The sequence below is a fragment of the Butyricicoccus sp. genome (genome assembly GCF_977037065.1).
Window position 1 is genome coordinate 115,343 of record NZ_CDRQNY010000002.1, and the last position, 56,932, is coordinate 172,274.

Here is a 56,932-nt window from a genome sequence, read left to right on the forward strand (position 1 = left end):
CGAGCGCTAACATCTCCGGTGCCGATCTGGACGATTACTGCCGCATTGCAGGCATCACCGAGCCTGCAGACGAGCTTTCCCGTATTTACGAACATGTGCGCGATGCGGCTTACCAGATTATCGACAGCAAAGGCGCAACCTATTACGGTATCGGCATGGCGGTGCGGCGTATCGCGGAGGCCATTGTGCGCAATGAACATTCCGTGTTGCCGGTCACCTCGATGATTCACGGACACTACGGCGTGGACGGTATTTGTCTGGGTGTGCCGACTATCGTCGGACGAAACGGCGCGGAAGCCGTGCTGGATATTCCACTCTCCGAGGAAGAACTGGCACAGCTGCAGCGTTCCGCGGACACAATGCGCGAAATGATCGACAAGCTGGACGGATAACACAAAAGGGACAGAGCCAATGCTCTGTCCCCTGTTCTATATGCGTACTTTTAGAAGTCAAGGTTTACCATAACGTCGGAAACATCCGGCTTCTCTGCAATCAGACCCTGATCGTACATCCAGTCAATGTTCTCCTGCCAGCACTGCTCGGTCTGAGAGAGGAACTTCGCGTCCTCGGTCTCCATGAGCGGCAGCAGCGTCTCACAGGACTTCTTCTCTACATCCGGGTCGAGTGCAAAGTTTGCCTCATCCTGATTGTCGAGCAGAACCTGCAGAACATCGTCGGTGTTGCTCTTGAAGTCCTCAAAGCCCTTGCTGCAAGCGCGCAGGAAGCCCTTCAGCGTATCGGAATTGTTCGCAATCATATCATCGCTTGCGAGGAAAATACCTTCGTAATACTTCGGCACACCGTAATCATCCGGGAAGAAGTAATTGACCTCGAAGCCTTCCTTCTCCATCTGCGGTACCTCGTGGTTGACCAGACAGCCGATGGTTGCATCGACGTTGCCGGTGGTCATCGAGCTCATCAGGTCGAAGCCAACGTCAACCATGTTCACGCTGTTCGGATCGGCACCGTTGGACTGCATGATGCTGCGGACCAGTGCCTCGGAAAGCTCGGTGCCCGCGTAGCCGACAGTCTTGCCCTCCAGATCCTTCGGCGTAGTGATGTTCTTGTCCTTGAGCGACAGGATGATGTTCAGCGGACCCTGAACCACTGCACCGATGGACTTAATCGGCACATCCTGCTCAGCACGAGCCTGAATGACATCCTGCTGATAATACAGACCAATGTCTGCCTTGCCGGCGGCAACCATGCTCATGGCATCGTTTACGCCTGCCGGAGACTGGATATCCACATCCAGGCCTTCCTCTGCGAAGTAACCCTTCTCCTGCGCTTCGTACAGGAATGCATGCAGGGCATTCGGATACCAGTCGAGCACAACGGTCAGGTGCTGCAGATCATCGCTGCCGCTTTTTGCCGCATCAGACTGTGCGGCGTTCTGTGCGCCGCAGCCGGTCAGCAGCATGGTGCCTGCTGCCAGAAGTGCAAGAATACGCTTTTTCATATATGATTTTCTCCTTATGTTAGAACAAAAATTTCGCTTTTTCTTAAAATTGTGTTATCAAGGTTATAAGCTGCTGCGCCAGGTGATAATTTTCTTTTCCAGCCAGCTTACAATGCCTACTGCGATCATCGCAACCACGCTCAGCAGTACGATCGGTGCAAACACGCCGGCGCCGTCCAGCTGCGTCATCATGCGGCGGCTGAAATAGCCGAGACCCGCCTGTGCGCCCAGCCACTCGCCGATCGCAGCTCCGATGATCGACATCGGGATCGCCATTTTGAGCGCCGAGAAAAAGTACGGCAGCGCTGCCGGAATCTTCAGCTTGAGGAAAATTTCCTTCTTGCCTGCGCCGAAGGTCTTGAGCATATCGACCATATCGGTCTTCGCCGAGCGGAAGCCGTCAAATACGGTCATCGCGATCGGGAAGAACGTGATGAGCACGGTGACGAGCACCTTGCTCCAGATCGTGTAGCCGAACCAGAGCACAAACAGCGGCGCAAGTGCGGTTGTCGGAATGGTCTGTGAAGCGACGATGAGCGGGTACAGCATTTTCTCCGCCGACGGACTCGCGTCCATTACGATGGCGAGCAGCAGACCGAGCGCGATCGAGATCGCAAGGCCGACTCCGGTACACAGCATGGTGGCCGGCAGATGTGCGGTGAACAGCGGTTTGCGCAGCTCCCACAGGCGCACAAGCACCTGTGTCGGCGACGGCAGAATGTAGGCCGCATTCATGCCCATGGCTATGCACTGCCAGACGATGAGCAGCGCGAACATAAAGATCAGTGCGGGCAGATTTGCATTCTTTTTCATGCCTGCACCTCTTTTCTGAGCAGAGAAATCAGATTTTCTCTCAACTCAAGCATCTTCGGGTCGGTCAGGCACGCACGCGTGCGCGGATACGGTGCAGGCACCTCAAACGAGTGCAGCTTGCGGATTGGTGTATCCTCCACGACCAGAACACGGCCGGACAGGAAAATAGCCTCCTCTACATCGTGAGTGATGAACAGGACGGTCTTGCTGTCCTGCTCCCATTGGTCGAGCAACCACTCCTGCATAGTGATGCGCGTGAGAAAGTCGAGCGCGGAAAAAGGTTCATCGAGCAGCAGCAGTTCCGAGCCGGTCAGCAGCGTACGCGCGAATGCCGCACGCTGACGCATGCCGCCGGAAAGCTCCTCCGGGCGCTTGTCGCCCCAGCCAGCCAAACCGACGTGCTCGAGCGTTTCCGCTGCACGCTTGTCCATCTCCGCGCGGGAAATGCCGCCGCGAATCTCCATCGGAAGACGCAGGTTTTCGTTCACCGTGCGCCACGGAAACAGCAGGTCGCGCTGCGGCATGTAGCCGCAGTAGCCGCGCCGTCCGTCAATGCTCTTGCCGTCTACCAGAATCTCGCCGCTCCTGCGCGGCAGAAGCTGGTTGGTCAGGCGGAAAATCGTGGATTTGCCGCAGCCGGACGGCCCGATGACCGACACAAATTCTCCCTTCTCAAGATGGAAGGACAGACCGTCAATGATGTTAAAATCCTCACTGTCGTACTGAAAAACGACGCTCTGAAACTCCAGCATAGCTTACATCGCCTCGTTCCAGGCCATGTCCCAGAACATGCTCTCGTAGCGCGAGCACGCGACGAAAATATCGGTCAGACGCGCAAGCTGCGACTCGGTATAGCCCTCACTCAGACGCTCCATATAAGCGACCAGCTTGCGGTTTTCTGCCGCATAGTCCTCGGATGCGTAGCCCTGCACCCATTCACCGTAGAACTCATGCTGATCGGCGTTCGGGTAGTTGGCGACGATCCACTTGGCGATGTATTCATAGCTGAGTGCACACGAAAGCACAGCCGCCATAATCTCCGCCGGACCTTCCTCGGCTGCAACAGCGCGCATGTAGGATGTGTAAGACTCGTTATTCAGCGATGGCTTGACGCGCTCTGCGTCCTCCTCGGTGATGCCGAGACGGTTCATGTAGCCGCGGTGAATGTTCATCTCACCGCCGAGAATATTCGCCACCGAGGTTGCGAATACACGCATGATCTCGGGATCGCGGGACTTGACAACGCCCTGCGCGAACACCTTTGCGTAATCAAACAGGTAAACATAATCCTGCAGAAGATAAAAACGAAATTTTTGAATGTCGAGGCTGCCGTCGGCAATACCGTGGACAAACGGATGGTTCAAATAGCCTTCCCAGATGTCCTGCGTTGCGGCAAGCAGTCTTTCGGTGGTTTTGTTGTTCAAGGTGGTACCCCCAATGAAAGTATGTTGATGATTTTCCTAAGACTAACGGCAAAATTCTGCCGGCAGCATTTTTCTGCTTACAGAATCTGCAAACAGAGGTTCGTCGTCAGTTCGTCCGCATTCAGCAGACTTACTGCGTCGATCAGGCGCGTACGAAAGGAAGCGGTGCCCTCCATCTCTTTACGCACACGCGCCTCGGCTGTTTCTCCGCAATGCTTCATCACCTCCGATGCAGTGACTGCGGCTTCTAACAATATATCTGGATTCGCACCGCAGTACACGCCGGTCAGTGAGGTGAGCATACAGCCTGCGCCGGTAATCCGCCGCAGATACGCACTGCCGCCGCGTACCACTGCGGTACGGGTTCCATCGGTAATTACATCCATCGCGCCGGTGAGCATGACGACAGCTCCGGTCCGGCGGCTGAACGACCGCAGCCACGCTGCGGATTCCTGTAAATTGTCCTCGGTCACGCTGTCGAGCGCACTGGCTTCCACGCCGGTTTCCTGCTCGGCTCCTGCGGCGAGCGCCCGCACTTCGGATGCATTGCCGCGAATGACCGAAACAAGATTTTCACTTAACAGACGGGAACACATTTCACGCCGGAGCGTGCTGGCACCGGCGGCTACCGGATCGAGTACGACCGGATTGCCGTTTCGCCTGGCAATCTTGGCTGCACGCAGCATGGCCTCCTGCGCGCGGACAGCACCCATGTTGAGTACAAGCGCCTGCGCGTGCGAGGTAATCTCCTCGACCTCGCGCTCATCCTGCGCCATAATGGCCGTGCCGCCTGCCGCAAGGATGATATTCGCGCAATCGTTGATGGTAACATTATTGGTGATGGAATGCACCATCGGTGTGCGGTTCTGTGTATTTTCGAGAACGGTTTTAATGGTTTCGATCAATGCTTAGCACCTTCCAGTGTGCTGAGAACATGCGTGCGCTTGAGGGCACTCAGCACCAGAACAGAAATTGCGGCACCTACCGCAGTGGACACGAGGAAGGACGGCACAAAGGTGAACAGAGCTGCCTTGGTATTGCCCATCACGAATGCGGCAATCGGGTAGGAAGCCAGACCGCCGAGAATGCCGGTGCCGAATACCTCACCGATGTAAGCGACCGGCAGCTTCGGGCAGGCCTTGTAGGCCAGACCGCACAGCAGCGCACCGATCATCGAACCCGGGAACGCCAGCAGACTTCCCAAGCCGAGCACATTGCGAATCAGTGCTGCTGCAAAGCCCATGCCAAGTGCGTACCACGGGCCCAACAGAACGGCGCCGAGCACATTTACCATATGCTGCACCGGCGAGCACTTCGCGCCAAGCACCGGTATAGAAAACAGGCTGCCAACGACCGCAACTGCGACGAGAACGCCTGCAATGGTCAGTTTACGGATAGAATTCTTTTTCATTGTCTTTCACTCCTCCGAAAAAATACGGCAAAAATGGTTAAGCGGACCGCAGCCATGCCCCAGACCGGGTGCATGACGGATAGCGTCGGTGACGTACTCTTTAGACAGCTTTACCGCCTCGGGCACACTGTGGCCGAGCGCCAGATTGGATGCGATCGCAGAGGACAGCGTGCAGCCCGTGCCGTGCGTGCTGGTGGTGTTGATCTGCTCAATCTCAATACGGTGACAGGTCTCGCCGTCAAACAGTACATCCACCGCACCTGCGATGTTCTTGCCGCCCTTGACGAGCACGTTCCTGCAGCCTTTGGCATAGATGCGGCGTGCTGCCTCCTCCATGTCCTCCGGCGTGCGGATTTCCATATCTGCCAGATACTGCGCCTCCGGTACGTTCGGAGTCAGCACCTCAGCAAACGGCAGCACGGTCTCAATAAGTGTGCCGACAGACGCCGGATCCATCAGCGGATCACCGTTTTTGGCGAACATCACCGGATCAATCACGATGTGCGCCGGCTTGTACTGTGCCAGCTTGCCGGCTACCGCCTTCATGCACTCCGGCGAGGACAGCATGCCGATTTTAACCGCATCCGGCACGATGTCTTCAAACACCGCGTCAATCTGCTCCTCGATCATCCGGGGACTAATGTCCTGAATGTCGATCACACGTGCGGTGTTTTCCGCTACGACTGATACGATAACACTCATGCCGAACACGCCGTGTGCCGCCATGGTTTTCAGATCGGCCTGTACACCTGCACCGCCGGAGCAGTCCGAACCGGCAATGGTAAGCACTGTTTTCATTCCTGTTCCCTCCAATTTTATCATCGCTGCCGGGAAAATAAAAAATGCCTCGTTTTCACCCTGCGGCAAAACCGAAGCACTCAATCCCAGCAATGCGACAGCTTCCCTACAATGGCATTAACCAACAGGTTCAAAAGGTTGGGTTTCTCGCCCTCTCAGCCGCTCATCACAGCACCCTTGCTTGTCTTTTACATAATATCAGTATAAGCCGTGTAAAATGCATTTGTCAAGTATAGAATCTTGCTGTATATGATACGCCGTTAAAAAATAAACAAATTTTTATTTATCAATACTGCCGGATTTGCAGGTGTTGCCAAAATTGCATTTTTCGTCTCCTGTCCGGTTGACAAACGGCAAAAAGAGGTCTATTATACGAATCGTTCAGTAGCCAAATGCTTTGAACAGGACATGACGTATCCGTATCACCGCTCACAGAAAGCCGTCGGTCGTGCAAGACGGCAGCAAGGCACGGGTTCGCTATCCCCTGCGAGCAGCTTCGATCAAAGGCAATGCCGAGTAGTCGAGGCCGGATATCCACCGTTAACAGGAAAAGCCCTCCGGAAGAATGCGGTACCGGGCGGCAATGAGAGGTCGGCAGCGTACTGTCGGCAAGCAAAGTGGTAACGCGGAAGTAAATACAGCAATAATGTATATGCCTTCGTCTTTGCAGGATCATCTTCGTGATCCTCCTGCATGGACGAAGGCTTTTTTGCGTACCTTTGGCTGCGGAATCGCAAATCATTTCCAGAAAGAGACGAAAAAACATGAACACACTTGTAATTGTGCTGATCGCGGCTGTTGTTCTGTTCGGCGCGTACGTTTTCTACGGACGCTGGCTGGCGAACAAATGGGGTATCAACCCGAAAGCCAAGACGCCTGCCGTTGAATTTAATGACGGCAAGGACTTTGTGCCGACCAACGGCTGGACGGTATTCAGTCACCAGTTCTCCTCCATCGCGGGCGCAGGCCCTGTAACCGGTGCAATTCAGGCTGCGGCGTTCGGCTGGCTGCCGGTACTGCTGTGGGTGCTGATCGGCGGCGTATTCTTCGGCGCGGTAACCGACTTCGGTGCGCTGTACGCTTCGGTTAAGAACAAGGGCAAGTCGATGGGTATGCTGATTGAGAAGTACATCGGCAAAACCGGCCGCAAGCTGTTCCTGATTTTCTCGTGGATCTTCTGCTGCATCGTTGTTGCAGCATTCGCAGATATGGTTGCGGGCACATTCAACGCCTACACTGTCACTGACGCAGGCGTTACCGAGCTGGCTGCTGCCGCAACCACCAACGGTGCGGCAGGCATGATCTCCATCATGTTTATGGTATTCGCGGTTGTGCTCGGCCTTATCCAGAAAAAGTTTAACCTGACCGGCTGGAAGGAAGCCGTTGTCGGCATTGTGTGCATCGTTGCCTCCTTTGCAATCGGCATGAACTGCCCGCTTATCTTCGGCAAGGCAGCATGGAGCTATATCACCTTCGTTTATATCTTCTTCGCCGCTGTCCTTCCGATGTGGCTGCTCAAGCAGCCGCGCGACTACATGACCACCTTCATGTTCATCTGCATGATCGCAGGCGCAGTCGTCGGTCTGGTTGTTGCACATCCGACTATGAACCTGCCGGTATTCACCGGTTTTACCAATGAGAAGCTCGGCACGATGTTCCCGATCCTGTTTGTAACCGTTGCATGCGGTGCGGTTTCCGGTTTCCACAGTCTGGTTTCCTCGGGTACGTCCTCCAAGACCATCGAGAACGAAAAGGACATGCCCAAGGTTGGCTATGGCGCAATGGTGCTGGAAAGCCTGCTGGCTGTTCTGGCACTGTGCGTTGCCGGTGCTGCTGCTGCAGCTGACGGTACGCCGGCAGCGGGCACGCCGTTCCAGGTATTCAGCAGCGGTGTCGCAGGCTTCTTCGAGATGTTCGGCGTTCCGGTTTATGTTGCCACTGCATTTATGACCATGTGCGTTTCCGCACTGGCGCTGACCAGTCTGGACGCGGTTGCGCGTATCGGCCGCATGAGCTTTCAGGAGCTGTTCTCCGTCGATGACATGGAGCATGCCGAGGGCTGGCGCAAGCTGTTCTGCAACGTATATTTCTCCACGGTTATCACGCTGGCATTTGGTTTTCTGCTTACCAAGATCGGCTACGCCAATATCTGGCCGCTGTTCGGTTCTGCCAACCAGCTGCTGAGCGCTCTGGTGCTTATCACGCTCTGCGTATTCCTCAAGGTTACCGGCCGCAGCAACAAGATGATCTTCCCGCCGCTGATCATCATGCTGTGTGTTACCTTCACCGCGCTGGTGCAGCGTTTCCTTGCTATGGTAAAGGCGATCTCTGCTGCCGCCTCGACGGCTATTCCGGCCGGTGAGACCACTTGGGGAGCGGTATTCATCGCAAACGGTCTGCAGCTTATCCTTGCGGTACTGCTGATTGTGCTCGGTCTGACGATCGTTATCCACTCGTTCAAGAGCTATGCCAAGAGCGAGAGAAACAGCGAGAACGCGTAAAGCCGATTCTTCATATAACAAAAACGGCTTCAAAAAACCGAAGCCGCAAGACTATCGAAAAACCCGGTTGCAGCCTAATGCAACCGGGTTTCTTGATAGGAAAAATTCACGGAGTAATTACGGATTACTCATTCCTGATTATTCTTAAGGCAACACCACACAATTAAAGCTGCGGCGCTTTGCGGAAATTTTGTGTCCTGACTTTGGCTTCGGTTCCTTGCGCGAGTTCCGTCCGCGCTGCCGAGATTTCACAGTAATACATTAAGTATTACTGCAAAACCGCGCCTCGTCGGTACACAAAATTTGCTCGCAAATCGCTCTTGTTCAATTATGCGGTATTGCCTTAAAGCTGTTCGCGGATCAGTGCGCCCATCTCGGAGGTGGACAGCACCTTCTCGCCCTTTGCGGCGATGTCCGCGGTGCGGTGGCCTGCGTTGAGGACATTCTCAACAGCGGTTTCGATGGCGTCTGCCTCGTCCTTCAGACCGAAGGAGTAGCGCAGCATCATCGCGCAGGACAGGATGGTAGCAATCGGGTTTGCGATGCCCTTGCCTGCAATATCCGGCGCGGAGCCGTGGATCGGCTCATACATACCCTTGCCGTTCTCGTTCATGGAAGCGGACGGCAGCATGCCGATAGAGCCGGTGATCATGGAAGCCTCATCGGACAGAATATCGCCAAACAGGTTGCCGGTCACGATAACATCGAACTGACCCGGATTGCGGACGAGCTGCATCGCACAGTTGTCAACATACATATCGGTGTACTCGACCTCCGGGTACTCGTCCTTGATGCGGTGCATGGTCTCGCGCCATACGCGGCTGGTTTCAAGCACATTTGCCTTGTCTACCGAGCAGACCTTCTTATTGCGCTTCATCGCCATCTCAAAAGCACGGCGGCCGATGCGCTCTACCTCATAAACCGAGTAGTTCATGTCGTCCGCGCCGGTCTCGCCCCAGCCCTTGTCGCTCTCGCGGCGATAGTGCTTGCCGAAGTAAACGTCGCCGGTCAGCTCACGGCAAACGAGGATGTCGAAGCCGTCCCCGATGATTTCCGGCTTGATCGGGCAGGCATCAGCGAGTGCCTTGTGCATCTGCGCCGGACGCAGGTTAACGAACAGGCCCAGTGCAGAGCGCAGACCGAGCAGTGCCTTCTCCGGACGCTTGGCGCTCGGCACATCGTCCCACTTCGGGCCGCCTACCGCGCCGAGCAGCACGGAATCCGCATTCTTGCAGATCTCGATGGTTTCATCGGTCAGCGGAATGCCGTTCTTGTCGATCGAGCAGCCGCCTGCGAGGACCTCCTGAAAATTAAACTTGTGACCGAACTTCTTGCCGACCTTATCGAGCACGAGCATAGCCTCGGATACGATTTCCGGGCCGATGCCGTCGCCCTTAACAACAGCAATATTGTATTCCATGGGATTATGCCTCTCTCTCCTTGAGCGACTTGAGCAGGCCGCCTGCCTTGATGATATTCTGGATAAACGGCGGGAATGCAGCTGCCTGCCAGCTCTCGCCCTTGGTAACGTCGGTAATCACGCCGGTGTCGAAGTTGACCTCTACCTCGTCGCCTGCATCAATGCCGTTCGCCGCTGCCTCGCACTCGAGGATCGGCAGACCAATGTTGATGGCGTTGCGGTAGAAGATACGCGCGAACGAGGACGCGATAACGCAGGAAACGCCGTTCTCGCGGAGAACAAGCGGTGCGTGCTCACGGGAGGAGCCGCAGCCGAAGTTGCGGGTTGCGACAACGATGTCGCCCGGGTGCATATTCTTTACGAAATCCGCGTCGATGTCCTCCATTGCGTGGGTGGACAGCTCCTTCGGGTCTGCAATATTCAGATAACGTGCGGGGATGATAACGTCGGTATCGACATTATCGCCGTACTTGAAAACCTTGCCTTTTGCGTTCATGGTATGTGTTTCCTCCCTTACTTCAGGTCGTCCGGTGCGCAGATATAGCCTGCTACCGCACTTGCGGCAGCGACGGCCGGGCTTGCCAGATAAATTTCCGAGGTGATATGACCCATACGGCCTACAAAGTTGCGGTTGGTGGTGGAAACCGCCTTCTCGCCATGCGCCAGGATACCCATATGACCGCCGAGGCACGGGCCGCAGGTCGGCGTGGAAACGATAGCGCCAGCCTGAATGAAGATCTTGGTCAGACCCTCCTCGATGCACTGCAGGTAAACTTCCTGTGTTGCGGGGATGATGATGGTGCGCACATTCGGATTTACCTTGCGGCCCTTGAGGATTTCGGCTGCAACGCGCATATCGTCGATGCGGCCGTTGGTGCAGGAACCGATGACCGACTGCTGAACCTCAATATGACCGAGGTCGTCAATGGTCTTGGTGTTCTCCGGCAGATGCGGGCACGCAATGGTCGGACGAAGTGCAGACAGGTCGATCTCGATGGTCTGCTCGTACTCGGCGTCAGCGTCGGCCTCGAATGCGGTAACCTCGCGGTTTACGCGGCCCTTGATGTAATTCATCGTCTTGTCGTCTACCGGGAAGATGCCGTTCTTTGCACCGGCCTCGATGGCCATGTTGCAGATGGTGAAGCGGTCGTCCATGGACAGTTCGTGTGCGCCCTCGCCAACGAACTCCATCGACTTGTACAGAGCGCCGTCCACACCGATCTTGCCGATGATGTGCAGGATGACGTCCTTGCCGGATACCCACGGGCTCAGCTTGCCGGTGAGCACAAACTTGATCGCGCTCGGCACCTTGAACCACGCCTTGCCGGTCGCCATGCCTGCGGCGAGATCGGTAGAACCGACGCCGGTCGAAAATGCGCCCAGTGCACCGTAGGTGCAGGTGTGGCTGTCCGCGCCGATGATAAGCTCACCGGGAGCGGTCAGACCTTTTTCCGGCAGCAGCGCGTGCTCGATGCCCATTGCGCCAACGTCGAAGAAGTTTACGATGTTGTACTTCTTGGAGAACTCGCGGCACTCGAGGCACTGCTCAGCGGACTTAATATCCTTGTTCGGTGCAAAGTGGTCCATTACGAGCGCGATCTTCGTGTTGTCGAACACCTTGTCGAAGCCCGCCTTCTCCATCTCGCGGATGGCAACCGGACCGGTGATATCGTTTGCCAGCGTGAGATCTACGTTTGCCTCGATCAGCTGACCTGCCGTTACGCTTTCCAGACCCGCATGCTTTGCGAGGATCTTCTGCGTCATTGTCATACCCATAACAGCGTTCCTCCTGCTGAATTAGTCGTTAAAATACTTGTTAATGCCGTTGATGTACGCCTTGATGGACGCCTCCATAACGTCAACCGATACGCCGCGGCCGGTAACAACATCGTTGCTGCCGTCTACGCGGATCTTGACGATAGCCTCGCTCTGTGCGTCCTCGCCGTCGGTCAGTGCGCGCAGCGAGTAATCCTCCAGAACGATTTCCTTGCCGATGATCTTGTCGATCGCATGGAACGATGCGTTGATCGGGCCGTCGGAAGCGGCAGCGCGCTCGAACATCTCGTCGCCCTTCTTGACACGGATAACAGCGGTAGAGGTAATGGTGTTGCCAGAGTTGATAACAAAGCGGTCGAGCGTATAGCGCTCCTCGCCGGAAACCGGAACAGCACCGATCAGACCCTCGAGGTCGCGGTCCTTGATGACCTTCTTCTTGTCGGCCAGAACCTTGAACTTCTCGAATGCCTTTTCGAGCTTCTCATGGTCGAGCGTGTAACCCAGCTCATGCAGACGCTCCTCGAAGGCGTGACGGCCGGAGTGCTTGCCGAGCACGATCGCGTTCTTCGGGATACCGACGGATTCCGGAGTCATGATCTCGTAGGTTTCCTTGTTGGCCATTACGCCGTGCTGGTGGATGCCTGCCTCGTGTGCGAACGCATTTGCACCGATGATCGGCTTGGTCGGTGCAACAGCAACGCCGGTAATGGTCTGGATCATGCGGCTTGCACGGTAGATTTGGGTGGTCTCGATGTTGCAGCCGATACCGAAGTGATCGGCACGGGTCTTGAGCGCCATGACGCACTCCTCCATGGAGGCGTTGCCGGCACGCTCGCCGATGCCGTTGATGGTGCACTCGATCTGGTCAATACCGGCCTCAACGCCTGCCAGCGAGTTGGCAACGGCCATGCCAAGGTCGTTGTGCATGTGGCAGGACAGGATTATGTTCTCGATGCCCTCGGTATGCTCACGCAGGTACTTGATGCGGGAGGCGTACTCCTGCGGGATCATGTAGCCGACGGTATCCGGAATGTTGATGGTAGTAGCACCGGCCTTGATGGCAGTTTCAACGACGCGGCACAGGAAGTCGAGGTCGGTGCGGGTTGCGTCCTCAGCAGAGAACTCGATGTCCGAGCAGAACTTCTTGGCGAAGGCCACGTTATGTGCTACGGATTCCAGCACCTCATCCGGCGTCATCTTCAGCTTGTACTCCATGTGTACCGGACTGGTTGCCAGGAAGGTGTGAATGCGGGCAGACTCTGCACGGCGAATGGAGTTCCATGCCGCCTCGATGTCCTGCTCACGGCAGCGTGCCAGCGAGCAGATGGTAGCGCCGCGTACAGTATCAGCGATTGCTGCGATAGCAGCAGCATCGCCGGGCGAAGCAGCGGCAAAGCCTGCTTCAATGATATCAACCTTGAGGGCTTCGAGCTGCTTTGCAACCTCGATCTTCTCATTCAGGTTCATGCTGCAGCCGGGAGACTGCTCACCGTCACGCAGCGTCGTATCAAAAATCTTAACTGTTCTTCCCATGGTATCTTGTCCTCTCCTATTCAGAATTTTACCGGGTTTACAGGGACAAAAAAAGCTCCGTCCCTTAATCCAATCATTAAGAGACGAAGCGAAAGCTCCGCGGTACCACTCTTGTTGCCGCAGTATGGTGCGACCCCTCTATGCACATCTGACAATGCGCTCCCCTGTAACGGTGGGTATCCGTTCCCTCCTACCGGTCCGAAGGACTTTCAGCGGACAGCTCCCGGGCGAGTTTCACTGCTTCCTGACGCTGCCTTACACCAACCGGCAGCTCTCTGCGGACGGGGGTGACAATTACTTTACCCGTTCATCACCTTTATCAATATGTTTTTATATTAGACCTCTGAGCCGCTGTTGTCAAGACTTTTTTTAAGGCAGCGCCGGGCATACTGCACCGCAAACAGATTTGACAAACCTTCTCCAATATAGTAAAATAACACTGTATACAGGAAAACGCTGTTTTCCTGAGCGCATCTGTTAAAAGCTGTGAAGAGAAGAGTACGCAGTGAAGTACGTCAAAGCGAGTTCCGGGCGGTGAAAGCGGAGCGCGGAGGGCACTGCCGAACATGGTCTTGGAGCTTCGCACCGAACTTACTTTGTAATAGTATGCAAGGCTGCGGCGGCAAAGTCCTGCCGTTATCGAGGACGATGGGTAGCATCCTACCCGCTGAGGCGCCTTTCCGCGAGGAAGGCGTAAAGCAAGGTGGTAACACGGAAGGTTTGTCCTCCGTCCTTGCAGTGGCAAAATACAGGCCATTGCAGGAACGGAGGATTTTTTGTTCCCTGTTCCCTGCTGTCACGCATAAAACATATTTATATATGTAAGGAGAGAATACACGAATGGACAAGAAACCCTATTATATCTCAACGGCGATCGCCTATACCTCGGCGAAGCCGCACATCGGCAACACCTACGAGATCGTGCTGGCCGACGCTATCGCACGCTACAAGCGTATGACCGGTTACGACGTTTATTTCCAGACCGGCACGGACGAGCATGGTCAGAAGATTCAGGAGAAGGCCGAGGCAGCCGGCATCACGCCGCAGCAGCACGTTGACAAGGTTGCCGGTGAGGTTAAGACCATCTGGGATCTGATGAACACCACCTATGACAAGTTCATCCGCACCACCGACCCGATGCACGAGAAAAAGGTGCAGAAGATCTTCAAAAAGCTGTACGATCAGGGTGATATTTACAAGGGTGCGTATAAGGGCAAATACTGCAAGCCGTGTGAGTCCTTCTGGACCGAGAGCCAGCTGAAGGACGGCTGCTGCCCGGACTGCGGCCGCCCGTGTGTAGACGCTGAGGAGGAGGCATACTTCTTCCGCATGAGCAAGTACGCCGACCGCCTGATGAAGCACATCGAGGAGCACCCCGAGTTCATCCAGCCGGAGAGCCGCAAGAACGAGATGGTAAACAACTTCCTCAAGCCGGGTCTGCAGGACCTGTGCGTTTCCCGCACCTCGTTCAGCTGGGGCATTCCGGTAGACTTTGATCCGGGCCATGTTGTTTACGTTTGGCTGGATGCGCTTACCAACTATATCACCTTCTGTGGCTACGATCCGGACGGCAATCACGATGAGCACTACAAGAAGTTCTGGCCGGCGGACGTGCACCTGATCGGCAAGGATATCATTCGCTTCCACACGATTTACTGGCCTATCTTCCTGATGGCGCTCGGCGAGCCGCTGCCCAAGCAGGTATTCGGTCATCCGTGGCTGCTGGTCGGCGACGGCAAGATGTCCAAGTCGCTCGGCAACGTTATCTACGCGGACGATCTGGTTCGCCTGTTCGGTGTGGATGCCATCCGCTACTACGTTCTGCACGAGATGCCGTTCGCAAATGACGGTGTGCTCTCCTACGAGCTGATCTGCGAACGCATCAACTCCGACCTCGCAAACGTGCTCGGCAATCTGGTCAACCGCACGATTGCCATGACCAAGAAGTATTTCGGCGGCATTGTTCCGGCGCCGACCGCACCGGAAGCACTTGATGACGAACTGAAGGCAGTCGCACTCGGTCTGCCGGCAGCTGTTGAGAAGAAGATGGATACCCTGCACGTTGCAGACGCCATCGACGAGGTATTTGCACTGCTGCGCCGCTCCAACAAGTATATCGACGAGACCATGCCGTGGGCGCTCGCCAAGGACGAGAGCAAGCAGGCGCGTCTGGGCACGGTGCTGTACAACCTGCTCGAGGCCATCCGCTTTGCCGCTGTTGAGCTGAAGCCGTATCTGCCGGACACCGCCGACAAGATTTTCGCACAGCTGGGTGTTGAAAACAAGGGCGTTGAGAGCCTGACCTCGTTTGACGGCATGCAGCCGGGTCAGCCGGTCGGCGAAGCCTCCATCCTGTTCGAGCGCATCGACATTCCGAAGAAGCTCGCTGAGATCGAGGAGGAAAAGAAGGCTGCCGAGGCAGAGCAGAAGCCTGCAGTTGAGTTCCTGCCGGATATCCCGTTTGACGATTTCTGCAAGGTCGATATGACGGTCTGCAAGGTCCTCGCGTGCGAGAACGTCAAGAAGAGCAATAAGCTGCTCAAGTTCCAGCTGGATGACGGCTCGGGCACGCCGCGTCAGATTCTGTCCGGTATTGCCAAGTATTACAAGCCGGAGGAGCTGGTCGGCAAGACGGTCGTCGCCGTTACCAACCTGCCGCCGCGCAAGATGATGGGTCAGGAGTCCAACGGCATGCTGCTTTCCGCCGAAAAGGACGAAAAGCTCAACCTGCTCATGCTGGACGACAGCATTCCGGCTGGCGCTAAACTGTGCTAAAATAAACACACTTTACAACGGATTCCGCAGGGCGGGGTGCCCTCACCCCGCCGAACATAAACGGGAACACTCGGTTGCAACGGCGGGCTGAGGGCAGCCCGCCCCACGAATGGGTTAACAGATGTGTTATCCCATGTATAATTTCGCACACACTACAATCAACAATTTAGGAAGCGAAAATTATGACAAGAGGGCGAAATGCAATGTGGATCATTTATGCGCTGCTCTCTGCGGTATTTGCCGCACTGACAACGATTTTAGCCAAAATCGGCGTGGAAAATGTGGACAGCACGCTTGCTACTGCTATCCGAACCGCTGTGGTGCTCGTGATGGCATGGGGTATGGTCTTCCTGCTGGGAAAACAGGGCGGCGTAAGCGCAATCGGCGCCAAAAGCTGGGTATTCCTTACCCTGTCCGGACTGGCGACCGGCGGTTCGTGGCTGTTTTACTACAAGGCCCTGCAGATGGGCGAGGCCAGCCGTGTGGCCCCGATCGACAAGCTGAGCGTTGTTATCACGATGATTCTGGCGTTTGTTGTCCTGCATGAGACTGTGACGCTCAAGGGCGTGATCGGCGGCATTCTGATTGCGGCAGGCACGCTGTTTATGATTCTGTGATATATTTTAAGCAAAAGAGTTAAGAACAGAGTGGAGAGTGAAGAGTGGAGATTTATGTTTTCTGCACTCTCCACTCTTCACTCTGTTATTGAGGGTTTTACATGCACAAAAAATACTTCTTTTTTGATATTGACGGCACGCTTTCCACCGGTCTCACCACCATGATGCCGGAAAGCGCAGTAAAGGCACTGGCGCAGCTTCGTGCGAACGGCCACTTTACCGCCATTGCGACCGGACGGCTGCAGGCATCTGCGGCAGCCGTTGCCGCGCGCTACGGCTTCACGGACATTGTAGCGGACGGCGGCTGGAGCGTAACGCACAACGGCGAAATTGTCGAGATGGAGTCGCTGCCGGCGGCCGACTGCATTGCGCTGATCGAGCGGCTCGAGCAGGCCGGTATTCCGTGGGCGGTGTCGCCGGAGAATGAGAAACTATGCGTAACAACGGATAAAAATTTTCTTCCGTATGCACCGGAGAACTACTTCCCTGTTCTGTGGGACCCGCATTTTGATTATCACAGACTGGAGCATCTGTACAAGGTTTACTACGTCTGCGCGCCTGATGAGGAGAATCATATTGACGCAGGTGGTCTGCCGCTTGTGCGGTACAATCCCCATGTGATTTTCGTTGAGCCGAAGGAAAAACAGCGAGGTATTCGCTATTTTCAGCAGCTTTTATCCATTCCGGATGAGGATATTGTAGTGTTTGGCGACGGTATGAACGACATCTGCATGTTCGGTCAGGGATGGCTGTCGATTGCGATGGGCAATGCCCGCGCCGCGCTCAAGGAGAAAGCGGATTACATCACAACAGACGTAGATAAGGACGGACTTTGGAACGCCTGCAGGCATTTCGGCTGGATTTGAGGAAGGTTTACTATGCTTTTTGATACACATGCACACTATGACGATGAACGGTTCGACGAGGACCGCGATACGCTGCTGACTTCCATGCCCGAGAACAATGTCGGCCTGATTCTCAATCCCGGCTGTGATGTGGAAAGCTCGCGCAAGGCGGTCAGCTACGCGAATAAATATCCATTTGTATATGCGGCGGTCGGTATTCACCCGGAGAACATCGAGGACGGTTGGGAGGCTGATCTGGAGACCATCCGCGCACTGGCACAGAACGAAAGCAAGGTTTGCGCCATCGGCGAAATTGGTCTTGACTATTACTGGGAAAAAGACGAGCGTGCGCGTGCGCGGCAGCAGGTTGTATTTGCCCGCCAAATGGAGCTGGCGCGTGCACTGCACCTCCCTGTCATCGTGCATGACCGCGATGCGCACGCCGACAGCATGGAGATCACCCGTCGGTATCCGGATGTGATCGGCGTGTACCACTGCTATGCCGGTCACGTCGAAATGGCACGCGAACTGCTGAAACTCGGCTATTATCTGTCATTTACCGGTGTTATCACATTCAAAAATGCCAAAAAGGCGAAGGAAGTCATTCGTGAAGTGCCGATTGAGCGACTGATGATCGAGACCGATTCGCCCTACATGGCACCCGAGCCGTTTCGCGGCCGCCGTAATTCCTCGCTGTATGTGTATCGCATGGCTGAGACTATCGCGGAAATCAAGGGCATAAGTGCCGCAGAGGTTGAACGGATTACAACCGAAAACGGCAGACAGCTGTTTGGTATTTCCGGGTAAGATAGAGCAAAACAGGGACAAGAGGTAAAACCTCTTGTCCCTGTTTTGTATGTCGGGTGTTGACAGAAAAGATGCAGGTGCAAATCGTTGTCTCGCTGCGATTTTATAATTTCAAGTGCATGAAATCAATTAGCGGTTTTGGAAATGTTTTACCTCTGCAATTCCAGGCCTTTGCAATAAATCGAAAAATTCATTAATTACGTTGTGCCTTTGCATAGGGTATTTCATGCCAGTTCGTCTTTTGCAAAATGTAAATGTAACTGACGCCTTTGCACGTGATAGCGCCACAAAAAATGTACATCTATCTTCATCTGGCTGATTTCTAAAATTCCAAAAAGCAGAATCCTCTAATCCAACAAAGTATACAGCATTGTATTCTAATCCTTTACTTTTATGAATTGTCATGATAGGGACGGAATGATCTCCGCGAAAGTTTTCAATCGCTAGGTTCCATACTTCGTGTGCGGCTACATATTCCTCAAAAAAGAGACTTTCAAATTGGTTGATTACATCCATAAAGTAAGTACCTTGTTTATACGCCGGGAATTTCGCCTTTATATTCCCAATGCCAAAAAAATTAATGATACTATTCAAAGTACTGTGCCACTGCTCTGTATCAAACTTTTGCTGTATGTTCTTCTTTACAATGTTCACTACAGCAGACAGTTTCCTCTGCATTTCATCAAAGGTATCACTTTCCCGCATCCCGCTAATTCCCCAAAGCTCAACCAGTGACTCTTCTATAAAAGTCCATTCATTCGGTTGTTTTCTGCTTTCAGCACATATCATGAATTTGATAAGCAAATCTACTATTGGTTCTTTGATAAGGTTCTGGTAGCCAGTTTCAATGCGCGCACGCACGCCGTGTTGCTCCAACTTCTCAATAATCGCTGAAGCGTAGTCCTGTGGCTTTTGCTTGCAGAGAATACAAATATCGTGTGGCTCTACACCATTTGAGATTTTCGATAGTATGTCCTTCGATACAGCAGAAGCCTCCAGTTGTTCATTGTCTGCAATAAAAAGTGCAATGTTCCCATCATTCTCGGCCCAGTTGTCAGAAACACATACTTCTGTCGCCTTCTCTTTCAAAGACTCATACATTGCCTTTTGCAATGCAACTAATCTAGGCGCAGAACGATGATTCATTGTCAAGCGTACACCTTTCGGATTCAGTTCCCTATAAAAGTCATTAAATATTGTTTTTACGGCCCCGGCCCATACCATGATTCGCTGCTTGTTATCTCCCACAGATGTTATCTTGGTACCAGAACCCCAAAAGCACTCCTTTACAAACGCATATTGAATTGCCGTTGTGTCCTGAAACTCATCAAGGAACACAAATGAATACGTCATTTGTAACGCTTGCTTAATATACGGGTTCGTTTCAATGATATACACGGCAAGCATCATGATCATCTTAAATGTCAGAGTTGCTTTATTTCCGTTAAATCCCTTTAATAATAGTGGCCACACTTTATACCCTAATCCATCTCCTGTTAAAGGAAGACTAATTCGTGACAGAATATCATCATATTCCGTTTTCAGTTTAGACTGCGTGAAGCCATTGGGGTTTTTGAATCCAACGCAATGAAACGCTGCATCAATTATATCGGGATCATTCACCAGGTAATCGGTAGCTGGGCAAAGTTCGTCGGGCAACGCATATAGGAAATGGTCAAGGATACTTTTGGCAAATGCATCGTATGTCATTGATATGAATCTACCTTTTACCTCTGTGCTACATCGTTTTTCCACGCGTTCTTTCAGATTTTGTGCAGCATCCGTTTTGAAACTGATAGCAAGTATCTTTTGAGGCTCTCTGCACTGATTTGTCTGAAACAGAAATGCCGCTTTTTGCGCCAACAATTCCGTTTTTCCTGCGCCAGGTCCTGCAACAACAAGTACATGTCTGTCGCTGCAGCGAACGGCCGTATCCGCAGCTTCCTCCAACGAGATTCCGTCGCAAGGTAACCATTTGTCAGGATGCACAATTATCATTCTTATCACCTTTTAGAATGTGATCAGCAGTTTCAATTAAACGTTGCAAAACTGGCGGTATATTTTCTTTTAACTCCTCGTCACTTAATTGAGATAGTGCCGCAATATGTGTAGATGGTTTTCCTCTGTTCAAGAAGAAATATGTGTACCATACCATAAGCTTTTGCTGTTCGGGTGAGTAGGTATGTCCATCACCACCTTCTTCTTTTAGTGTATTTTGTATGTCTTTTTGAATTCGAGTTTCATATTCCGGATGCGCCTCGCTATCATTCTCAATTGTTGTAATGAGCGTTCGTTTTTTCTTTTCCTTTTGGATAATATCAATACGAGGGCCTTCAGATGCATCTAATGTCCGTTTATATACATTTCCTATTTGTTCCAACATCATAAAATCAATATCCAGCGGCGCAGAAAAGAACACATTATATTCTTCAAGCGAATCTATCCAAGTCTGCATTGTTACAATATCAGATACATTCCAGTCAGACATTTTTTTAAACTGAGCATCAGTTAGTATTCCATCTTGGGTATTGAGCAGTTCTTCCTTGTTATACCCATTTGCAATGAGCTGTTTAAGCACATATTGGATTCGCCCCCAGCCACCACCATCTCTTTCTCGATCTAAATCGAGCAATGTAATATGCGGAATTTCCAAATCATTTAGCAATCTCCAGAAGTGGTTGACATGCCGACCGCCGAGCGGAACAATTGATATTCCGCTGACATCTGTGCTACCATTCATGGCTTCCCAATACTTCGGCAGGATAATTTCTTCACTATCGCCCTCTCCCAGAATAACGAGTTTTGCAAAATACAGTTCCGGATAGGCTCTCACCGCTTCCTTAATATATTTATATTGATCCTGCATACGTTCTTCATCCGGCAGGGTGATGCATCTTACTCTTGATTCCAACAACTCCCTATCTAATCTAAAATATCTGAGATTTTCCGGATCAATCCGCTTAACAATCGAAGGAGAATGGGATGTCATAATTGCCTGCGCATTGTTTTTTTCTGCAATATCCTTCAAATTCCCCACCAATTTCCCCAGCAGATGTGGAGCGATGTGATTTTCAGGCTCTTCAAGTGCTACAATTGTCAAAATAGGTGGTTTTCTATTGAAAGAGGTATGTTCTGGATCTGTCTCTATTTCTCTCACCATTTGCCCTTCAACATCCAATATGCTGTCAACCAGAGATATATAGAATAGAGAGCGCAACCCATCTCCCATCTGGTCTATCGTATATTCTTTTCCCGTTTCTGTCGGTTCAAAAACAACCTCTGTTTTTCTAATAGATGTTTCAATATCAGTGCTGTTGAATCTTAAGCTGGCTGTCGAATATCGCTCATCAGAATCATAGATTTTCCACTGCTTTCCCAGCGACGCGCCAAACATGGAAACGCCTTTTTCTCCTTCAAATTGTTCATTCAATTCCTTGATTTTAGTTTTAACGTTCCCTTTTGTTTTCTCGCTCCAGTTGATGCTGCTCATGATCTGATACATCATCGTACCAGATGCATTTTTCAGTTGCTTAGACGGATTTCTAACTGCTGGGACATAAATCACTCGAATCTTATCCAGATCCCGTCGAGACGCATTTGTTCGATTGCCTTCTTCAATTTCAGCAAACTCCGGACAAGTAATATAACTTATCTTGCTGTCAATCGAGCCGTCAATAGTATTGCTTTTTTCCCATGTGGCCTCAAGACGGATTCGTAGATACGGCAGTCCGCTAGGATTATCAACAACAAAGTGTTGATAAAAGATAGGTATAGTATATTCTCCACCATTGCTTCCTGACTGCAATTCTTCAAATTCAAATATTGCTTCTATATAAAGACTTTGCTGTTCCATTTCATCTGGGAGTATATCTTTTGGCAAATGGAAATCACTTCTGTGTAGAATATGATCATTACTATTTTCAGAAAACATACAATTAAGGGCTGACAGTGCAGCAGTTTTTCCCGCACTGTTATTTCCAATAAATGTCGTTAGTTGATCAATTAAGATGACCTGCTCTTCTGAGCCAAAGCTTCTATAATTCTTTAATTTCAGTTTAGACAGTTTCATTCTAATCTACCTACCTTAACGAATTATTTCCTATGATATACAATGAGTATATTTTCAATTATTAACTTCTTCAATCAAAAAAGTCTTATGCATTTAATCGCCTATTTTCTTAAAGTATACCTCCATTCTTTCCATTTGTCTATATTATACAAAGTCATTTAGAATGCATCGGTTATATTTATTAACATGTTCTCTGATCACTATCTAATTCGTAAGATAAGCTGATTAAAAAACAATTCGCGCCACAAGCGATTATGGAATTATTCTAATATTCACTCTTTATGCTATCCTTGATTGGTAAAGGAGGGCATCACCATGAAATATTCAAACGAAGAAAAGCTATTCATTGTTGCACGCTATCAGCAAGGAGAAAGTGTTATCGCTCTTTCCAGTGAATTCAGTATCCCGCGCAGCACCTTATATCGGTGGCTTAAATCTTTTCCGACAGGCAGCTCGGGCAAGCCATTGAAATTTTCCTATCAAGAATACGCATTACTCCAGCGCAAAGTTGAAAAATTGCAGAATATCATCACAATTTTGAAATCTGTTGATTGTCTGGTATCCGCACCATTAAAGGAACGGCTTCATGCTTTAGAGCCGTTTTATGGAAAATATGAAGTTCACACAATATGCGAGGCGCTGGATGTTGACCGCGGTACATTTTACAACCATATGTTACGCAGCAAGCGCGGCAACGCTTGGTTTGATAAACGTCGCCAAGAATACTGCCAGCTCATCCGTGATGTGTTTGACGAATATAGGCAGGTGCTGGGTGCAGAGAAAATTCGGACGATTCTCGTTCAGCGTGGATACCAAGTCAGCGCGGAATATGTTTCGCGACTCATGCGTGAAATGGGCTTAAGCAGCGTTCGGACGACGGCGAAGCAGGAATATCTAAAGCTGCGTGAACCGGAACGAAAGAAAAATATCCTGCGGCAACAATTTAACGCTCAGCAGCCAAATCAACGATGGGTCAGCGATGTCACCTGTTTTAAACTTGGGGATCACTACTTTTATATTTGCGTGATTATCGACCTTTTCTCACGCAAAGTGATCGCACATAAGGTTTCAAAAAAGAACAGCACCCAACTTCTCACAGCAACATTTAAAATGGCGCATGAAGAACGCCATCCCCCATCTGGTCTTATTTTTCATAGCGACCGTGGAGCGCAATATACCTCTCACCGGTTTCAACAGCTTTTGCATAAATACAATACGAAGCAATCCTTTTCTCAGCCCGGCAAGCCGCATGATAACGCGGTCGCAGAATCATTCTTCGCATCGTTGAAAAAAGAAGAACTCTACCGGAAAAATCATCCTTCCGATAGAGCATTTCAAGCCAGTGTAGCTTCCTATATTGAGTTTTACAATACCAAACGACCTCATCGCACATTGAAAATCTGACGCCATGCCAAATGGAAGAGAGCTGCTGTGCAACTGTTAAATGAGACATCCGTGTTCGAATCGCCTAATTTGCTCGTTTTCTACTACGTTTTGAGACGGTTTGTATTTTCGTGTCTCATATTTGCTTCAGCGCGCCACTCACTGAAATCCCTGTCATACCAAGACTTTCAGGACATAAAATGACCCTACCCAATCCTCAAGTCTCATCGACTTGTTCGAATTGGGTAGGGTCATTCATTTTGGTGGAGACGGTGGGGATCGAACCCATGACCTCTTGACTGCCAGTCAAACGCTCTCCCAGCTGAGCTACGCCCCCGATTCAGCTAATAAACTTTGCATAAAAATTATAACGCAACGGATTGGTTAATGTCAAGCACAGAGTATCTGGCAGTATCACCGAAATCGAAAAGTAAAAATTGGTAGTGCTGCCAAAAATTTAGGCGGAACTGCCAAGTTTTATCCTCTCCTGTTAGCTTTGCAAACCGCTTTCTGTTATACTGTTTGCATAAGGAAGTGACAGCCATGTATTTCGCGTACGGACAGACCGAAACCGACTATCTCAAGGCCAAAGACAGCAGACTTGCCGCTGTCATCGACCGGCTCGGCCATATTAACCGAACAGTGGACACCGACCTGTTTTCCTCGGTCGTGCACCATATCATCGGGCAGCAGATTTCCATAAAAGCACAGGCGACCATCTGGCAGCGCATGCAGGACGCGCTCGGCACGGTAACCGCCGACAGCATCGCCGCAGCCGGTGTTCCCCTGCTGCAGTCGCTCGGCATGACCTTCCGCAAGGCGGAATACATCACGGATTTTGCCGAAAAGATACGCAGCGGCGCTTTCAATCTGGAAAGCGTGAAGTACATGAGCGACGCGGATGCAATCTGCGCACTCAGTTCGCTTAAGGGTATCGGCGTATGGACTGCCGAGATGATCCTGCTGTTCTGCCTGCAGCGGCCGAACGTGTTCAGCTACGATGATCTGGCGATCCAGCGCGGACTGCGCATGGTATATCACCACCGCAAAATTGACCGCAAACTGTTTGAGAAATATCATCGGCGATTCAGTCCGTACTGCAGCGTGGCCAGTCTGTATCTATGGGAAGTCTCCGGCGGTGCGATACCGGGTATGCGCGATTATGCGCTTGTAAACAAATAAAAATCCGTTCCGGCTGCTTCTTCACGGAACGGATTCATCAGAAAATGGAGTGTTGACAGACACCTGCTTTTCCGTTGTCTGCACATATATAGTAGCGATATTTTCCGCGTTTGTCAACCTTTTCAGCGTTTTTTGTGCAACGTTTTAACCCGATTCGTCAAAATTCGCAATTCATCGACCGAATCAGCAAATTTTCGGTTAAAAATACCGTATAGAGAAAGTCCCGGACAGCCTTCCGCTGCCCGAGACTTGGGGTGACTTTATGTTTCTTGGTAAACGAATTATTCCCACTCAATCGTAGCCGGCGGCTTACTGGTAATATCATAAACAATACGGTTTACGCCGACAACCTCGTTTACGATACGGCTGGAAGCCTTATCGAGTACCTCGTACGGAATGCGCGCCCAGTCAGCGGTCATGAAGTCGCTGGTGGTTACGCCGCGCAGCGCGAGTGCGTAATCGTAGGTGCGGCTGTCACCCATAACGCCTACGGTGCGGGTGTTGGTCAGAACGGCAAAATACTGGTTGATCTCCTTGTCCAGACCTGCATTTGCAATCTCCTCGCGGAAGATTGCGTCTGCCTCACGCAGAATGTCGCACTTCTCCTTGGTGATCTCGCCGGTAATACGGATGCCGAGACCCGGACCCGGGAACGGCTGACGCATAACCAGCTGCTCGGACAGGCCCAGCTCAAAGCCAAGCTGACGAACTTCGTCCTTGAACAGCATGCGCAGCGGCTCAATGATCTCCTTGAAGTCCACGAAATCCGGCAGACCGCCTACGTTGTGGTGGCTCTTGATGACAGCGGCATCGTCCTTGCCGGACTCGATCACGTCCGGATAGATAGTGCCCTGTGCCAAATAGTCGATCTTGCCGACCTGCTCACCGATCTGCTTGCCCATCTTCTCAAACGTGCGGATGAACTGTGCGCCGATGGCCTTGCGCTTGTCCTCCGGATCGGTCAGACCCTTGAGAGCGCCGAGAAATGCGTCCTCCTCGTTCATGCGGATCAGGTTGATGTCCCACTTGGAGAAAGCTGCCTCAACCTCATCACCCTCGTTCTTGCGCATCAGACCGTGGTCTACGAATACGCAGGTCAGCTGATTGCCGACTGCCTCAGCCAGCAGGGCCGCTGCAACCGAGGAGTCAACGCCGCCGGACAGCGCCAGCAGAACCTTGCCGTCACCGACCTTCTCGCGGATGGCCTTGATGGAGCTGTTCTTGTAGTCACCCATGGTCCAGTCGCCCTTTGCATGGCAGACTTCATACAGGAAGTTCTTCAGCATGAGCGAACCGTTCTCGGTGTGGTTTACCTCCGGATGGTACTGTACGCCGTAGAAGCCGCGCTTCTCGTCAGCGATGGCAGCAGTCGGGCACATATCGGTGTGAGCGACCAGCTCGAAGCCCTCCGGCACCTTTGCCATGTAGTCGCCGTGGCTCATCCAGGAAATGCCCTGCTCCGGCAGACCCTTGAACAGCTTGCAGTCCGTGTTGTAGAAGGTCTCGGTCTTGCCGTACTCGCGCGCGGTGTCCTCCTGTGCTGCGGTTACCTCGCCGCCGAGGGTATGCGCCATAAGCTGGCAGCCGTAGCAGATGCCCAGAACCGGTACGCCCAGCTCGAACAGAGCCGGATCACACTTCGGGGATTTTTCCTCGTAAACGCTGTTCGGACCGCCGGTAAAGATGATGCCAATCGGATTGAGCGCCTTGATCTCCTCAATCGAGGTCTTATAGGGCTTGACCTCACAGTAAACATTATGTTCGCGGACGCGTCGTGCAATCAGCTGATTGTACTGACCGCCGAAGTCGAGCACCAGAACAAGCTGATGATTTTCCATCGCCAATCTCCTTTCTGTTTTCCCAATGTATATATAATAGAATTATGCCACATTTCTGCGTTTTCGGCAAGGGCTTTTGCGGAATTTTCCGTTTCCCGACAGGAAGAAAACATACACAGACCGGAATTCTGCCGATCCGGTATAAAATTTAACAGCCGCGTGCATACTTTCCGATAGAAGAAACGACCGGAAAGGGTGAAGGATTTTGAAAAACAGGCAGATTCGCATCATTGCGGTGCTGCTCGCAACCGTGCTCGCCTATGCGGGACTGATCGGCGCTGCCGCCGTAACCGCGCAGGCGGCGGACAATGCACCGGTGGTGCAGCCGGTCACGGCGCAGACCTGCGTGGATATCGCCGTGGAGGCCAGACTGTCCGCGACCGACGCGGATAACGACGTAGTGCTCTATCAGCTTACCGAAAAGCCGCGGCTGGGCACAGCGAAGATCGAGGGCAGTACCTTATATTACACACCGGGCCGCAAAGCCGGACGCGACAGCTTCCACTATACCGCCGTGGATGCCGAGGGAAACACAGCGCAGCCTGCCGCTATCACGATTGAAATTAAAAAGAATAAGACCGGACTCACCTACTCGGACATGGACGGTGATCCGGCGCATTACGCGGCAATCTATCTATCGCAAAAGGGTGTAATGACCGGAGAAACCATCGGCAGCTGTGCGTTTTTCCATCCCAGCCGAGCGGTAACACGCAGTGAGTTCATCGCCATGACAGCCGCCGCGGCAGACCTGTCCATTGAACCGACAGACCAGACCGACTTTGCGGATGACAGCGGACTTTCCGCGTGGGCCAAGCCGTATATCAGCGCTGCAGCCGCAAACGGACTGGTCAGCGGCTACGCGACCGTCTCCGGCGTAAGTGAGATTCGCGGCGAGAAAACCATCACAACGGCCGAGGCAGGCGTGGTGCTCGACCACCTGCTTGACGGCACGCTGAGCGGTGTGCAGTACGCTTGGTCGATGTCCGACCATTCGCCGCAGGACTGGGCGCAGCCTGCAATGAGCCGTCTTGAACGGGTCTCCGTGCTCACCTCGGCGCAGGCGCAGAATCCCGAAACTCCGCTCGACCGCCGAACGGCGTGCGAAATGCTGTACCGCGCACTGATTTTGCTGGATTCTTGACGAAAATCAGCAGCAGTGATACAATAAAGCAGGGAGAAGCTTGGACTTCTCCCTGCTTTTTCTGATTTTGAAAGGACTGTATTCGTTTGCAGCAAATCGACTTTTCTCAGGGCAGCATCCGCCGCAGGATACTTGCGGTGGCCACACCGATGCTGATCGCGCAGCTGCTCAATCTGCTGTATAATATTGTAGACCGTATTTATATCGGCAAGATCCCCGGCGAGGGCACGCTTGCGCTGGCGAGTATCGGCTTGTGCTTCCCTTTTGTGACGCTCATTACCGCGTTTGCCAATCTGTTCGGACTGGGCGGTGCTCCGCTCTGCGCGATGGCGCGCGGCAAAGGCAACCGTGAAGGCGCACAAGGCATCATGGTCAACGCCGGCTTTATGTTGCTGCTGAGCGGTGCCGTGCTGACCGCGCTCGGCATCGCGTTCCATCGCCCGCTGCTGTACCTATTCGGCGCCAGTGAGGTAACGTACCCGTATGCGTCCTCGTACATCGTGATTTACTTGCTCGGTACGCTGTGCGTCATGCTGTCGCTCGGTCTCAATCCATACATTAACTGTCAGGGCTTTGCCCGAACCGGCATGCTCACCGTGGCGCTCGGCGCGGCAGCCAACATCGTGCTCGACCCGATTTTCATTTTCGCACTGCACCTTGGCGTGCGCGGCGCTGCTATCGCAACCGTACTGTCGCAGTTTCTGTCTGCTGCATGGGTTGTCAAGTTTTTAACCGGCAAAAAAGCCGAGCTAAAGCTGGATTTCCGCGGTTTCCGTCCGGACTGGCACTGTATCCAGCGCATTACCGTGCTCGGCATCGCCAGCTTCGTCATGTCGTTTACGGATATGCTCGTGCAGGTGGCGTGCAATTCCATGCTGCGCGGTTTCGGCGGAGACCTGTACATCAGCGTCATGACCGTACTTAACTCCGTGCGCCAGATTGCACAGACGCCGGTGCTCGCCATCGCGGACGGTGCATCTACCGCCATCAGCTACAACTACGGCGCCGGTCTGTACAAGCGCACCCGGGATGCTATCCGGTTTATGACGCAGATTGCTATCGGATATACCATGCTTGTCTGGATACTGGTCTCTCTTTTCCCTGCCCTGTTCATCCGCATTTTCAATCAGGATGCGGAACTGGTCGCGGCGGCTGTTCCGGCGCTGCACATTTACTTTTTCGGCTTTGTGATGATGGCGTTCCAGTATGCCGGTCAGAGTACGTTTCGCGCGCTGGGCCGGGCGAAATACGCGGTGTTCTTCTCTCTTTTGCGCAAGGCGTTCATTGTTGTGCCCCTGACTTTGCTGCTGCCGTACTGCTGGAATCTCAGCGTGAGCGGCGTATTTGCGGCAGAGCCGGTGTCCAACTGCATCGGCGGTCTGGCGTGCTACTTGACCATGCGGCATGTGGTGATGCCCGAACTCAAAATGAAAAATTGAAGATGGAGGATGGAGAATGCATAACCAGTCGCAGAATGCTTCGTTTATCTTTCCGGATTTGGGACAGAGTGGTCAGTGACTGCTGTCTGTTCCGGCGTTTGTCGCCGAAAACGCGCGAGTCTATCAGGCTGAATTTGACAAATGGCTGCAGTCATCGACCGAGCATGATTACTGGGTTACTGCGCCGGACGGCACAAAGGCACTTTGCTTCGACGGCGCGGAAGCCTTTGCGACGTGGCTCAATCAATATGTTCTGCAGGATTCCGAGGTCAAAGCACAGCGCATTCCAACGCTTTATTTTTAATAGGTAAACCCGAAAAGGGAGTCGGACAAATCCGGCTCCCTTTTCTGCATTGCGAGGGGAAATCAGCATCACTTTCGCTGGAAGGACTTACAGTCGGTGCACTGATCCATCGTTGGATTAGCCTCGTGCGTGCCAACGGTAATGCTGTCCAGCGCACAGTAAGAAGCGGTCGGACAATGGTTTGCGCACTGCTCCACCGTGCAGTGGATAGACTTGTTGCAGCGATCGTTACTCATAGAGAATGACCTCCTTTTGTGATTTCGGTAATATTATCTCACTCGTTTCCACAAATTATACTTTGGAATTGCGGAAATGCTTTCCGTTGTGCTATACTAAAACAAAAAACATTACAATAAAGGTTGTGATATTCATGCAAAAGGGAGATTCCGCGAAGCTCAAGCTGCTGCTGGCAGGCATTTCAGCACGGCTGACCAAAAACCGCGATTTTTTTGTGCAGGCAGACTGCACCCTGGTTTCCGGCAAAAAGAAATTTGACGCAAAGCTGTCCCGCGCGGACGAGGACTACACGCTGCATTTTCAGGGCAGCGACCGCCGCGTAGACGCGGCTGAATTCTGTACCTTCTTTGCCGAGCAGGCCGAGAAATACGACGAGAGCGTGCTCACCTACACCGAGCGCAGCACGGTTGTTACGCTGTCCGTGACGGCACGCGGCGTGCAGATGAAGCAGGCCGAGCGCGAAGCGACCGCCGAGGAAAAGGCGGCTGCCGCCAATCCGCTGCTCGACAGCGGCCGGCAGTACCTCATTCGTGTCGATCAGGCGGCAGCGCTGCTGCGCGAGATCGGCATCCTAACCGCAGACGGCAAGCTGAAAAACGACATGATCCGCAAGTACAATCAGATCGACCACTACGTCGAACTGGTTGCGCCGATGTTCGAGCAGGATGACAGCGACGAAATTGTGCTGCTGGACTGCGCCTGCGGCAAGTCCTACCTCAGCTTTGTCATGAATTACTATATCCACGAGGTGCTGCATCGTCGCTGCCGTGTTATCGGCGTGGATATCAAGGAGCACGTTATTGATGAGAGCCGTGCAATGGCCAAGCGTCTCGGCTATCACAATATGACGTTCATCTGCGCGGACCTGCGGACGTACCAGCCGCCGAAAAACGTCACCGCTGTGATTTCGCTGCACGCGTGCGACATTGCGACCGATCTGGCTCTTGGCACAGCTATCCGCGCCAAGGCGAAATACATCGCGTGCGTGCCGTGCTGCCACAAGGAACTGCTCGATCAGTACACCATGCCCGGACTCGAGCCGCTGACCAAATTCGGCGTATTCAAGGCGCGCTTTAACGATGTGCTGACCGACAGCATGCGTGCGCTCAAACTGGAAGCCGAAGGCTACAAGGTGTCTGTCGTTGAGTATATTTCGCCGCTCGATACCCCGAAAAACCTGCTCATCCGCGCAACGCGAACTGGCAAGGTAAACAACCGCGCGAAAGCCGAGTACGATGCCGTGCGCCGCACGCTCGGCACGACCTCTGAGCTGGACCGCCGGTGCGCGGAACTCGACAACGAGTTTTTCGTCACCGATGAGGATTTGATGGGTTAATTCCCCTGTTTTTGTTTTCCATGTACATTTTAGGCAATCTGCCGGATACGATCTTGTTCTTTGTGTAAATCTGCATTATAATTTTTGTATACTCTCACGGAGGTGATGCCTGTGAAACCACCCGACAAAGGCCTGCTGCTCTCATCGCATGTGGACTTTACCATTCCGTCTCCGTTTGCACGGGAGCACCTGTATTATCTCATTCAGTACGGACGCTACCAGTGCGTGCCCGGCTATGAAGTGAAGCGTGATTTTCTGGATATGTACCTGTGCGCGTATGTGCGCAGCGGTTCGCTGCACACCTTCTGCGGAGAGCAAAATGCGGACGCTGCCGCCGGACAGCTTGTACTCATGGACTGCCGCCTTCCCCACCGGTACTACGTCACCGAGCCGACCGAGCTTCTCTGGTTCCACTTTTCCGGCGGCGAAAGCGCAGCCTATGTCCGGCTGCTGACCGATGAGCACGGCATCTGTTTTGACGGAAACCACGAGATTTCCCGGCATTTCGAGCAGATTTTCCACTATGGAGACAAGCAAGTGTACAACGAGCACCGCATTTCGGTCTGCATTCAGTCCGTACTGTGCTGTCTGGCTGTGCCGGACACCAAACCGGATATTCCCGAGGTGATTCGTCCAGCGGTCGAGTATATTGCCGAGCACTTCCGGGAAGAGGTCACGCTCGAAATGCTTGCCGATTTGTGCCACGTCAGCGTGACGCACCTCATCCGGTGTTTCGCCAAGTACATCGGCTTTCGCCCGCATGACTATCTGCAGGAGCAGCGTCTGCGCCACGCAAAGGTGCTGCTGACCGGTTCGGCGCTCTCCATCGAGCAGATTGCCGAGCAGAGCGGCTTCAACAGCGCAAGCCACTTTTCCCGCGTGTTCCGCAGCCGTGAAAAAATGACGCCGAGCAAATTCCGCTCCATGAACTTCTGATGTTAATTTCTGCATAGAAGTGGTTAATTTCCTGTCGTGACTCTGTGTGATTTTGTTCTATAATAGAGGCATAAAGAGAGCCACGAAGAACAACAAGGAGGCACGGATCATGGAGAAGAAAAATATTGCGGTAGGTATCATCGGTGCGGGCGGCTTTATCGGTCAGGAGCACCTCAAGCGGCTGACCAAGCGGATCGACGGCGCTGCTGTCACCGCGCTGTACGATATCAATAAGGAAAAGACCGACGCGCTCGCTGCCGAGTACGGCGCGGAGAGCATGGAGAGCGTGGACGCGCTCATCGCGTCCGACAAGGTGGACGCCATCGTCATCACCGCATGGGACGGCGTTCATGCCGAGGTGACCAACAAGGCCATCGCTGCCGGCAAGCCGGTATTCTGCGAGAAGCCGCTGGCAACCACCAAGGCGGACTGCGCTGAGATCGTCCGCAATGAGCAAGCCGCCGGCAAAAATCTGGTGCAGGTCGGCTTTATGCGCCGTTACGACCCGGATTACTGCAAGATCAAGGCCATTCTGGATTCCGGCGAGCTGGGCAGGCCGCTGATGGCGCACTGCATCAGCCGTACACCGCGTATCGCAGCCGGATTCACCAACGCCATGCAGGTAACCAACGTGCTCATTCACGAAATCGACCAGTTCCGCTGGCTGTTCGGCGAGGAGCTTGTCCGCGGTCAAATGCTGGCGGCACGCAACACTGCGTTCGCCGCTGACGGCCTGAACGACCCGCAGCTGGCGCTCATGTGGACCGAGAGCAACATCCTGATTGACGTAGAGTGCTCGGTAAACAGCTATTACGGCTACGAGATCGGCATGGAAATTGTATGCGAAAAGGGAACGATCCGTCTGCCGCTGCCTGCAGAACCGATCGTCCGTTCGCGTCTCAAGGTTGGCAGTGAAATTATGGACAACTGGGCAGAGCGTTTCCCGAAAGCTTACGACAACGAGCTGCAGCACTGGATCAACCATCTGCGCGGCATTGAGCTGACCGCAGGTCCGGGCAGCAAGGACGGCTTCGCAGCCTGCTGCATCGCGGATGCCATGATCGCATCACAGACCTCGGGCAAGGTGGAGACCGTAGACTTCACGATATAACATAAGGAGTAATTTTTATGCTGAAATTTGGTATGATCGGCGGCGGACTTGGTTCGTTCATCGGCAAGTTTCACCGCTGGGGCGCTATGCTGGACGATTCCGCGGAGCTGGTCTGCGGCTGCTTCTCCCGCAGCATGGATAAGAACCGCGCGACCGCTGAGGCGTATCACCTGCCCAACACCAGCCGCGTATATGCGGATTTCCGCGAAATGGCAGACAAGGAATCCGCTCGTGAGGACGGCATTGATTTCGTCTCCATCATGACGGCAAACGATACGCATTACGAGATCGCAAAGTGCTTTCTCGAGCATGACATCCACGTTATGTGCGACAAGCCGCTTGCACTGCACACCGAGGAAGCCGAGGAGCTTGCCCGCATTGCGGAGGAGCGCGGTCTGCTGTTCGGCATGACGTATTCGTACACCGGCTATGCGCTCATCCGTCAGGCGCGTGAGATGATCCGCGCAGGCGCAATCGGCGATATTCTGCACGTCCGCGTGCAGCATCCGGAGGATTGGGTCATTTCCGGTGCGGTTGACGGCAAGGTGGACACCTCGGCATGGCGTTTTCAGCCGAAGAAGGTCGGTTCCTCGCTGTGTGCAAACGATCTCGGCACACATGCAGAGCAGATGGTAACGCAGTTCACCGGTCTGCACGTCAAGCGCGTGCTGGCGATGATGGACACCTATCCGCGTGATCTGCCGCTCGATACCAACGTAAACGTGCTGATGGACTTCGGGGGCGGCGTGACCGGTACGCTCTGGGCATCCCAGATTGCGATTGGTCACGAGTGCGACAGCGGCATCTACGTCATCGGCACCGAAGGCTCGCTCGAATGGACTGCAACCGACTGCGACCACCTGATCTACACGCCGCGCAGCCAGCCGAGCCAGCGGCTGTCCGCCGGTGCAGACTATCTGCTTGATGCCAGCACGCGGCTTTCCCGCGTCGGTGCAGGCCATAACGAAGGCTTTATTGAGGCGTTCTCGAATATTTACCGTTCGTTCTGTAATGTGCTCTCCGACCGCAAGGCAGGCCGCGAGAATACGACCGACACCTTCCCGACTGTACAGGACGGCGTGCTCGGCGTTCGCTTTGTCGAGGCCTGTGTACGCAGCCATAAGGCCGGAGGCGTCTGGATGGACGTATAAAGCAGACCCCATCCCTCTTTGACGGAAGTCCCTCTGTATTGAAGGTACAGAGGGACTTCTTAATGTAACACCCCGGAAAATCTCCGAATAGATTGATACTGAAGTTGCTTCAATTTTTGTTTGGAGGTAATATACATGGCTGAAAAAGTTTGCTGTCCGGGTCCGATCGGCGGCAATAACGGCAACAGTGCAGGCGGCTTCCGCGAAGCGGTCTGCGTCCACACCAAAAAGGTTTATGACTCCTGCCGCAGCAAGGAGTGCCTGCGTGACATTCGCGTGTATCTCACCCGCGATGCGCAGGAGCTGATCAATGCCGGTGGCATCGCATCTGTGAAGCCGCGTGAAGCAGAACTGCTCTGTGTTTCTATTGATGTTGAGCGGATTCAGTTTAATCGAGGTTTTTACAGCGTTGATATCCGCTTTTTCTATCGCATTGAATGTGAAATCAGCTGCGTAATCGGTCGTCCGCGTATTGTGGACGGTCTTGCAGTATTTGACAAACGCGTTGTACTGTTCGGCGGTGAAGGCGGCGCGCGCATCTTTTCCTCGCAGTATATCGAGGACGGCCGTGATGTGCAGCTGCGGCCTGACAGCAACAAGCCGACTGCAGTCGTAGAGGTCGTTGATCCGATCATGCTGGACGCGCGTGTGGTAGCGCCGGAAACCAGCTGCAACTGCTGCTGCTGCGCGCTGCATGAAGTACCCCGTTCAATCTGCTCGTGCTTTGGCGGTGACGATCTCGTGCTCAGCAACGATGGCTATCAGCTGTTCGTAACCCTCGGTCAATTCTCGATCATCCGACTCGAGCGCGACATCCAGCTGCTCATGCCCGCTTACGACGTATGTCTGCCGCGGCGCGACTGCTCGAACAGCGGTGTCGGCGGTGAGCAGGACCCGTGCGAGATCTTCTCGAGCTTTGACTTCCCCATCGACGCCTTTTTCCCGCCGCAGAGCGACAAGGCAGGCTGTCTGTTCACCGGCAGTGCCGGCGTGAATGACAATCGCAGTGGCTGCGGCTGCGGTAATAGCAATTCCTGCAGCGGCAATAATTCCTGCAGATAATCATCTTTACCCGTTTACGCACAGCCGGCTGGGAGTATTTGCTCCCAGCCGGCTGTAAATTCGCCGTTCTGTACGACGGCAAGCCGATGGTTTTCGACTGTCCGTTAAAAATGAAGCCGTCGGCAAATTCGACCTATGACCTGAAGGATGCCACTGCTTCATTCTTCATTCTCGTTAAGAATACAGACGGCGGCTTCCTGATCGACCACTTTGCAACCGGTATCCGATCACTGCAGCACAAACCGTTCGATCTGCTGAAAAAGTTTCTCTATTGGCGCAAAAAAGTCCCTCATCGCCTGATGAGGGACTTTTTGCTTGTGCAGTTTTTAGTTCTGAGACTTCACTTAGTACGCGATGCCCCAGACAACCATCTTGTTTGCAGGCTTGCCGCAGACCGGACAGGTATCTGCGATATGCTCCTGTTCGAACGGCATGCAGCGGCTCGGCATACCGGTCTCTTCCTTGACCTTCTCCTCGCAGGCGAGGTCGCCGCACCACATGGACTTGATAAAGCCGGTGTGCTCAGCAAGGATGGACTTCATCTCGTCAAGAGACTTTGCGGTATAGGTATGCGCCTCGCGGTTTGCGAGCGCCTTCTCATACAGCGACTTCTGAATATCCTCCAACAGCGCCGGAATGGTCTTTTCGAGATCCTCGAACTTAACAACGGTCTTTTCGCGGGTGTCGCGGCGAACCAGTACGCACTGACCCTCAGCGATATCGCGCGGACCAACCTCCAGACGAAGCGGAATGCCCTTCATCTCGTACTCGGCAAACTTCCAGCCCGGGGTATTGTCGCTCAGGTCGATCTTGGCACGGATGCCCGCTGCCTTGACCTGCTCGTACAGTTCGGTTGCCTTCTCCTTGACGCCTTCCTTGTGTGCCGCAACCGGAATAACAACCAGCTGGGTCGGAGCGATGCGCGGCGGCAGAACCAGACCCTCGTTATCACCGTGCGTCATGATGATTGCGCCGATGATACGGGTGGAAACGCCCCAAGAGGTCTGATACATATACTGCAGGGTGTTGTTCTTATCGGTGTACTGCATGCCGAATGCGCGTGCAAAGCCGTCACCGAAGTAGTGCGAGGTACCGGACTGCAGAGCCTTGCAGTCGTGCATCATGGCCTCGATAGTATAGGTGTTCTCTGCACCGGCGAAGCGCTCCTTCTCGGTCTTTTCACCCTTGAGCACCGGAATCGCCAGCCACTCCTCAAAGAACTTCGCATAGATGTTCAGCATGCGCAGAGTCTCTTCCATAGCCTCCTCAGCGGTAGCATGAACGGTGTGACCCTCCTGCCACCAGAACTCACGGCTGCGCAGGAACGGACGGGTGGTCTTTTCCCAACGGACAACCGAGCACCACTGGTTGTACAGCTTCGGCAGGTCGCGCCAGGAGCGAACGATCTTTGCGTAATGCTCGCAGAACAGCGTCTCCGAAGTCGGACGGACGCACAGACGCTCCTCCAGCTTGTCGTTGCCGCCGTGCGTTACCCATGCACACTCCGGCGCGAAGCCTTCAACGTGGTCGGCTTCCTTCTGCAGCAGGCTTTCCGGAATGAAAATCGGCATTGCTACATTCTCGTGACCGGTCTCCTTGAACATGCCATCCAGCGTGTGCTGAATGTTCTCCCACAGCGCCTGTGCGTACGGACGCATGATGATACAGCCCTTTACGGACGAATAATCGGCCATTTCAGCCTTTTTTACAATATCTGTGTACCACTGCGCGAAGTCCACGTCCATGGACGTGATCTCGCTGACCAGCTTTTTCTTTTCTGCCATTATTCTTCACCTTTCTGGTTCGCAATAATCTTATCTATTTTCTCTTGTTCGTTTTCCAGCGCATCGTTGCCCCAGATGTAGAATACATCATCGGTTGCCGACCGGACGGTAATATTTCCGTCTTTCAACAGGCAGGTATAGTGTCCGCTTCTATGGCCCTCTGTCGGAATAGCGATTGTGAAGCGAACAGCACCGCTTTTGACCGTCTTTACCTCGTCGATCAGAATGTCATCGAGTGTTGCAAGCGTGGTCTGCGTTCCATCCGGCGCGATACGCACGAGCATATCACCGGCCATGTATCCGATACCATCCGAATAGTATTCCGTCCGCTCAGATTTATCGCAGGAAACAGCATAATAAGCCCCATCAGCATCCTGCTTTACGCCGATGACCGGAGTGTCTGTCACCTGTACCAGACGGCCGTTCTCTTCGCGGTACAGCCCGGCTGTGCCCCAGAACAACACACCGTCACTGCCAAATATCTGCGGTGCAAAATGCTTGCGCACCTCGGCATCATCCGACTGATACGCATTCGAGATGGTATAGCTGTCTGTCTTTTGACCGTCCCAGTTATACGCCGTCAGCACGGTTTCGTCCGCCGTACAGTTCTGCGTAACAGTCATGCCGTTATCCGTCAGCCGGCAGATACCCGCTGCCACGCCCAACGGCTCCACGCCTGTTTCCGTGAGCTTATAACCAGTCGTCTCATCCGTGCAGATGATGCAGCCGCGTGCGCTCTGATAAACAGTGCGTGCTGCCTGCTGCTGTGCTTCGGTCAGAGTCAGTTCGGTTTTGACCGTATCGCTGCGTACCGAGCACAGCGAATACGTTTCCGTTTCCTTGTTGAATACCAACAGATAGTCGGTTTCTCCGGCGCTGCCGAGATATTCCACAGAACTTTCTTTCGGCAGCGAGAGCACTTGCGTCAGCGCCATCGTCTTGCTGTCCATGCGGTACAGGATAAAATTCGACTGCTCCATATCGCTCTGCGCATAACGGTCTGTACCGCTGACAGGCTGCACTCCGTCAATCGGACACTGCGCCACTGTCACATCTGCGATCTGGCAGACGAACGGCGAAGCAATCAGGTTCCATTTGCCATCGTACTGGTAATCATTGCTGTAATCACGCGGCAGAACGTCCCATGCCGCATTTTTGAACTGTTCCGCCGTGAAAACGCCGTCGTCGATCAACTTTTCCGCCACACTGCGGTCGCTTTCATCGCCATTTTTCGCGTAGTTCGTACTGAGCAGCCGCGCCGAGAGCGAAACCGCATCTCCGCGGATAAAGCCCTCCTCGTCCGTCTGCCGTACCTCATCGTTATCGACAAAAGCCGTACCCTGATAGCTGTCCGCATCCAAATGTGCCCGGGTCAGAAAAATGCAATACTGGCCGCAGGTGACATTGCGCTGCGAGCCGTACAGTGTCGCGGAAACGCCCTTGGTCAAACCATTCTGATACAGCCAGCCGACGTATTTGTCCGCCCACTGCGGCACATCGGTAAACGGATGCTTCCAGTTTCCTGCCAGCGCGGTCTTTTCTGCGCCAAGCAGACGGGTCAGCATCACCGATGCCTCTGCGCGGGTCATGGATTTCTCCAGCGCAAAGCCCTTGTCGGTGCCTTTGAACAGTCCGAGATCATAAAGCATCTGCGCCTGCGCTTCGGTATCGCCGGGATAGTTGTTGTTGATCGTACCGACCTGTGCCGCACCGGCGGCACAAGTCAGCAGACCTGCCATTAAACACGCGGAAACAAATTTTTTCATGCCGCACCCTCCCTGCATACATGACAAAACTCTATGAATCTTTTATTCTATTGTGACGGAGAACGGAATATCGCTTCCGCTCTCCGTTGTGCTGCTTACTTCAGCCTATTCTCAACCTCATACGCGAGCTTCTCGATAAACTCGCCGGTCTCCATAGCGGTGGTCTCGCCGGTCTTGCGGGTACGAACCGAGATAACACCCTTTTCCTCGTCCTTGTCGCCAATGACGATCATATACGGAATCTTGTGAACCTGTGCTTCGCGGATCTTATAGCCAATCTTTTCGTTGCGCTCGTCCATGGTTACGCGGAAGCCCTTATCAGTCAGCTGCTTAACAACTTCCTGTGCGCACGGAATATTGCGGTCGGTCATCGGCATAACGCGAACCTGCTCCGGTGCCAGCCAGGTCGGGAATGCGCCTGCAAAATGCTCGGTGATAACGCCGATGAAGCGCTCAATGGAGCCGAGGACAACGCGGTGAATCATAACCGGACGGTGCTTCTCGCCGTCTGCGCCGGTGTACTCAAGCTCGAAACGCTCCGGCAGCTGCATATCCAGCTGGATGGTGCCGCACTGCCAGGTACGGCCGATGGAGTCTGCCAGATGGAAGTCCAGCTTCGGGCCGTAGAACGCGCCGTCGCCCTCGTTGACAACGTAGTCCTTGCCGATCTCGGTGATCGCTTCTGCGAGGGTCTTCTCCGCAAACTGCCAGTCCTTGAGGTCGCCCATGTGGTCTTCCGGCATGGTGGACAGCTCAATCTGATAGGTCAGACCGAAGGTGGAGTATACCTCATCGAACAGACGAACGACGTTCTTGATCTCGTCCTTCATCTGATCCCAGGTCATGAAGATGTGGGCATCGTCCTGCGTGAAGCAGCGCACGCGGAACAGGCCGTGCAGTGCACCGGACAGCTCATGACGGTGTACCAGACCCAGCTCGCCGACACGCAGCGGCAGCTCCTTGTAGGAGTGCGGCTGAGACTTGTAGACCAGCATGCCGCCCGGGCAGTTCATCGGCTTGATTGCGTAATCCTCGTCGTCGATGACGGTGGTGTACATGTTCTGCTTGTAGTGATCCCAGTGACCGGAGCGCTCCCACAGCTTGCGGTTGAGGATCATCGGGGTGGAGACCTCAACATAGCCGTAGCGCTTGTGTACCTCGCGCCAGTAGTCGATGAGGGTGTTCTTGAGGGTCATGCCGTTGGGCAGGAAGAACGGGAAGCCGGGGCCTTCCTCGGTCAGCATGAACAGACCCAGCTCCTTGCCGAGCTTGCGGTGATCGCGCTTCTTCGCCTCTTCCAGCATATTCAGGTACTGGTCGAGCTCGTCCTTCTTCGGGAATGCAGTGCCGTAGATGCGCTGGAGCATCTTCTTGGAGGAATCGCCGCGCCAGTATGCGCCGGTAACGTTCATCAGCTTGATGCCGTTGCCCTTTACGCGGCCGGTGGAGTCCAGATGCGGGCCTGCGCACAGGTCGGTGAACTCGCCCTGCTTGTAGAAGGAAATGGTAGCGTCTTCCGGCAGATCGTTAATCAGCTCTACCTTGTACGGCTCCTCGCGCTCTTCCATGAACTTGATGGCCTCTGCGCGCGGCAGCTCGAAGCGCTCGAGCTTCTCCTTCTCCTTGCAGATCTTGCGCATCTCTGCCTCGAGAGCATCGAGGTGCTCCTGCGTGAAGGAGAACGGCGCGTCAAAATCGTAGTAGAAGCCGTTGTCGATGGACGGGCCGATGGCCAGCTTGACCTCCGGATACAGGCGCTTTACTGCCTGCGCGAGAATGTGCGATACCGTGTGACGGTAGGTGTCTCGGTATTCCTTGTTCTCAAACGTGTACTTGTTGTCTTCGGACACTTTTATTCAGACCTTTCTTGTAAAATCGAAGTGGATTATCTGTTATTGTGCAACAAAAAAGCGCTTCACCCCTGATTTCTCAGGGGTGAGCGCTTTGCCCACGGTTCCACCCTGCTTGCAGCCCCCTTGCAGGACTGCCGCTCGGAGTTCTTAACGCGAACGACACGGCACAGCATACTGTGGTTTTCCGCTGTGCGGCTCGGGAATCGGTACTGTTTTCTCCGCATTGCGTGTGCTTGCAGCCGTGGCGCACGCTCTCTGCCAAATGCTTTTCGGAAAACAGGATTTCCGTCATTGCCTATAACTTAATAAATACAGATTTATTATAACGCTCATATCCGCGCTTTGTCAACCGATTTCGCACGAAAAATGAGGAATTGAAAAATGCAGGATACCATCATTCTCCATTTTCCATTCTCAGTTCTCCATTACTGTGCCTTTGCCTTGGTAATTTTATCCGCAGCAAGCAAAATGCCCAGCTTGCCGGACTCATACGTCAGGCCGCCCTGCATATAGCAGACATACGGCTCGCGCATCGGTGCATCGGCGGAAAGCTCAATGGACGCGCCCTGCACGAACGCGCCTGCAGCCATGATAACCTGATCGTCGTAACCCGGCATTGCCCACGGCTCCGGCGTTACATAGGAATCGACCGGTGCACCGGCCTGAATGCCCTCGCAGAAGCGGCGCAGCGGGTCAGGCGCACCGAACGCGATGGTCTGGATGATGTCGTAACGCGGCTCCTCCGCCTTCGGGCTTACCTCGTAGCCGAGCTTTTCCATGACCTTTGCGCAGAACATCGCGGTCTTGATGGCCTGCATGGTGACATGCGGCGCCATGAACAGGCCCTGATACAGCAGGCGGTTCTGCCCCATCGTACAGCCGCATTCGCCGCCGATTCCGGGTGCGGTCAGCTTGTAGGAGGCGTTCTCAACCAGATCGGCACGGCCTGCAATATAGCCGCCGGTCGGGGCCAGACCGCCGCCCGGGTTCTTGATGAGCGAGCCGGCGATGATGTCCGCACCGACCTGCGTCGGCTCGATCTCCTCGGTGAACTCGCCGTAGCAGTTATCGACCATGATGGCCGCGGTCGTGTTGACCTCGCGCACCACCTTGCAGATCTCGCCGATTTCCTCAACGGAGAGCGTCTTGCGGACGCCGTAGCCGCGGCTGCGCTGGATGAACACCAGCTTGATATTCTCATCTGCCGCCGCTGCCTTGATGGCAGGCAGGTCAGGCTCACCGTCCTTGAGGTCAACCTGCTTGTAGCCGATGCCGTAGCTCTTCATGCTGCCGCAGTAATCACCGGTGATGGTGTTCTGCAGGGTGTCATACGCCGGTCCGGTGACGGACAGCACGGTGTCGCCGGTCTTGACGGCGGAGAACATCGCGCAGGAGAGCGCGTGTGTGCCGTTTACAAAGCCGATGCGCACGAGTGCGGCCTCGGTGCCGAAAATATCGGCGTAGATCTTGTCGAGCGTGTCACGGCCGTAGTCGTCGTAGCCGTAGCCGGTCGTACCGGCAAACAGGTTGTCGGATACACGGTTCTTCGCAAATGCCGCCAGCACCTTCTCGGTGTTGCGGTCGCAAATCTCCTCGAGACGCTCGAAATACGGACGGATCTCGCGTTCAGCCTCACGGTCGAGCGCACGAATCTCCGGTGAAATCTTAATATATTCAGACATTTATGTGTAATCTCCTTCTATCAGAGTGAAGAGTGGAGAGTTAAGAGTGAAGATAACGAAACGGTTTCGCTGTCTCTCCACTCTGCAATCTCCACTCTCCACTTTTTCTATATAACGCTTTCGCCGTCCGGCAGCGTAAACAATTCACTGTCCGGCGTTTCCGTGCTGATTTCGCTGACGGTGACCTTGCGCGTCAGCGTATCGCCGTCATAGAACGACGCCTGCGCCAGCAGACCGCTGACCGTTGAAATGCCATATACACAGCGATAGCCATCCTGCTCAAATGTAACGGCAATACACGGTTCACCGTTAATGTCCTGCCGACCGGCAGCAGTCAACTGTACTTCGTCAGCCAGAACATCCTCGTACGTCGGCAGCATAGCCGCTGCGTCATCGGTTAAATCGCCGGCTTTGCCCTGATAAGCAATGCTGTCCCCTGCATTCCACGCATACACCTTGCCGTCCGGAACGCGAATCAGCGTAGACTGCACCTGATTGTCACTGCCGAGTGTATCCGTGCGCATAACATTATCCCGCGCATAGCGATGGCAGTACAGAGCCGCCGAGCCGCCATCATAGTAGATCGTGTTCTCGATCCTGCTGCTGTATGCCGCCGGACGTGCGAGCGTCGCAATGACGGTCTTGGCGTTATTGACATCAATAGTAATATCATCCACGCTCTGCCCGGTGAGCAGCGCACTGCCTGCACCGACCGTTGGCGAATCACCCTCACTGCCGGGCAGGATAATGCCGGTGCTGCTGCCGTGCATCCAGCCGGAGGACAGCACAAAGCTGAGCACCACCAACAGCACGAGCACGGTAGCGCCCGCAGCCGCAATCTTCGGCGTAGTGTCCGGCAGATAGTGTTTCGGTGTGTGCTTCTCTTTTTTTACGGGTTTCACGGGTTAAACGGAGCCGGACCATCCTCGCGCAGACCAAAATACTGCTCGATCGCCTGCACGATACGCTGCGAGGTCTTTCCGTCGCCGTACGGATTGACAGCGTGCGCCATTTTTGCGTAAGCGTCCTTATCGTCGAACAGCTCACGCGCGAGCTTAACGATATTGGCCTGCTCCACGCCTGCCAGCTTGACCGTACCGGCCTCGATGGCCTCCGGACGTTCGGTCTCGCGGCGCAGCACCAGAACCGGCTTGCCGAGACTGGGCGCCTCCTCCTGCAGTCCGCCGGAGTCGGTCATGATGAGATAGCAGCGTGCCATCAGGTTGTGCATCTCGTCCACGGCCAGCGGATGGATGAGGTGAATGCGGTTATTGCCGCCGAGGAATTTCTCCGCAGTCTCGCGGACATACGGGCTGAGGTGCACCGGATAAACGAAATGTACATCCGGGTATGCCTCGCTCAGCTCGGCAATGGCGCGGCAAATGTTCTCCATCGGCTCGCCGTAGTTCTCGCGACGGTGCGCGGTAACGAGGACAACGCGGTTGTTCTCAAAATCCAGCGTCTTGAGCTGCTCATCACGGAACTCGAAATCCGGCTTTACGGTCATGTGGATCGCGTCAACAACCGTGTTGCCCATGACAAAAACGCCGTCTGTGATACCTTCCTTGGCAAGATTATCACGGTTGCGCGGCGTCGGCGCAAAGTGCAGCGTTGCAATCTGACCGGTCAGCTTGCGGTTCATTTCCTCCGGGAACGGGCTGTACTTATCATAGGTACGCAGACCGGCCTCTACATGACCGACCGGCACCTTGTGGTAGAATGCCGCAAGCGCACCGGCAAAGGTAGTCGAGGTATCACCGTGGACGAGCACGATGTCCGGCTGTGCCTTTTCGAGCACCTCATCCAGACCGTGCAGGCTCTTCTCGGTAATAGTCGCCAGCGTCTGACGCGGCTGCATGATATTCAGGTCGTAATCCGGCTTGATATCGAAAATATCGAGCACCTGATCGAGCATCTCGCGGTGCTGCGCGGTAACGCACACGATGGACTCGGTGTTTTCATTCTGCTCGAGCGCGTGCACCAGCGGCGCCATCTTAATGGCCTCCGGGCGGGTGCCGAAAACCGTCATTACCTTGATTTTATTCATCGTCTTTATCCTCCTTGTTTTCGGGAGCGTGTTTGCTCCAGTGTTCCGCACCGTAAATGATGCCTGCGCCTACCAGAATCGCGACCAGAACCGCCAGCAGCAACACGATCGCCTTAACCTCGCCGGACGAGGTGAGCACCACGGCGGTCAGGCCGAGTGTTGCGCTGATAGCGTACAGGATGGCAACCGCCTGCTTCTGGTTGAAGCCCATGTCGATCAGCTTGTGATGCACATGGCCGCGGTCCGGGCTCATCGGACTTCTGCCTGCCGCCACACGACGGATGATGGCGTTGGCTGTATCAAAAATCGGCAAGCCGAGAATCAGGAACGGCACCGCAAACGAGATGACTGCGTAAAATTTGAACAGACCCATGATGGACACGGTCGCCAGCATGTAGCCGAGGAAGGTCGAGCCGGTGTCGCCCATGAAGATCTTAGCCGGGTTGAGGTTGTACGGCATAAAGCCGATGCACGCGCCAGCGAGCGCCGCCATCGTGATGGCAATCGGCATGTTGCCGGTCAGCAGTGCAACGGCAAGCATGGTAATCGCCGCGATGGACGAAACACCGACCGCAAGTCCGTCCAGACCGTCAATCAGGTTTACCGCATTCGTGATGCCGACAATCCAGATAATCGTGACCGGCACTGCCAGAATGCCGAGATGGACAAACGGCGTATCCGACAGCGGATTCAGATTGGTGAACAGACCAATCTGCAGATCGCCGATGCAAACCGGAATGGCTGCCGCCACAATCTGCACCACGAATTTGAGCTTGGCGCCGAGCGCCAGCACATCATCGAAAATGCCGAGTGCGACAATGATGGCCGCTCCGAGCAGGACGCACAGCATGGTCTCATCAAGCTGCCCGAAAATCAGAATCGAACACAGGAAGCCGCCGTAAATGGCCAGACCGCCCAGCCGCGGGATCGGCTTTTTGTGCATGCGGCGTGCATCCTTCGGCACGTCGATCGCGCCGACCTTGTGTGCAAAGTTCTTGACCGGCGGTGTGAAAAAATAGCTCAGCACGGCAGCTACGGCAAACGCTGCAATGATCGTGCCGATAACAATATATTCAGACATGGTTTACTCCCTTTTGGCTCAGCGTGCGACAAAGCCTACCTTTCGATAAACCTTATCCAGCGTTTTGCGCGCCAGATAGGAGGCCTTCTGTGCGCCCTCCTTGTAGACCTGCTCCAGATAATCCTTGTTGTTCAGCAGATCGGTGGTCTTTTCGCGAATCGGACGCAGCAGCTCGACAACGGCCTCGCCGACTGCGGGCTTGAACTCACCGTAGCCCTTGCCGTCAAACTCGGCTGCCGCCTGTTCGATGGTCTTGCCGGTCGCCAGTGCGTAAATCTGCAGCAGGTTGGAAACACCCGGCTTGTTCTGCGGGTCAAAGATGATGCGGGAATCCGAGTCGGTAACCGCACGCTTGAACTTACGCATAATGTCCTCCGGCTTGTCCATCAGCAGAATATAGCCGTTCGGGTTCGGGTCGGACTTGCTCATTTTGCTGTTCGGGTCAACCAGGCTGGTAATCTTGGCACCCTCGCCAACCTTCGGGTAGTAGCCCTCCGGAATGGTAAAGGTGTTCGGATGCAGATTGTTGAAGCGGTTTGCAATATCGCGGCAGATCTCGATGTGCTGGCTCTGGTCCACGCCGACCGGCACAAGGTCGGTCTGGTACAGCAGAATGTCAGCCGCCATCAGAACCGGATAGGTGAACAGACCGACATTGATGTTGTCCGCGTGCTTGGCGGATTTGTCCTTGAACTGGGTCATGCGGGAAGCCTCGCCGAACATGGTGAAGCAGTTGAGCACCCACGCCAGCTCCGCATGCGCGGGCACATGGCTCTGGATGAACAGAATGCTCTTTTCCGGGTCCAGACCGCAGGCAATGTACTGCGCGATCAGCTCAAGCGTTGCACGGCGGAGCGCCGCGGGCTCCTGCCGGACCGTGATGGCGTGCTGATCGACCACGCAGTAAATGCAGTTGTACTGCTCCTGCAGGATCGGGAAATTGCGGATAGCACCCAAATAGTTACCCAGCGTCAGCTTGCCGGACGGCTGCACGCCGGAGAAAATCGTTTTTTTCTGGTTATCGCTCATGTATATACTTCCCTTGCTTAGAATTTTTCGGTTCAATTCACCCCGAAAGGTTTCCATACTTAATTGTAATGATACCACACTTTAGGAAAGGTTGCAACCGTTCAAAAAGTTAGGAGGTAGGAGTGAGAAGATAGGAGTGGACAATGATGAACGTTTTCCGCAGGGGCGCACAGTGTGCGCCCGTCCCAGCGGCCTGCAACGGATAAAGAAAAAGGGCGCACACTGTGCGCCCCTACGGGAGAGCTGAAGGCAGGAAAACTCCTGCCTCCTAACTCTTCACTGTTTGTTTACTCTGGCCGTTCCTTGACCTTCCGCAAAATGGCCCACTCGCTGACCTTGAACGGGAACGCAAAGTGTACGCGCATCTGCGGCACATTGAACAGCTCGCGCTTCACGCCCTCGTCGTCGGTGACGTTCTCCGCGCGGAACACATACGGTGCCTGACCCGGCTGGATCAGCTCCAGCTCTTCCCCATCGAAAAAGCGGTTCTTGAGCGCGAACACGGCTTTGCCGCTGTCGTCACACTCGACCGGCATGCCGACAACCTCATACTCGCGGATATACTGGCTGTCGCCGTAATGCTGTCCGTTTTCCTGATTGCCGAAGTAGAAGCCGGTGTAATACTCGCGGTGGCTGACCTTATTGACCTCATCGCGGCAGAACTGCGGCAGAACGAAGTTTTCCGGGTCCTTTTTATAGGTGTCGATCGCGGCACGGTATGCACCGGTAACGCAGGCTGCATAGTACGCAGTTTTATTGCGGCCCTCAATCTTGAACGAGGTAATACCGGCCTCGATCAACTCCGGAACGTGCTCGATCATGCACATATCCTTGGAATTATACAGGTAGGTGCCGCGTCCGTCCTCCTCGACCGGGAAGAACTGCCCCGGACGCTTCTCCTCCATCAGAGAGTAATTCCAACGGCACGGCTGTGCGCATGCGCCATGGTTGGCGTCGCGGCCGGTCATGTACTGCGAGATCAGGCAGCGGCCGGAGTACGAAATGCACATAGCACCATGAACGAAGGCCTCAATCTCGAGTTCCTTCGGGGTTTTTGCACGGATTTCGGCGATCTCCTCAAGGGAAAGCTCGCGCGCGAGCACGATACGCTCGGCGCCTTCATCCGCCCAGTAGTTTGCCGCCTCGTGGTTAAGGATGCTGGTCTGGGTCGAGATGTGCACCGGAACCTTGGGCGCGTATCTGCGCGCCATGCGCAGCACGCCTACGTCCGCGATGATGAGTGCGTCCGCGCCTGCGTCCTGCAGCAGCTCCAGATAGGCCGGAAGTGCCGGAAGGTCGCGGTTGGACGGCATAATATTGACTGTAATGTAGCACTTGACGCCGTGCGCGTGCGCGTAGGCAATACCCTCGCGCAGCGCGTTATCGTCAAAGTTGGTTGCAGCGGCACGCATGCCGAAGCGCGTTCCGGCCATATAGACCGCATCCGCGCCGTAGGCAATGCCAAACCGCATTTTGTCCAGATCGCCTGCGGGCGACAGTAATTCAGGTGTGTTATTCACCGGTTGCCTCCGTTGTCGTCGTATCTGCCGAAGCGTTTGCAGCCTGCGCCTGTGCCTGATTAGAAGCCTCGATGTTGCGCTCGTGCTCCTCATAGCTACTTGCAAACAGGTGCGAGCCGTCCGGCATAGCAACGTAATAGTAGTAATTGTTGTCCTCCGGATGGCTTGCTGCGTACAGCGAAGCATGACCCGGGTTGCAGATCGGTCCGGGCGGCAGACCCTCGTGGTTGTAAAGGTTGTACTCGGAATCCGACTTGAGATCCTCGTCACTCAGCTTGCCGCCGGTGCGTCCCAGACCATACAGAACGGACGCGTCCACCTGCAGATACGGGAACTCGGAGGAATTGTTCAGACGGTTGTAGATAACGCCCGCAATGCGTGCGCGCTCATCGTCACGCTGTGCCTCACGCTCGATGAGAGAGGCGATCGTGACAATATCGTGCATCGAGCGGCCGAGATTCTCCGCGCCGGACTTGATGTCCGCATCGTACTTGTTGCCGAAGTTGTTGAGCATCTTGTTGATGGTATCGACTACCGCAGCGTTGCCCTTGTATACCTCATAGGTATCCGGGAACAGATAGCCTTCCAGCCAGCCTTCCGCGGCCGGTTTTTCATCCTCAAGGAAATCGTGCTTGAAGGAATATTCATTCAGCACCTCATCCAGTGCATCCTCGGTGCAGATATGGTTGTCCAGCAGCACCTGACGGATCTGCGAGATGGAATAACCCTCCGGGATGGTAATCTGCACGGTCTCCGTGCTTGCAGTGTTGGCCAGCGCGTCTACGATCTGACCGTAGTCCATCGACGGGTTCAGCTGATAGGCGCCTGCCAGAACCGAGGTATCGGTCTGGTGCTTGAGCGTCAGATACAGCTTGAACACCGAACGATAATTGATAACGCCCTGGTCGTCCAGCTCCTTGGCGAGCGAGGATACCGAGGTGTTCTCCGAAACCGTGATCTCCTTGACCGCATCCGCCTTGACAAAGGCAAAAATGTCGTTTGCCATGAACAGCGCCGCGATCGACAGCACCACCGAAACGCCGACTACTGCGATCATGTACACCATCGAGCCTGCACAGCCTGCGTTCATCCGGCGGCGGCTTCGGCGGCGTTTGGGCTGCTTCTGCGGCGGCTGCGGCTCTCGATTGTCATCGAAATGCTCCGGCGTGAACTGTTCAGGCACCGGGGGTTCCGAGCCCGGCAGCGGTACACGCCGCGTTTCATCGTTGTTAAAATGATTATCCATAATTTACCTCTCTGCGGGTCAGCCTCAGCCGATCCAGTAATTCAGAATGATTTTACCGGCAAATGCCAGCGCGAACACAATAAATCCGGGCTCTTTCACCAACAGCCACAGGTCATACCAGCCGGCGCTGACCTCAAAGCGCGGAATGGAACCGCGCGCCAGCATTTTCCCCAGCGTATCCAGCGTTAAGAACGCAAACAGCAGGAAAAAGAGCACAGTCAGCGGCAGCAGGATGTTCCAAATGCCGAACGGTGCATAGGTGTCTGCCATCCACTGCATCACCACGGTGACAAATGCCGCCGCAGCATGGGAAAGCACCGCCGCCCATACGGTATCAAACACATAGGTCAGATAGGTAAACGCCAGACCGGCGCAGAAGCCTGCCGCCAGATCAAGCGGACTGCCGTGCAGCAGTGCGAACACAATGCCGCCGAACAGCAGGCATGCCGAGGTACCGACTTCTTCACCGTACACGCTGAACAGCGCACCGCGTAAATAGATCTCCTCGACCAGAGCTGCTATCACAACACCGATCAGCAGCCGCCATGCAAATGACATACCGCCGAGCGGCATCGGCAGGGATGCAATCGTCAGCCGGAGACCGGTATGCGCCAGCAGACGGTATTCCAGCATGTTCAGGCTGATGGCAGCAAACGCGGTCGCCGCGCCCATAAACAGGATGAGCAGCCAGCCGCCCTGACGCGGCATTTTGAATGCAAGACGCTGCTTAAAGCGCTCCCGATCCATGCCGGGCAGCGCCATTGCAAGCGCCAGACCGAAGCACACGATCTCACCGAGCGCCATCAGCGACGGCGGCAGATTGAAGTGCGTGATCAGCTTTTCCATGCCTGTCAGCAGGCAGAAGCACACAAACAGGCTGAGACCCGGCAGCAGTGTGCGTTTATCTTGATTCATCGGTGCGCAGCACCTCTCTTTCGGTGATAATGTAATGACAGCGGCGGTCAAACGCCTCGTGCGGCAGGGCTGCGCTCATGCGCCGAGAGGCACACAGCGCCGCACAGACCGCGTTTGTCCGGCTGAGGAACCGGTCATAGTAGCCGCCGCCGTAGCCGAGACGGTACCCTTTTCTGTCGCACGAGAGCGCAGGCGCAAGAATCAGGTCGATGTTCTCCGGTGCAATCTCGGGCGCCGTGTCGGACGGCTCCAGGATACCGTAGTGACCGGTCTGCAGCTCGGAGAGCGCGGTGATTTTCCTCGCGGTCATGCTGCCGCCCTTGCCGCACAGCGGCACGCAGACCGTCCTGCCGGACGCAAGCGCGTTTTCGAGTACCATGCGGGTGTCAATCTCCTCAGCAGTCGAAACATAGCAGAAAATGCATTCTGCCCGCTGATAGAACTCGCTTTGCAGAATGTTCTGTGCGATGGCGCGATCAATCGCCTGCTTTTCCACGGCGGACAGACTTGCCCGTTCGGCAAGATAGCGCCCCCGCAGCGTTTTCTTATCCGTACACATGATGTACGACCGACTCTGCGATCTCGTCTGCCTTGGCCTTGCCGCACAGCGCGGTAATCAGCTCACACGCGAAATCCAGTGCGCCGCCGACGCCGCAGCCGGTGATGATCCTGCCATCGGTGACTGCGTTTTTCTTTTCCGGGGTCGAACCCTTCATGCCGTCCTCCATGCCCGGATAGCAAGTGGCTTTCTTGCCCTCGAGCAGACCCATGCCGCCCAGAATGATGGACGGAGCCGCGCAGATTGCCGCAACGTACTTGCCTGCATCTGCCATCGTGCGAACCGCATCGGTAACGCGCTTGTCCGCGTACAGATTGGTCGTGCCCGGCATGCCGCCCGGCAGAACGAGCATATCGGCCTTTGCAAGGTCAACCTCGTCCATGGACAGGTCGGTTACGACATTGATGCCGCGTGCACCGCACACGGTTGCACCGGTCACACCGACCAGCCTGGTCTCCACGCCTGCGCGGCGCAGAAGATCGACCGGAGTCAACGCCTCGACTTCCTCGAAGCCCTCTGCCAGTAATACATATACCATGTTTGTCACACCTTTCAGTTGAGCATTAAATTCATATATCCAGCGGTTTCATCCGCTTTCTCATGCCATTTGCATACGCCGAGTGCGGTTTCTGCGCCAATCTCCGTCACGGTGAGCGTGCCGCGGCCGAGCGTTTGCAGCAGACCCTGCAACTGCGCGTCATCTGCGCCGAGCAGCTCCTGCGCATTGTCCTCCCAGCAGAACGCATAGCCGGTGAGCGTTTCGTCCTTGAACCAACCGTATACGCCCGCACCAAGCGTGTCGAACAGCGCAAGCTGCGCGTTCCAGTACGCCGTGTCCCGCTCGATGCGGCATTTCGGCACCAGTTTGTCATACAGCGCCGCCAGTGCAGGCACATCCGCCGAGGTCAGCCGCTGAGGTGCTTCGCGCTCCCCTGCCGTGCGGGTAATCTCCCGGCGGGAAATATGGAAGAATGGCTCGTAGCCGAACGGTTTGTAAAAATCAAACAGCCACTTTTCTGCCGGAATGAGCACGGACGCAATGCGCCCCGCTTCCCTGTCCAGCTCGAACGAGCGCTCGAGCAGCCGCGCCATATAACCCTTGCGGCGATGCTTCGGGTCGGTGCATGCACCGTAAATATACGTTGCCTCGCGGGAGAGGCCGCCCACCGTCATGCGGTACGGGAGCATCTGCACCATCGCCACGAGCGTTTCGCCCTCAAGATACAGCAGCGTATATTTCTCTTTATAAAAGTGCGCGAAGAAGTAGTCGTTGAAGCCGCCCTCATCCGGAAAACAGGTTTCCCAAAGGGCACGAACGGCAGGAAAATCGCCTTTTTCGGCAAATCGCATCATTTCAATCAACCTTTCGGCACAGCCATATATTTCACGCCGCGCATGACCGGATAATAGGACTTTTTCGCCTTGCGCAGACCCTCGAGTCCCAGATCCTCCTCGCGGTTGACGTATTCCACATCATTGCAGTTGCGCTGTACGAACTGCTGGTTGATCATCTGGTACGCGCCCTGAATCGTGTGGTCGGCCTTTTCAATCTGTACCACGAACATATCCGACGTAGCCTTGCAGCCGAATGTGAACGCGATAACCTCGCCGTCCAAGCGGAGCAGTCCGCCGCGCAGATTCAAGTAGTCAAAGTTGTGGAGCGCCTGCACGATTGCGCAGGTCTCGCCCTCAAAATCGCGCTCGCGTGCACAGCCGTTCAGGTTGCACCAGTGGATGTGGAACGCGAAGGCATCCTTGATGTTTTCCCTGGTCATATCCTCGTAGCTCCAGCGGCCCTCATAGGCGGTCTTGAAGCGGTTGACGAGGTTGCGCTTGCTCTGCAGCTTTTTGCCGGACAGCGTGCGCAGCTTTTCCGCGAGGTAGATATAATCGTCACCGTCCTCGCTGTCATGCGAGAATGTGAACTTGCCCGGGCGAACGGCTTCGATACGCTCGATCATCGGCTCAGCAACCGAGACGATGACGAACGGAAGACCGCGTTCGGCGGCATCCTGCTCAAGCGCATCCAGCGCAGCGCCGAGGTCGCCCTGACCCACAGGCGCAAGATAGCAGTCGTGTCCGCCGTCCAGCGGGCTCATTTTGACAAGCATAAAGCCGTCCTTGAAGCAGATCTGCGTGTTGTAGTGGCCGCGCCACATGAAAAGATCGACAAAGCAGCGCTCACACAGATGATAGTTGTAATGCGAGCCGCAGTGCTCGACCATCGGTTTATCTTCTAAGGTAATTTCTCTAAACGGTAACATATAATTCCTTTCGCAAGATTGATTTGAGGATTACTTACCCTCGCGCAGCGCCTGATAGTGCGCGCGCACTTCTGCGGCCTTGCCGCAGGACATTTTGCCCTCTGTGCAGACACCGTCCACGCAGGCCGGTCCGCAGTGACCAAACAGCGTCGGCGCAACAGCGTATACCTGCTTGTACATCTCCTCGGCAAGCGCACGGATCTCCCACTGAGCGCGATTGCAGCAGCGCAGGCGGAAAAAGTTCTTCAGGCTGCGGGCGTTCGCCGTCATGACGATGCGGGTCGCGCAGGCATTCGGCAGAACGTAGCGTGCGTCCTCAATGGCGTGCTTTTCAGCCTTGCTGCGGGCGGTCTTCTCCGGAATGCCCTGCTCGATCAGCTCCTTGAGGTAGCCTTCCATCAGCACGGCCGTCAATTCCTCGTAGGTGCGCTGGTCGTCCTCCATCGCCTGAATGAATTTTGCCCGGGCAGCCGGAATTTTATCAATCTCCGGCGGAACAACATACTCGAAGCCCTTCTCACGCACATAGCGCTGGCTCTGTACCGAGAACGATGCAATGCGGTGGCGCGTGATCTGTGCCAGCAGAGAACGTGATACACCCTCGATTGCAAAGGTGAACGACACATGCTCGATCGGGCTTTCGTGTCCGATCTCGGAAAGCATGTTGACAAAGCTCTCGGTCTTTTCCTCGGTCAGACCATCCAGCACGCTGTCAACGTCCGTGGAGGAATAGCAGTTCTTTGCTGCAGCCGCGACCAGCTTTTCCGGGTCCGGCGTGTAAGCAAGCAGTTTTACTTTCATTCTTGTCACTTCCCCTTCCTGCCGAAAAGCCGCTCCTTGATAACGATGAGCAGAAATTTCGGCAGCTTCATCATGCGGCCGATACGGCTGGGCTGCTTGAGCAGGCGGTAAAACCACTCCAGACCCAGCTTAATGAAAATATCCGGCGCGCGCTTGGCAACGCCTGCAAACACATCCAGCGAGCCGCCGAGACCGCAGAACAGTGTGCTGTGGATATCGTCCATGTTGTCCGCGATAAATTTCTCCTGCTTGGGCGCACCCAGACAAACGAACACAACATCCGCACCGCCTGCGGCGTTGATGCTGTCCACAACCTCCTGCGGGTCGGAGAAATAGCCGTCATGCGTGCCGGCGAGCACCAGTCCCGGATACTTCGCACACAGATTTGCACCTGCCTTTTCGGCAACACCGGGCTTCGCGCCCAGCAGATACAGGCGCATGTTCTCCTTGGCCATCGCGGCAACAAGGCTCTCGGCAAATTCAATGCCGGCTACCTTGCCCTGCAGCTTTTCACCGAGGATCTTCGCAGCATAGATGATGCCAATGCCGTCCGGCAGGACAAGCGTCGCATGGTTGACAACGCCCATGAATTTTTCGTCATGGCGGCAGAGATCGACGATCTCCGGATTCGGGGTAACAACGTAGCCCTTCTGCCGGGAACGGATCTTGCTCATTGCAAGCTCAACAGCCTGCTGCTTGGTAACAGCGTGAAATTGCACGCCCAGAATAGAAGCAGTATTCATCTTCGTATCTCCCATATTTTCCAGCCTTTTATTTGGCGATGAACATTCCTAATCTATTGTATTATACAGCAGCAAACTAAAATCTGCAAGCCCAGCTTGCAGAGAGTGAGGAGTAGATAGCGATAAACGTATCATGCAGGGCGGACTGATCCCGGCCCGCCGCCTGTAAGTATATGCAGATCGTTGCGAACGGCGGCATGAGGTCATACCGCCCTGCGATATGCCTGGCAAACATCGTTCTCTTTCCGCATAAGCTGATACAGAGGGAGGTGAACCCATGGAAGAACTAACGCAGTATATCAAGGCGGATTTCGCGGTTCTGGTAGCGGTTTTGTACTGCATCGGACGCGGACTCAAAGCAATACAGCGGTTTCCCAATCAATTTATCCCTCTGGCACTCACGTTCTGCGGGATCGGACTGGCTTGTCTGTCAGTCGCATCGCGCTATGCCAGCTACGGCAACTGGGCAGCCGCTCTGTTTGAAGGTGTGGTACAGGGTGTCCTGTGTACAGGCATGTCGGTCTATCTGAACGAAGTCATAGCACACTGCAGTTCAAACAAAGGAAACGACCCGCCGAAATAACACGCGCAAACAAAAAGAAGAACAAAGTGTTCCAACGATCTCAACGGCTTCGGATTTCCGAAGCCGTTTTCGTTTATCCTTATTGCATCAGCAGGCAATTTGCGGTACAATACCCATATAAACTCTGTCCCCTGCTTTTGGGACACCAAGGAGAGAGACACGCCTTGTACGATTTACAAACTCTGATTTTTTACGCCAAGGAGAAAAACACCTCCGATGTACATTTAACCGTTGGTCTCCCGCCGATGCTGCGTATCGACGGTGAACTGTGTACCCACGGTGACGTACCTCTGACCGAGCAGGATGTACAGGATGCGGCACAGCAGCTTGCGGATGAGCATCAGCTGCACGAGCTGAAAACCATCGGCGAGTCCGACTTTGCGGTGACGTTTGCCGATTCCGTGCGTATGCGCTGCAATCTGTTTCGCCAGCAGCACCACACGGCGCTGGCGCTGCGTCTGCTGCCGATGGAAATCCCGACTGCGGAGCAGCTTCGCCTGCCGGATATCATTATACAGCAGGCAGAAAAGCCGCGCGGACTGGTTATCGTGACCGGACCGACCGGCTCCGGTAAAAGTTCCACGCTGGCGGCACTGATCGACCATGTCAACCGCACCGCGGCACGCCATATCATCACGCTTGAAAACCCGATCGAGTATGTACACCCGCGCATTCGCTCAATGATCAACCAGCGTGAAATCGGTGCGGATACGGACAGCTTCGCAAGCGGCCTGCGAGCAGCTCTGCGGCAGGACCCGGACGTTATTCTCGTCGGTGAGATGCGCGATCTGGAGACCATTTCGACCGCTATCACGGCTGCCGAGACCGGTCACCTTGTATTCGGCACACTGCACACCAAGGGAGCTGCCGGTACGATCGACCGTATCGTGGACGTATTCCCGCCGGAGCAGCAGGAGCAGATTCGCATTCAGCTTGCCGAGGTGCTTGAGTGCATTGTCTGCCAGACGCTCATACCGCGCACCATGGGCGGCCGCGTAGCCGCATTTGAGATTCTGACCGGCACTTCTGCCGTGCGCAACCTGATCCGTCAGAACAAGTCGTATCAGTTGATCAGCACCATGCAAACCGGCCGCAATCAGGGTATGATGCTGATGGACGATTCGCTCGGGGAACTCGTCCGCAGCGGAGAGGTCCGCATCGACGATGCCGCCGCAAAGGCAGCCGACCCGGAAGCGTTTCCGCAGTCTGTCTTCCGATAAGATAACAAATCCCGCGTTGAATTTCACGCGGGATTTTTATGGCAATGCCGCATAAAGGAGCCGCAGCTTTCGCCTTATGCTTGCAGTGCGCCTGCTTTGGGAGCAGAATGCCGCAGGTTCGCTCTTACGTTAATTCTCCATTCTCAATTTTCCGCAACTCTACGGAGCGTTCATTGTATTCTCCTCCGTTTTCCGTATAATAGAACGCAAGGGAGGTGATCCGAATGGATCAGGTAAAAACCGGCAGACTGATCCGCGCTCTGCGGACAAAACTGGGACTGACACAGCTTGCGCTGGCCAAACAGCTTGGTGTCAGCGACAAAGCGGTATCCAAATGGGAGCGTGGGGTTTCACTTAGATAAAGATACCACATCAATCCCACGCTGACTTTTGCTCAACCGATACAGCCGGAGGGCTGGATAACAAGAAAAGGCGGTATGCGCCCCGTGGAGGGGTAGCGTACCGCCTTTT

At 54.4% G+C, this 56,932-nt stretch carries 50 protein-coding genes, 1 tRNA gene and 1 other annotated feature (1 of these 52 only partly in view); of the genes, 18 read left to right on the top strand and 33 right to left on the bottom strand.

All coding sequences use genetic code 11. From position 1 onward, the window contains the following. Window positions 1–392, top strand: partial view of an L-lactate dehydrogenase gene (locus tag ACWVX6_RS01410; protein ID WP_455152136.1) — the 3' portion only. It extends 553 nt beyond the left edge of the window; the window shows 392 of its 945 coding nt (coding positions 554–945); its start codon lies beyond the left edge, outside the window; the stop codon is at window positions 390–392. Window positions 393–442: 50 nt separating this feature from the next. On the opposite strand, the gene ACWVX6_RS01415 is transcribed toward ACWVX6_RS01410, so the two are convergent. The 7 genes from ACWVX6_RS01415 to thiD form a co-directional block, all read right to left on the bottom strand. Next, window positions 443–1,459, bottom strand: a complete 1,017-nt coding sequence (locus tag ACWVX6_RS01415) for an ABC transporter substrate-binding protein (RefSeq protein WP_110436807.1) — start codon at window positions 1,457–1,459, stop codon at window positions 443–445. Window positions 1,460–1,522: 63 nt separating this feature from the next. Continuing rightward, window positions 1,523–2,272 (bottom strand): ABC transporter permease, encoded by a 750-nt coding sequence (locus ACWVX6_RS01420; protein WP_110436808.1) that lies wholly within the window; start codon window positions 2,270–2,272, stop codon window positions 1,523–1,525. Next, window positions 2,269–3,024 (bottom strand): ABC transporter ATP-binding protein, encoded by a 756-nt coding sequence (locus ACWVX6_RS01425; RefSeq protein ID WP_110436809.1) that lies wholly within the window; start codon window positions 3,022–3,024, stop codon window positions 2,269–2,271. The genes ACWVX6_RS01420 and ACWVX6_RS01425 overlap by 4 nt, the downstream gene beginning before the upstream one ends. Before the next feature lie 3 nt (window positions 3,025–3,027). Then, the gene (tenA, locus tag ACWVX6_RS01430; RefSeq protein WP_110436810.1) at window positions 3,028–3,696 is read right to left on the bottom strand and encodes a thiaminase II; all 669 of its coding nucleotides are present in this window, start codon (window positions 3,694–3,696) and stop codon (window positions 3,028–3,030) included. 77 nt (window positions 3,697–3,773) lie between these two features. Then, a complete protein-coding gene (gene thiM, locus ACWVX6_RS01435; protein ID WP_455152137.1) occupies window positions 3,774–4,601 on the bottom strand; it encodes a hydroxyethylthiazole kinase in 828 nt (275 codons plus the stop codon). Beyond that, a complete protein-coding gene (gene thiW / locus ACWVX6_RS01440) occupies window positions 4,598–5,107 on the bottom strand; it encodes an energy coupling factor transporter S component ThiW (protein ID WP_455152138.1) in 510 nt (169 codons plus the stop codon). Before thiW ends, thiM begins: the two co-directional genes overlap by 4 nt. Window positions 5,108–5,113: 6 nt before the next feature. Further along, a complete protein-coding gene (gene thiD, locus ACWVX6_RS01445) occupies window positions 5,114–5,905 on the bottom strand; it encodes a bifunctional hydroxymethylpyrimidine kinase/phosphomethylpyrimidine kinase (RefSeq protein ID WP_116704919.1) in 792 nt (263 codons plus the stop codon). Between the two features lie 764 nt (window positions 5,906–6,669). Between thiD and ACWVX6_RS01450 the strand changes: the two genes are divergently transcribed. Then, window positions 6,670–8,406 carry a carbon starvation CstA family protein gene (locus ACWVX6_RS01450; protein ID WP_455152139.1) on the top strand — a complete coding sequence of 579 codons (1,737 nt, stop codon included), beginning with the start codon at window positions 6,670–6,672 and terminating at the stop codon, window positions 8,404–8,406. A gap of 343 nt (window positions 8,407–8,749) precedes the next feature. Here ACWVX6_RS01450 and leuB read toward each other — a convergent pair whose 3' ends face one another. From leuB to ACWVX6_RS01470, 4 genes are read right to left on the bottom strand one after another with little or no spacing between them, the layout of a single operon-like run. Beyond that, window positions 8,750–9,826: a 3-isopropylmalate dehydrogenase gene (gene leuB, locus ACWVX6_RS01455; RefSeq protein ID WP_455152140.1), complete on the bottom strand. Its 1,077-nt coding sequence runs from the start codon at window positions 9,824–9,826 to the stop codon at window positions 8,750–8,752. A gap of 4 nt (window positions 9,827–9,830) precedes the next feature. Then, window positions 9,831–10,322 (bottom strand): 3-isopropylmalate dehydratase small subunit, encoded by a 492-nt coding sequence (locus ACWVX6_RS01460; RefSeq protein ID WP_117488093.1) that lies wholly within the window; start codon window positions 10,320–10,322, stop codon window positions 9,831–9,833. A gap of 17 nt (window positions 10,323–10,339) precedes the next feature. Beyond that, a complete protein-coding gene (gene leuC / locus ACWVX6_RS01465) occupies window positions 10,340–11,602 on the bottom strand; it encodes a 3-isopropylmalate dehydratase large subunit (RefSeq protein ID WP_455152141.1) in 1,263 nt (420 codons plus the stop codon). Window positions 11,603–11,623: 21 nt separating this feature from the next. After that, on the bottom strand, window positions 11,624–13,135 hold the full coding sequence (locus ACWVX6_RS01470; protein WP_455152142.1) for a 2-isopropylmalate synthase: 1,512 nt from the start codon (window positions 13,133–13,135) through the stop codon (window positions 11,624–11,626). Between the two features lie 76 nt (window positions 13,136–13,211). Then, window positions 13,212–13,455, bottom strand: a binding site (T-box leader). A gap of 520 nt (window positions 13,456–13,975) precedes the next feature. Here ACWVX6_RS01470 and metG point away from each other — a divergent pair. The 4 genes from metG to ACWVX6_RS01490 all read left to right on the top strand — a co-directional run bounded on the left by metG (window position 13,976) and on the right by ACWVX6_RS01490 (window position 18,179). After that, window positions 13,976–15,910 carry a methionine--tRNA ligase gene (gene metG, locus ACWVX6_RS01475; protein ID WP_117752003.1) on the top strand — a complete coding sequence of 645 codons (1,935 nt, stop codon included), beginning with the start codon at window positions 13,976–13,978 and terminating at the stop codon, window positions 15,908–15,910. A gap of 203 nt (window positions 15,911–16,113) precedes the next feature. Next, on the top strand, window positions 16,114–16,527 hold the full coding sequence (locus tag ACWVX6_RS01480) for an EamA family transporter (RefSeq protein WP_455152167.1): 414 nt from the start codon (window positions 16,114–16,116) through the stop codon (window positions 16,525–16,527). 101 nt (window positions 16,528–16,628) lie between these two features. Next, window positions 16,629–17,393, top strand: a complete 765-nt coding sequence (locus tag ACWVX6_RS01485; RefSeq protein ID WP_118761189.1) for an HAD hydrolase family protein — start codon at window positions 16,629–16,631, stop codon at window positions 17,391–17,393. A gap of 12 nt (window positions 17,394–17,405) precedes the next feature. Then, on the top strand, window positions 17,406–18,179 hold the full coding sequence (locus tag ACWVX6_RS01490; RefSeq protein ID WP_118761188.1) for a TatD family hydrolase: 774 nt from the start codon (window positions 17,406–17,408) through the stop codon (window positions 18,177–18,179). A 129-nt stretch (window positions 18,180–18,308) separates the two neighbouring features. Here the strand turns inward: ACWVX6_RS01490 and ACWVX6_RS01495 are convergent, their stop codons facing one another. Next, a complete protein-coding gene (locus ACWVX6_RS01495) occupies window positions 18,309–20,177 on the bottom strand; it encodes a UvrD-helicase domain-containing protein (protein WP_118761187.1) in 1,869 nt (622 codons plus the stop codon). Beyond that, the gene (locus ACWVX6_RS01500) at window positions 20,158–22,248 is read right to left on the bottom strand and encodes an ATP-dependent nuclease (protein WP_455152143.1); all 2,091 of its coding nucleotides are present in this window, start codon (window positions 22,246–22,248) and stop codon (window positions 20,158–20,160) included. The genes ACWVX6_RS01495 and ACWVX6_RS01500 overlap by 20 nt, the downstream gene beginning before the upstream one ends. 315 nt (window positions 22,249–22,563) lie before the next feature. Between ACWVX6_RS01500 and ACWVX6_RS01505 the strand changes: the two genes are divergently transcribed. Continuing rightward, window positions 22,564–23,652, top strand: a complete 1,089-nt coding sequence (locus tag ACWVX6_RS01505; RefSeq protein ID WP_118761176.1) for an IS3 family transposase — start codon at window positions 22,564–22,566, stop codon at window positions 23,650–23,652. 240 nt (window positions 23,653–23,892) lie between these two features. On the opposite strand, the gene ACWVX6_RS01510 is transcribed toward ACWVX6_RS01505, so the two are convergent. Further along, a tRNA-Ala gene (locus tag ACWVX6_RS01510) sits at window positions 23,893–23,968 on the bottom strand. A 206-nt stretch (window positions 23,969–24,174) separates the two neighbouring features. Here ACWVX6_RS01510 and ACWVX6_RS01515 point away from each other — a divergent pair. Then, window positions 24,175–24,813 (top strand): DNA-3-methyladenine glycosylase family protein, encoded by a 639-nt coding sequence (locus ACWVX6_RS01515; protein WP_455152144.1) that lies wholly within the window; start codon window positions 24,175–24,177, stop codon window positions 24,811–24,813. Between the two features lie 281 nt (window positions 24,814–25,094). Here ACWVX6_RS01515 and guaA read toward each other — a convergent pair whose 3' ends face one another. Further along, window positions 25,095–26,651, bottom strand: coding sequence for a glutamine-hydrolyzing GMP synthase (gene guaA / locus ACWVX6_RS01520; protein WP_117491254.1), 1,557 nt, complete (start codon window positions 26,649–26,651; stop codon window positions 25,095–25,097). Between the two features lie 205 nt (window positions 26,652–26,856). On the opposite strand from guaA, the gene ACWVX6_RS01525 reads away from it, so the two are divergent. Continuing rightward, a complete protein-coding gene (locus ACWVX6_RS01525) occupies window positions 26,857–27,792 on the top strand; it encodes an S-layer homology domain-containing protein (protein ID WP_455152145.1) in 936 nt (311 codons plus the stop codon). Window positions 27,793–27,878: 86 nt separating this feature from the next. Continuing rightward, entirely contained in the window at window positions 27,879–29,231 is a 1,353-nt protein-coding gene (locus ACWVX6_RS01530) for an MATE family efflux transporter (protein ID WP_455152146.1), read from the top strand. Between the two features lie 372 nt (window positions 29,232–29,603). Here ACWVX6_RS01530 and ACWVX6_RS01535 read toward each other — a convergent pair whose 3' ends face one another. After that, window positions 29,604–29,771 (bottom strand): DUF1540 domain-containing protein, encoded by a 168-nt coding sequence (locus ACWVX6_RS01535; RefSeq protein WP_118761171.1) that lies wholly within the window; start codon window positions 29,769–29,771, stop codon window positions 29,604–29,606. Window positions 29,772–29,905: 134 nt separating this feature from the next. Between ACWVX6_RS01535 and ACWVX6_RS01540 the strand changes: the two genes are divergently transcribed. From ACWVX6_RS01540 to ACWVX6_RS01560, 5 genes are all read left to right on the top strand, one after another. Next, window positions 29,906–31,108 carry a class I SAM-dependent methyltransferase gene (locus tag ACWVX6_RS01540; protein ID WP_118753596.1) on the top strand — a complete coding sequence of 401 codons (1,203 nt, stop codon included), beginning with the start codon at window positions 29,906–29,908 and terminating at the stop codon, window positions 31,106–31,108. A 111-nt stretch (window positions 31,109–31,219) separates the two neighbouring features. Beyond that, window positions 31,220–32,044 carry a helix-turn-helix domain-containing protein gene (locus ACWVX6_RS01545; protein ID WP_455152147.1) on the top strand — a complete coding sequence of 275 codons (825 nt, stop codon included), beginning with the start codon at window positions 31,220–31,222 and terminating at the stop codon, window positions 32,042–32,044. Window positions 32,045–32,153: 109 nt separating this feature from the next. Continuing rightward, window positions 32,154–33,155, top strand: a complete 1,002-nt coding sequence (locus ACWVX6_RS01550; RefSeq protein WP_455152148.1) for a Gfo/Idh/MocA family protein — start codon at window positions 32,154–32,156, stop codon at window positions 33,153–33,155. Between the two features lie 17 nt (window positions 33,156–33,172). Continuing rightward, window positions 33,173–34,306 carry a Gfo/Idh/MocA family protein gene (locus tag ACWVX6_RS01555; protein WP_455152149.1) on the top strand — a complete coding sequence of 378 codons (1,134 nt, stop codon included), beginning with the start codon at window positions 33,173–33,175 and terminating at the stop codon, window positions 34,304–34,306. Window positions 34,307–34,441: 135 nt separating this feature from the next. Continuing rightward, window positions 34,442–35,368 (top strand): hypothetical protein, encoded by a 927-nt coding sequence (locus tag ACWVX6_RS01560; protein WP_455152150.1) that lies wholly within the window; start codon window positions 34,442–34,444, stop codon window positions 35,366–35,368. 344 nt (window positions 35,369–35,712) lie between these two features. Here ACWVX6_RS01560 and proS read toward each other — a convergent pair whose 3' ends face one another. From proS to ACWVX6_RS01645, 17 genes are all read right to left on the bottom strand, one after another. After that, a complete protein-coding gene (gene proS, locus ACWVX6_RS01565) occupies window positions 35,713–37,152 on the bottom strand; it encodes a proline--tRNA ligase (protein ID WP_118647379.1) in 1,440 nt (479 codons plus the stop codon). Further along, a complete protein-coding gene (locus ACWVX6_RS01570) occupies window positions 37,152–38,918 on the bottom strand; it encodes an S-layer homology domain-containing protein (RefSeq protein ID WP_455152151.1) in 1,767 nt (588 codons plus the stop codon). The genes proS and ACWVX6_RS01570 overlap by 1 nt, the downstream gene beginning before the upstream one ends. A 95-nt stretch (window positions 38,919–39,013) precedes the next feature. Beyond that, a complete protein-coding gene (thrS, locus tag ACWVX6_RS01575) occupies window positions 39,014–40,768 on the bottom strand; it encodes a threonine--tRNA ligase (RefSeq protein WP_455152152.1) in 1,755 nt (584 codons plus the stop codon). 428 nt (window positions 40,769–41,196) lie between these two features. Then, window positions 41,197–42,453, bottom strand: coding sequence for a methionine gamma-lyase family protein (locus tag ACWVX6_RS01580; protein ID WP_455152153.1), 1,257 nt, complete (start codon window positions 42,451–42,453; stop codon window positions 41,197–41,199). A gap of 107 nt (window positions 42,454–42,560) precedes the next feature. Then, the gene (locus ACWVX6_RS01585; protein ID WP_455152154.1) at window positions 42,561–43,355 is read right to left on the bottom strand and encodes a hypothetical protein; all 795 of its coding nucleotides are present in this window, start codon (window positions 43,353–43,355) and stop codon (window positions 42,561–42,563) included. Next, window positions 43,352–44,500 carry a non-hydrolyzing UDP-N-acetylglucosamine 2-epimerase gene (gene wecB / locus ACWVX6_RS01590; RefSeq protein ID WP_119191094.1) on the bottom strand — a complete coding sequence of 383 codons (1,149 nt, stop codon included), beginning with the start codon at window positions 44,498–44,500 and terminating at the stop codon, window positions 43,352–43,354. Before wecB ends, ACWVX6_RS01585 begins: the two co-directional genes overlap by 4 nt. Next, complete coding sequence (locus tag ACWVX6_RS01595; protein ID WP_455152155.1) at window positions 44,493–45,581, bottom strand: MraY family glycosyltransferase; 1,089 nt, start codon at window positions 45,579–45,581, stop codon at window positions 44,493–44,495. Before ACWVX6_RS01595 ends, wecB begins: the two co-directional genes overlap by 8 nt. Window positions 45,582–45,599: 18 nt before the next feature. After that, window positions 45,600–46,610 (bottom strand): tryptophan--tRNA ligase, encoded by a 1,011-nt coding sequence (gene trpS, locus ACWVX6_RS01600; protein ID WP_110436847.1) that lies wholly within the window; start codon window positions 46,608–46,610, stop codon window positions 45,600–45,602. Between the two features lie 287 nt (window positions 46,611–46,897). Then, window positions 46,898–48,130 (bottom strand): peptidase U32 family protein, encoded by a 1,233-nt coding sequence (locus tag ACWVX6_RS01605; RefSeq protein ID WP_455152156.1) that lies wholly within the window; start codon window positions 48,128–48,130, stop codon window positions 46,898–46,900. Further along, window positions 48,123–49,376, bottom strand: coding sequence for an endolytic transglycosylase MltG (gene mltG / locus ACWVX6_RS01610; RefSeq protein ID WP_455152157.1), 1,254 nt, complete (start codon window positions 49,374–49,376; stop codon window positions 48,123–48,125). Before mltG ends, ACWVX6_RS01605 begins: the two co-directional genes overlap by 8 nt. A 24-nt stretch (window positions 49,377–49,400) precedes the next feature. Continuing rightward, complete coding sequence (locus ACWVX6_RS01615) at window positions 49,401–50,291, bottom strand: CPBP family intramembrane glutamic endopeptidase (protein WP_455152158.1); 891 nt, start codon at window positions 50,289–50,291, stop codon at window positions 49,401–49,403. Beyond that, window positions 50,278–50,850, bottom strand: a complete 573-nt coding sequence (locus tag ACWVX6_RS01620; protein ID WP_455152159.1) for a 5-formyltetrahydrofolate cyclo-ligase — start codon at window positions 50,848–50,850, stop codon at window positions 50,278–50,280. The genes ACWVX6_RS01615 and ACWVX6_RS01620 overlap by 14 nt, the downstream gene beginning before the upstream one ends. After that, entirely contained in the window at window positions 50,837–51,388 is a 552-nt protein-coding gene (locus tag ACWVX6_RS01625; protein ID WP_118729469.1) for a DJ-1 family glyoxalase III, read from the bottom strand. Before ACWVX6_RS01625 ends, ACWVX6_RS01620 begins: the two co-directional genes overlap by 14 nt. 14 nt (window positions 51,389–51,402) lie before the next feature. Next, the gene (locus ACWVX6_RS01630) at window positions 51,403–52,203 is read right to left on the bottom strand and encodes a GNAT family N-acetyltransferase (protein ID WP_455152160.1); all 801 of its coding nucleotides are present in this window, start codon (window positions 52,201–52,203) and stop codon (window positions 51,403–51,405) included. A 5-nt stretch (window positions 52,204–52,208) separates the two neighbouring features. Beyond that, on the bottom strand, window positions 52,209–53,075 hold the full coding sequence (locus ACWVX6_RS01635; protein ID WP_455152161.1) for a DUF2156 domain-containing protein: 867 nt from the start codon (window positions 53,073–53,075) through the stop codon (window positions 52,209–52,211). 69 nt (window positions 53,076–53,144) lie between these two features. After that, on the bottom strand, window positions 53,145–53,915 hold the full coding sequence (thyX, locus tag ACWVX6_RS01640) for an FAD-dependent thymidylate synthase (protein WP_455152162.1): 771 nt from the start codon (window positions 53,913–53,915) through the stop codon (window positions 53,145–53,147). Window positions 53,916–53,920: 5 nt separating this feature from the next. After that, the gene (locus tag ACWVX6_RS01645; RefSeq protein ID WP_117751751.1) at window positions 53,921–54,658 is read right to left on the bottom strand and encodes a WecB/TagA/CpsF family glycosyltransferase; all 738 of its coding nucleotides are present in this window, start codon (window positions 54,656–54,658) and stop codon (window positions 53,921–53,923) included. Between the two features lie 277 nt (window positions 54,659–54,935). Here ACWVX6_RS01645 and ACWVX6_RS01650 point away from each other — a divergent pair, with 277 nt between their 5' ends. From ACWVX6_RS01650 to ACWVX6_RS01660, 3 genes are all read left to right on the top strand, one after another. Beyond that, window positions 54,936–55,241, top strand: a complete 306-nt coding sequence (locus tag ACWVX6_RS01650) for a phage holin family protein (RefSeq protein WP_118481242.1) — start codon at window positions 54,936–54,938, stop codon at window positions 55,239–55,241. Window positions 55,242–55,405: 164 nt separating this feature from the next. Further along, the gene (locus ACWVX6_RS01655; protein WP_455152163.1) at window positions 55,406–56,461 is read left to right on the top strand and encodes a type IV pilus twitching motility protein PilT; all 1,056 of its coding nucleotides are present in this window, start codon (window positions 55,406–55,408) and stop codon (window positions 56,459–56,461) included. Between the two features lie 224 nt (window positions 56,462–56,685). Then, on the top strand, window positions 56,686–56,823 hold the full coding sequence (locus ACWVX6_RS01660) for a helix-turn-helix domain-containing protein (RefSeq protein WP_455152164.1): 138 nt from the start codon (window positions 56,686–56,688) through the stop codon (window positions 56,821–56,823). Window positions 56,824–56,932: the final 109 nt, after the last annotated feature.

Coding starts and splice junctions, on each gene's coding strand:
- ACWVX6_RS01580 (WP_455152153.1), bottom strand. CDS start 42,453: ATGTCTGAATATATTAAGATTTCACCGGAGATTCGTGCGCTCGACCGT.
- thiW (WP_455152138.1), bottom strand. CDS start 5,107: ATGAAAAAGAATTCTATCCGTAAACTGACCATTGCAGGCGTTCTCGTC.
- leuC (WP_455152141.1), bottom strand. CDS start 11,602: ATGGGTATGACAATGACGCAGAAGATCCTCGCAAAGCATGCGGGTCTG.
- ACWVX6_RS01480 (WP_455152167.1), top strand. CDS start 16,114: ATGTGGATCATTTATGCGCTGCTCTCTGCGGTATTTGCCGCACTGACA.
- ACWVX6_RS01450 (WP_455152139.1), top strand. CDS start 6,670: ATGAACACACTTGTAATTGTGCTGATCGCGGCTGTTGTTCTGTTCGGC.
- ACWVX6_RS01650 (WP_118481242.1), top strand. CDS start 54,936: ATGGAAGAACTAACGCAGTATATCAAGGCGGATTTCGCGGTTCTGGTA.
- leuB (WP_455152140.1), bottom strand. CDS start 9,826: ATGGAATACAATATTGCTGTTGTTAAGGGCGACGGCATCGGCCCGGAA.
- ACWVX6_RS01460 (WP_117488093.1), bottom strand. CDS start 10,322: ATGAACGCAAAAGGCAAGGTTTTCAAGTACGGCGATAATGTCGATACC.
- ACWVX6_RS01615 (WP_455152158.1), bottom strand. CDS start 50,291: ATGAATCAAGATAAACGCACACTGCTGCCGGGTCTCAGCCTGTTTGTG.
- ACWVX6_RS01500 (WP_455152143.1), bottom strand. CDS start 22,248: ATGAAACTGTCTAAACTGAAATTAAAGAATTATAGAAGCTTTGGCTCA.
- ACWVX6_RS01550 (WP_455152148.1), top strand. CDS start 32,154: ATGGAGAAGAAAAATATTGCGGTAGGTATCATCGGTGCGGGCGGCTTT.
- trpS (WP_110436847.1), bottom strand. CDS start 46,610: ATGAGCGATAACCAGAAAAAAACGATTTTCTCCGGCGTGCAGCCGTCC.
- ACWVX6_RS01495 (WP_118761187.1), bottom strand. CDS start 20,177: ATGATAATTGTGCATCCTGACAAATGGTTACCTTGCGACGGAATCTCG.
- ACWVX6_RS01540 (WP_118753596.1), top strand. CDS start 29,906: ATGCAAAAGGGAGATTCCGCGAAGCTCAAGCTGCTGCTGGCAGGCATT.
- proS (WP_118647379.1), bottom strand. CDS start 37,152: ATGGCAGAAAAGAAAAAGCTGGTCAGCGAGATCACGTCCATGGACGTG.
- ACWVX6_RS01485 (WP_118761189.1), top strand. CDS start 16,629: ATGCACAAAAAATACTTCTTTTTTGATATTGACGGCACGCTTTCCACC.
- ACWVX6_RS01645 (WP_117751751.1), bottom strand. CDS start 54,658: ATGAATACTGCTTCTATTCTGGGCGTGCAATTTCACGCTGTTACCAAG.
- ACWVX6_RS01420 (WP_110436808.1), bottom strand. CDS start 2,272: ATGAAAAAGAATGCAAATCTGCCCGCACTGATCTTTATGTTCGCGCTG.
- ACWVX6_RS01470 (WP_455152142.1), bottom strand. CDS start 13,135: ATGGGAAGAACAGTTAAGATTTTTGATACGACGCTGCGTGACGGTGAG.
- ACWVX6_RS01620 (WP_455152159.1), bottom strand. CDS start 50,850: ATGTGTACGGATAAGAAAACGCTGCGGGGGCGCTATCTTGCCGAACGG.
- ACWVX6_RS01660 (WP_455152164.1), top strand. CDS start 56,686: ATGGATCAGGTAAAAACCGGCAGACTGATCCGCGCTCTGCGGACAAAA.
- ACWVX6_RS01630 (WP_455152160.1), bottom strand. CDS start 52,203: ATGATGCGATTTGCCGAAAAAGGCGATTTTCCTGCCGTTCGTGCCCTT.
- thiD (WP_116704919.1), bottom strand. CDS start 5,905: ATGAAAACAGTGCTTACCATTGCCGGTTCGGACTGCTCCGGCGGTGCA.
- ACWVX6_RS01425 (WP_110436809.1), bottom strand. CDS start 3,024: ATGCTGGAGTTTCAGAGCGTCGTTTTTCAGTACGACAGTGAGGATTTT.
- thyX (WP_455152162.1), bottom strand. CDS start 53,915: ATGAAAGTAAAACTGCTTGCTTACACGCCGGACCCGGAAAAGCTGGTC.
- ACWVX6_RS01595 (WP_455152155.1), bottom strand. CDS start 45,581: ATGTCTGAATATATTGTTATCGGCACGATCATTGCAGCGTTTGCCGTA.
- ACWVX6_RS01415 (WP_110436807.1), bottom strand. CDS start 1,459: ATGAAAAAGCGTATTCTTGCACTTCTGGCAGCAGGCACCATGCTGCTG.
- ACWVX6_RS01560 (WP_455152150.1), top strand. CDS start 34,442: ATGGCTGAAAAAGTTTGCTGTCCGGGTCCGATCGGCGGCAATAACGGC.
- ACWVX6_RS01635 (WP_455152161.1), bottom strand. CDS start 53,075: ATGGTCGAGCACTGCGGCTCGCATTACAACTATCATCTGTGTGAGCGC.
- ACWVX6_RS01505 (WP_118761176.1), top strand. CDS start 22,564: ATGAAATATTCAAACGAAGAAAAGCTATTCATTGTTGCACGCTATCAG.
- mltG (WP_455152157.1), bottom strand. CDS start 49,376: ATGGATAATCATTTTAACAACGATGAAACGCGGCGTGTACCGCTGCCG.
- ACWVX6_RS01515 (WP_455152144.1), top strand. CDS start 24,175: ATGTATTTCGCGTACGGACAGACCGAAACCGACTATCTCAAGGCCAAA.
- ACWVX6_RS01535 (WP_118761171.1), bottom strand. CDS start 29,771: ATGAGTAACGATCGCTGCAACAAGTCTATCCACTGCACGGTGGAGCAG.
- ACWVX6_RS01490 (WP_118761188.1), top strand. CDS start 17,406: ATGCTTTTTGATACACATGCACACTATGACGATGAACGGTTCGACGAG.
- ACWVX6_RS01555 (WP_455152149.1), top strand. CDS start 33,173: ATGCTGAAATTTGGTATGATCGGCGGCGGACTTGGTTCGTTCATCGGC.
- metG (WP_117752003.1), top strand. CDS start 13,976: ATGGACAAGAAACCCTATTATATCTCAACGGCGATCGCCTATACCTCG.
- ACWVX6_RS01570 (WP_455152151.1), bottom strand. CDS start 38,918: ATGAAAAAATTTGTTTCCGCGTGTTTAATGGCAGGTCTGCTGACTTGT.
- ACWVX6_RS01625 (WP_118729469.1), bottom strand. CDS start 51,388: ATGGTATATGTATTACTGGCAGAGGGCTTCGAGGAAGTCGAGGCGTTG.
- wecB (WP_119191094.1), bottom strand. CDS start 44,500: ATGAATAAAATCAAGGTAATGACGGTTTTCGGCACCCGCCCGGAGGCC.
- guaA (WP_117491254.1), bottom strand. CDS start 26,651: ATGGAAAATCATCAGCTTGTTCTGGTGCTCGACTTCGGCGGTCAGTAC.